The 57,671-nt window shown below is 45.8% G+C and carries 53 protein-coding genes, 9 pseudogenes and 1 other annotated feature; of the genes and pseudogenes, 42 read left to right on the forward strand and 20 right to left on the reverse strand.

Annotated elements, in window-relative coordinates; genetic code table 11:
• Positions 1-252 precede the first annotated feature (252 nt).
• The 6 genes and pseudogenes from JCM21738_RS06120 to JCM21738_RS06140 all read right to left on the reverse strand — a co-directional run bounded on the left by JCM21738_RS06120 (position 253) and on the right by JCM21738_RS06140 (position 5,457).
• Entirely contained in the window at positions 253-864 is a 612-nt protein-coding gene (locus JCM21738_RS06120) for a Ger(x)C family spore germination C-terminal domain-containing protein (RefSeq protein WP_035209079.1), read from the reverse strand.
• 38 nt (positions 865-902) lie between these two features.
• Positions 903-1,061 carry a Ger(x)C family spore germination protein gene (locus JCM21738_RS27855; protein ID WP_500778543.1) on the reverse strand — a complete coding sequence of 53 codons (159 nt, stop codon included), beginning with the start codon at positions 1,059-1,061 and terminating at the stop codon, positions 903-905.
• Complete coding sequence (locus JCM21738_RS06125; protein ID WP_035209082.1) at positions 1,058-1,375, reverse strand: Ger(x)C family spore germination protein; 318 nt, start codon at positions 1,373-1,375, stop codon at positions 1,058-1,060. Before JCM21738_RS06125 ends, JCM21738_RS27855 begins: the two co-directional genes overlap by 4 nt.
• Positions 1,356-2,482: pseudogene (locus tag JCM21738_RS06130) on the reverse strand (GerAB/ArcD/ProY family transporter). Before JCM21738_RS06130 ends, JCM21738_RS06125 begins: the two are co-directional and overlap by 20 nt.
• 44 nt (positions 2,483-2,526) lie before the next feature.
• Positions 2,527-4,001, reverse strand: a pseudogene (locus JCM21738_RS06135) (spore germination protein).
• A gap of 118 nt (positions 4,002-4,119) precedes the next feature.
• Positions 4,120-5,457, reverse strand: a complete 1,338-nt coding sequence (locus JCM21738_RS06140) for a sodium-dependent transporter (RefSeq protein WP_023613874.1) — start codon at positions 5,455-5,457, stop codon at positions 4,120-4,122.
• Between the two features lie 87 nt (positions 5,458-5,544).
• Positions 5,545-5,755 (reverse strand) — a binding site (T-box leader).
• A 109-nt stretch (positions 5,756-5,864) separates the two neighbouring features.
• Here JCM21738_RS06140 and iadA point away from each other — a divergent pair.
• Positions 5,865-7,029, forward strand: a pseudogene (iadA, locus tag JCM21738_RS06145) (beta-aspartyl-peptidase).
• Positions 7,030-7,288: 259 nt separating this feature from the next.
• Here the strand turns inward: iadA and chrA are convergent.
• Together chrA and JCM21738_RS06155 are read right to left on the reverse strand one after the other, a co-directional pair.
• Complete coding sequence (chrA, locus tag JCM21738_RS06150) at positions 7,289-8,482, reverse strand: chromate efflux transporter (protein ID WP_023613877.1); 1,194 nt, start codon at positions 8,480-8,482, stop codon at positions 7,289-7,291.
• 40 nt (positions 8,483-8,522) lie between these two features.
• A complete protein-coding gene (locus JCM21738_RS06155) occupies positions 8,523-8,831 on the reverse strand; it encodes a PadR family transcriptional regulator (RefSeq protein WP_023613878.1) in 309 nt (102 codons plus the stop codon).
• Between the two features lie 270 nt (positions 8,832-9,101).
• Here JCM21738_RS06155 and JCM21738_RS06160 point away from each other — a divergent pair, with 270 nt between their 5' ends.
• A complete protein-coding gene (locus JCM21738_RS06160; RefSeq protein ID WP_023613879.1) occupies positions 9,102-9,728 on the forward strand; it encodes an NAD(P)/FAD-dependent oxidoreductase in 627 nt (208 codons plus the stop codon).
• Positions 9,729-10,314: 586 nt separating this feature from the next.
• Here JCM21738_RS06160 and JCM21738_RS06165 read toward each other — a convergent pair.
• Entirely contained in the window at positions 10,315-11,841 is a 1,527-nt protein-coding gene (locus JCM21738_RS06165; RefSeq protein WP_023613880.1) for a multicopper oxidase family protein, read from the reverse strand.
• 200 nt (positions 11,842-12,041) lie between these two features.
• Here JCM21738_RS06165 and JCM21738_RS06170 point away from each other — a divergent pair, with 200 nt between their 5' ends.
• The 24 genes and pseudogenes from JCM21738_RS06170 (at position 12,042) to JCM21738_RS06260 (ending at position 33,042) form a co-directional block, all read left to right on the forward strand.
• Positions 12,042-12,560, forward strand: a complete 519-nt coding sequence (locus JCM21738_RS06170; RefSeq protein WP_023613881.1) for a hypothetical protein — start codon at positions 12,042-12,044, stop codon at positions 12,558-12,560.
• Between the two features lie 341 nt (positions 12,561-12,901).
• Positions 12,902-13,078 (forward strand): DUF8832 domain-containing protein, encoded by a 177-nt coding sequence (locus tag JCM21738_RS27860; RefSeq protein WP_500778542.1) that lies wholly within the window; start codon positions 12,902-12,904, stop codon positions 13,076-13,078.
• Positions 13,078-13,455, forward strand: a complete 378-nt coding sequence (locus JCM21738_RS22310) for a DUF8832 domain-containing protein (protein WP_052019587.1) — start codon at positions 13,078-13,080, stop codon at positions 13,453-13,455. The genes JCM21738_RS27860 and JCM21738_RS22310 overlap by 1 nt, the downstream gene beginning before the upstream one ends.
• A gap of 107 nt (positions 13,456-13,562) precedes the next feature.
• Positions 13,563-14,968, forward strand: a pseudogene (locus JCM21738_RS06180) (MATE family efflux transporter).
• Positions 14,969-15,076: 108 nt separating this feature from the next.
• On the forward strand, positions 15,077-15,286 hold the full coding sequence (locus tag JCM21738_RS06185) for a hypothetical protein (protein WP_023613884.1): 210 nt from the start codon (positions 15,077-15,079) through the stop codon (positions 15,284-15,286).
• Positions 15,287-15,323: 37 nt separating this feature from the next.
• Positions 15,324-15,662, forward strand: coding sequence for a hypothetical protein (locus tag JCM21738_RS06190; protein ID WP_035209085.1), 339 nt, complete (start codon positions 15,324-15,326; stop codon positions 15,660-15,662).
• Positions 15,659-16,054, forward strand: coding sequence for an ABC transporter permease subunit (locus JCM21738_RS06195; RefSeq protein ID WP_035209087.1), 396 nt, complete (start codon positions 15,659-15,661; stop codon positions 16,052-16,054). The genes JCM21738_RS06190 and JCM21738_RS06195 overlap by 4 nt, the downstream gene beginning before the upstream one ends.
• Positions 16,055-16,166: 112 nt before the next feature.
• Entirely contained in the window at positions 16,167-17,033 is an 867-nt protein-coding gene (locus JCM21738_RS06200) for an ABC transporter permease subunit (RefSeq protein ID WP_052019588.1), read from the forward strand.
• A gap of 295 nt (positions 17,034-17,328) precedes the next feature.
• On the forward strand, positions 17,329-18,936 hold the full coding sequence (locus JCM21738_RS06205) for a GAF domain-containing sensor histidine kinase (RefSeq protein ID WP_243462916.1): 1,608 nt from the start codon (positions 17,329-17,331) through the stop codon (positions 18,934-18,936).
• Positions 18,846-19,187, forward strand: coding sequence for an ATP-binding protein (locus tag JCM21738_RS25475; RefSeq protein WP_243462917.1), 342 nt, complete (start codon positions 18,846-18,848; stop codon positions 19,185-19,187). Before JCM21738_RS06205 ends, JCM21738_RS25475 begins: the two co-directional genes overlap by 91 nt.
• Positions 19,162-19,818 carry a response regulator gene (locus JCM21738_RS06210; RefSeq protein WP_023613888.1) on the forward strand — a complete coding sequence of 219 codons (657 nt, stop codon included), beginning with the start codon at positions 19,162-19,164 and terminating at the stop codon, positions 19,816-19,818. The genes JCM21738_RS25475 and JCM21738_RS06210 overlap by 26 nt, the downstream gene beginning before the upstream one ends.
• Positions 19,819-20,156: 338 nt before the next feature.
• On the forward strand, positions 20,157-20,351 hold the full coding sequence (locus tag JCM21738_RS06215; protein ID WP_148296068.1) for a hypothetical protein: 195 nt from the start codon (positions 20,157-20,159) through the stop codon (positions 20,349-20,351).
• A 460-nt stretch (positions 20,352-20,811) separates the two neighbouring features.
• Entirely contained in the window at positions 20,812-23,268 is a 2,457-nt protein-coding gene (locus JCM21738_RS06220) for a S8 family serine peptidase (RefSeq protein WP_023613891.1), read from the forward strand.
• Positions 23,269-23,428: 160 nt separating this feature from the next.
• A complete protein-coding gene (locus tag JCM21738_RS24240) occupies positions 23,429-23,575 on the forward strand; it encodes a hypothetical protein (protein ID WP_023613892.1) in 147 nt (48 codons plus the stop codon).
• Positions 23,562-23,714 (forward strand): hypothetical protein, encoded by a 153-nt coding sequence (locus JCM21738_RS24245; protein WP_156315503.1) that lies wholly within the window; start codon positions 23,562-23,564, stop codon positions 23,712-23,714. Before JCM21738_RS24240 ends, JCM21738_RS24245 begins: the two co-directional genes overlap by 14 nt.
• 127 nt (positions 23,715-23,841) lie before the next feature.
• Positions 23,842-25,083: an EAL and HDOD domain-containing protein gene (locus JCM21738_RS06225; protein ID WP_023613894.1), complete on the forward strand. Its 1,242-nt coding sequence runs from the start codon at positions 23,842-23,844 to the stop codon at positions 25,081-25,083.
• Between the two features lie 178 nt (positions 25,084-25,261).
• Entirely contained in the window at positions 25,262-25,495 is a 234-nt protein-coding gene (locus JCM21738_RS06230) for a CsbA family protein (RefSeq protein WP_023613895.1), read from the forward strand.
• A 340-nt stretch (positions 25,496-25,835) separates the two neighbouring features.
• Complete coding sequence (gene uvrB, locus JCM21738_RS06235; RefSeq protein WP_023613896.1) at positions 25,836-27,815, forward strand: excinuclease ABC subunit UvrB; 1,980 nt, start codon at positions 25,836-25,838, stop codon at positions 27,813-27,815.
• Positions 27,816-27,822: 7 nt separating this feature from the next.
• Positions 27,823-30,700 (forward strand): annotated as a pseudogene (uvrA, locus tag JCM21738_RS06240) (excinuclease ABC subunit UvrA).
• Between the two features lie 324 nt (positions 30,701-31,024).
• Positions 31,025-31,339 (forward strand): magnetosome magnetite crystal formation protein family, encoded by a 315-nt coding sequence (locus JCM21738_RS06245; RefSeq protein ID WP_023613898.1) that lies wholly within the window; start codon positions 31,025-31,027, stop codon positions 31,337-31,339.
• Positions 31,340-31,353: 14 nt separating this feature from the next.
• Positions 31,354-32,181, forward strand: coding sequence for a DUF4097 family beta strand repeat-containing protein (locus JCM21738_RS06250; protein WP_369385659.1), 828 nt, complete (start codon positions 31,354-31,356; stop codon positions 32,179-32,181).
• Between the two features lie 8 nt (positions 32,182-32,189).
• The gene (locus JCM21738_RS27145) at positions 32,190-32,444 is read left to right on the forward strand and encodes a hypothetical protein (protein ID WP_369385660.1); all 255 of its coding nucleotides are present in this window, start codon (positions 32,190-32,192) and stop codon (positions 32,442-32,444) included.
• 46 nt (positions 32,445-32,490) lie between these two features.
• The gene (locus tag JCM21738_RS06255; RefSeq protein WP_023613900.1) at positions 32,491-32,682 is read left to right on the forward strand and encodes a PspC domain-containing protein; all 192 of its coding nucleotides are present in this window, start codon (positions 32,491-32,493) and stop codon (positions 32,680-32,682) included.
• A gap of 3 nt (positions 32,683-32,685) precedes the next feature.
• Entirely contained in the window at positions 32,686-33,042 is a 357-nt protein-coding gene (locus JCM21738_RS06260) for a phage holin family protein (RefSeq protein ID WP_023613901.1), read from the forward strand.
• A 35-nt stretch (positions 33,043-33,077) separates the two neighbouring features.
• Here the strand turns inward: JCM21738_RS06260 and JCM21738_RS06265 are convergent, their stop codons facing one another.
• From JCM21738_RS06265 to JCM21738_RS06300, 8 genes and pseudogenes are all read right to left on the reverse strand, one after another.
• Positions 33,078-33,797, reverse strand: coding sequence for an N-acetylmuramoyl-L-alanine amidase (locus JCM21738_RS06265; protein ID WP_321172023.1), 720 nt, complete (start codon positions 33,795-33,797; stop codon positions 33,078-33,080).
• 186 nt (positions 33,798-33,983) lie between these two features.
• On the reverse strand, positions 33,984-34,202 hold the full coding sequence (locus JCM21738_RS06270; RefSeq protein WP_052019589.1) for a DUF2164 family protein: 219 nt from the start codon (positions 34,200-34,202) through the stop codon (positions 33,984-33,986).
• A 181-nt stretch (positions 34,203-34,383) separates the two neighbouring features.
• Positions 34,384-35,109, reverse strand: a complete 726-nt coding sequence (locus JCM21738_RS06275; RefSeq protein WP_023613904.1) for a GntR family transcriptional regulator — start codon at positions 35,107-35,109, stop codon at positions 34,384-34,386.
• A gap of 40 nt (positions 35,110-35,149) precedes the next feature.
• A complete protein-coding gene (gene nagB, locus JCM21738_RS06280; RefSeq protein ID WP_023613905.1) occupies positions 35,150-35,875 on the reverse strand; it encodes a glucosamine-6-phosphate deaminase in 726 nt (241 codons plus the stop codon).
• Between the two features lie 23 nt (positions 35,876-35,898).
• On the reverse strand, positions 35,899-37,071 hold the full coding sequence (gene nagA / locus JCM21738_RS06285) for an N-acetylglucosamine-6-phosphate deacetylase (RefSeq protein WP_023613906.1): 1,173 nt from the start codon (positions 37,069-37,071) through the stop codon (positions 35,899-35,901).
• 135 nt (positions 37,072-37,206) lie between these two features.
• Complete coding sequence (murQ, locus tag JCM21738_RS06290) at positions 37,207-38,121, reverse strand: N-acetylmuramic acid 6-phosphate etherase (RefSeq protein ID WP_023613907.1); 915 nt, start codon at positions 38,119-38,121, stop codon at positions 37,207-37,209.
• Positions 38,102-39,184, reverse strand: coding sequence for a DUF871 domain-containing protein (locus tag JCM21738_RS06295; protein WP_023613908.1), 1,083 nt, complete (start codon positions 39,182-39,184; stop codon positions 38,102-38,104). The genes murQ and JCM21738_RS06295 overlap by 20 nt, the downstream gene beginning before the upstream one ends.
• Before the next feature lie 81 nt (positions 39,185-39,265).
• A pseudogene (locus JCM21738_RS06300) lies at positions 39,266-40,638 on the reverse strand (PTS transporter subunit EIIC).
• Positions 40,639-40,910: 272 nt separating this feature from the next.
• Between JCM21738_RS06300 and hprK the strand changes: the two are divergent.
• The 5 genes from hprK to JCM21738_RS06325 all read left to right on the forward strand — a co-directional run bounded on the left by hprK (position 40,911) and on the right by JCM21738_RS06325 (position 45,135).
• Positions 40,911-41,846 carry an HPr(Ser) kinase/phosphatase gene (gene hprK, locus JCM21738_RS06305; RefSeq protein WP_023613910.1) on the forward strand — a complete coding sequence of 312 codons (936 nt, stop codon included), beginning with the start codon at positions 40,911-40,913 and terminating at the stop codon, positions 41,844-41,846.
• A 287-nt stretch (positions 41,847-42,133) separates the two neighbouring features.
• On the forward strand, positions 42,134-42,946 hold the full coding sequence (gene lgt / locus JCM21738_RS06310) for a prolipoprotein diacylglyceryl transferase (RefSeq protein ID WP_023613911.1): 813 nt from the start codon (positions 42,134-42,136) through the stop codon (positions 42,944-42,946).
• A 72-nt stretch (positions 42,947-43,018) separates the two neighbouring features.
• A complete protein-coding gene (locus JCM21738_RS06315; RefSeq protein ID WP_023613912.1) occupies positions 43,019-43,963 on the forward strand; it encodes a nucleoside recognition domain-containing protein in 945 nt (314 codons plus the stop codon).
• Positions 43,953-44,597, forward strand: a complete 645-nt coding sequence (gene ppaX / locus JCM21738_RS06320) for a pyrophosphatase PpaX (protein ID WP_023613913.1) — start codon at positions 43,953-43,955, stop codon at positions 44,595-44,597. The genes JCM21738_RS06315 and ppaX overlap by 11 nt, the downstream gene beginning before the upstream one ends.
• Before the next feature lies 1 nt (position 44,598).
• The gene (locus JCM21738_RS06325; protein ID WP_023613914.1) at positions 44,599-45,135 is read left to right on the forward strand and encodes an acyltransferase; all 537 of its coding nucleotides are present in this window, start codon (positions 44,599-44,601) and stop codon (positions 45,133-45,135) included.
• A 388-nt stretch (positions 45,136-45,523) separates the two neighbouring features.
• On the opposite strand, the gene JCM21738_RS06330 is transcribed toward JCM21738_RS06325, so the two are convergent.
• A complete protein-coding gene (locus tag JCM21738_RS06330; RefSeq protein WP_023613915.1) occupies positions 45,524-46,075 on the reverse strand; it encodes an HAD hydrolase-like protein in 552 nt (183 codons plus the stop codon).
• Between the two features lie 240 nt (positions 46,076-46,315).
• On the opposite strand from JCM21738_RS06330, the pseudogene JCM21738_RS06335 reads away from it, so the two are divergent.
• The 8 genes and pseudogenes from JCM21738_RS06335 to hisIE all read left to right on the forward strand — a co-directional run bounded on the left by JCM21738_RS06335 (position 46,316) and on the right by hisIE (position 52,933).
• Positions 46,316-47,490: pseudogene (locus JCM21738_RS06335) on the forward strand (ATP phosphoribosyltransferase regulatory subunit).
• On the forward strand, positions 47,487-48,110 hold the full coding sequence (gene hisG / locus JCM21738_RS06340; protein ID WP_023613917.1) for an ATP phosphoribosyltransferase: 624 nt from the start codon (positions 47,487-47,489) through the stop codon (positions 48,108-48,110). The pseudogene JCM21738_RS06335 and the gene hisG overlap by 4 nt, the downstream one beginning before the upstream one ends.
• A gap of 29 nt (positions 48,111-48,139) precedes the next feature.
• Positions 48,140-49,407 (forward strand): annotated as a pseudogene (hisD, locus tag JCM21738_RS06345) (histidinol dehydrogenase).
• A 24-nt stretch (positions 49,408-49,431) separates the two neighbouring features.
• Positions 49,432-50,017: pseudogene (gene hisB, locus JCM21738_RS06350) on the forward strand (imidazoleglycerol-phosphate dehydratase HisB).
• 108 nt (positions 50,018-50,125) lie between these two features.
• Entirely contained in the window at positions 50,126-50,767 is a 642-nt protein-coding gene (gene hisH / locus JCM21738_RS06355) for an imidazole glycerol phosphate synthase subunit HisH (protein ID WP_023613920.1), read from the forward strand.
• A complete protein-coding gene (gene hisA / locus JCM21738_RS06360) occupies positions 50,764-51,495 on the forward strand; it encodes a 1-(5-phosphoribosyl)-5-[(5-phosphoribosylamino)methylideneamino]imidazole-4-carboxamide isomerase (protein ID WP_023613921.1) in 732 nt (243 codons plus the stop codon). Before hisH ends, hisA begins: the two co-directional genes overlap by 4 nt.
• Positions 51,495-52,253 carry an imidazole glycerol phosphate synthase subunit HisF gene (hisF, locus tag JCM21738_RS06365; RefSeq protein WP_023613922.1) on the forward strand — a complete coding sequence of 253 codons (759 nt, stop codon included), beginning with the start codon at positions 51,495-51,497 and terminating at the stop codon, positions 52,251-52,253. The genes hisA and hisF overlap by 1 nt, the downstream gene beginning before the upstream one ends.
• Positions 52,250-52,933 (forward strand): bifunctional phosphoribosyl-AMP cyclohydrolase/phosphoribosyl-ATP diphosphatase HisIE, encoded by a 684-nt coding sequence (hisIE, locus tag JCM21738_RS06370; protein ID WP_023613923.1) that lies wholly within the window; start codon positions 52,250-52,252, stop codon positions 52,931-52,933. The genes hisF and hisIE overlap by 4 nt, the downstream gene beginning before the upstream one ends.
• 65 nt (positions 52,934-52,998) lie before the next feature.
• On the opposite strand, the gene JCM21738_RS06375 is transcribed toward hisIE, so the two are convergent.
• Entirely contained in the window at positions 52,999-53,790 is a 792-nt protein-coding gene (locus JCM21738_RS06375) for a nuclease-related domain-containing protein (RefSeq protein ID WP_035209088.1), read from the reverse strand.
• A gap of 10 nt (positions 53,791-53,800) precedes the next feature.
• Positions 53,801-53,971, reverse strand: a complete 171-nt coding sequence (locus JCM21738_RS24250) for a hypothetical protein (RefSeq protein ID WP_156315504.1) — start codon at positions 53,969-53,971, stop codon at positions 53,801-53,803.
• 392 nt (positions 53,972-54,363) lie between these two features.
• On the opposite strand from JCM21738_RS24250, the gene JCM21738_RS06380 reads away from it, so the two are divergent.
• From JCM21738_RS06380 to trxB, 3 genes are all read left to right on the forward strand, one after another.
• Complete coding sequence (locus tag JCM21738_RS06380) at positions 54,364-55,368, forward strand: tetratricopeptide repeat protein (RefSeq protein ID WP_369385661.1); 1,005 nt, start codon at positions 54,364-54,366, stop codon at positions 55,366-55,368.
• A complete protein-coding gene (locus JCM21738_RS27150) occupies positions 55,338-55,754 on the forward strand; it encodes a hypothetical protein (protein ID WP_369385662.1) in 417 nt (138 codons plus the stop codon). The genes JCM21738_RS06380 and JCM21738_RS27150 overlap by 31 nt, the downstream gene beginning before the upstream one ends.
• A gap of 305 nt (positions 55,755-56,059) precedes the next feature.
• Positions 56,060-57,010: a thioredoxin-disulfide reductase gene (trxB, locus tag JCM21738_RS06385; protein ID WP_023613926.1), complete on the forward strand. Its 951-nt coding sequence runs from the start codon at positions 56,060-56,062 to the stop codon at positions 57,008-57,010.
• The last annotated feature ends 661 nt before the right edge of the window (positions 57,011-57,671 follow it).

The following is a 57,671-nucleotide window of genomic DNA, read 5'->3' on the forward strand; positions in this document are numbered from 1 at the left end:
ATTACACATTTTGTTATAAAAAAAAAATTTTAAATCCGGGAATTTACGAATTCATTATCGAAAAGAAATGCTTTATTTTATAATATCTATATTCGGTTAATTTTGGTGTTTAATATTAAGATTTCTGAACATCATAACAAAGCGGGAGCCATCAACACCAGGCTCCCGCTTTATTTGTATCAGTTAGAGTGACGTTGCCTGGCCTCCAGAGTAAAATTAAGTATCGCCAAGGCATCTTCATTTTTCAAAAATTTACTCAACCACCCCAGTCCGCAAAATCTCAAACTCAACCTTCACATCGACTTTGCTTTCCGGGTACATGCCGTGCCACTTCTCGGTGGTCAGGTTGGCCTGTCTGACACTCTTTCGATAGATTTCACCGAATCCAAATGGATCGGCCCCTACATCACGAGCTTTATTGATCAAATTTTCAACATCTGATATGATTTTCCCGCTAAGCTTCGTTTCGAGTTTCTTAACGTGTACCGGGTTTTTTAAATCCAATGCCTGGTTGATTTCGAGCAATCTTGTTTTTAATTTGATTTTCAGTTCAAATTGGAGATTTTCCTTGCTGATCAGGTTGATGTCGCTTTTGCTCTGGATCGTGTCAATCACCACTGCGAGCGTATCGGAATCTTCAAGAGACTCAGGCAGATCAAAACCTTCTTTGTCGACTTCCAGTTCTATAGCTCCTGCCTTGTAACGGTCATTGATTAGCTTTAGATAAAAGGCTTCTTTTGCATTGATTTTACCAACCATCTTGTCATTCTTTATCAGGGCCATTCCGGAAATTTCAACTATACCTTCATTACTTTTCAAAGTGGGCATGATTGGATCGATACCTGGCGCATAGAAATCATGCATAACTTCCTGCAGGGTGGCTGATGGGATTTTTTCACCCTTTATGTTTTGATCCAGTTCCTTATATAGCGCTGGCTGATATCGGAAAATTGTTCATTCCTCTGGTTAAGGAGTTTATTTGTACTTCCCTCAACTACCGCAAGATAAGTGAGTTCACTGATCGAGGGATCACGAGCAAGTGTATCTGCCAGATTGATCAGCCTGTACGGACAACTTCTTCACTGAAAAGTGCCAGCCGCAGCTGCCCGGACTGCAACTTTTTAGGACTTTTTAAATCGGCCTTATTTCTCGCTCCTTTACTGGTTGCCGACTTTGCGGAAAGGATGATGGAGCTTTGCGCAGCATCCGGGTCGATTTGGAGAATCACCATTGTCGACAGAATCTGCTTATCCTCCGTGAGGTCATAACCCACCGTTGTCACCAAACCCATCTTCTCCAGTGTTTTCTCTTCTGCGCATCCAGAAAGGAGGAGCACAAGCATGGCAATCATGAGCTTATTCATTTTTTTGCGCATTGGCCTCATCCTTTTTGCGGAAAAATTTCTTTTTGATCAGGACAGCACCGAATAGAAGCAATGGATAGACAAAAACAATATAAAGAGCGCCCTTTGCAAAATAGTCGTTGAATAGGTTGATTTGAACCCTGGTGAGCGGATAAAGCAGAGTCAGGAAAATAAATGCAAGGAGAATCCAGCTGACTTTCTGTTCTTTTTTATTAAAAATCCGTGAAATTCCCCGAGTCGCTGCCCACATATAAAGCATCAGGTTTGGCAGGATCAACAGGACCCAAAAAGTGATGGCGACATACTCAAATCTTTCAATGAACGGGAAGCGAACTATTTTAAAAAGAGAAAGGGTGCCCCAAATTGTACGCTCAAGCTGGCCGCCGCTAAAATACGCCAGGGAGACAACCATGAGTGCAAGATACAGGAGGGTCGTGAAGCCAAGGCCATATTGCATATGTCTATGGACCCTGTCTTTTTCTTTTAAAAAGGGATAGATGACGTAAATGATTTCAAAGCCGATGACAGTGAAGGTCATTTGCTTTGCACCCCTAAGCATCTCAGTTATGCTAGCTTCGAACATCGGAAATAAGTAATCCCAGTTGGTGAACTGGAATGGATAGGCGAGCAGCAGGATCAGCCACAATGATAGAACGACACTAAAGAAGCTGACGCCGACAACTGTCCGCAGCCCGCCATTCAATGCGTAGTAAACAAGATAAACGAGAGTTAGAGCAAACAGCCAATTTGGGATTTCAGGGAAAACCCACGCTTGTAGAACCTCGATATAATTCCGGACGATGATGTGAAAGCTTCCAAGAAAGTAGAGAACATACAGGATATTAATCAGGTTTCCTAACCACTTTCCAAGCACATCATATTGGATTCCAAATAAATCCGAATTCTCATATAACTTAATGTTTTCACCATGATGAACCCTAAAATGGCAGTGGCAACCCCGCTGATAATTACAGATATCCACGCATCATGTCTCGTTTCAAGGTAGATGATCCTTTGGAAGCCCTGGATACCAACGCCCACCTGCATAGAATGGATCACGAAGATGAGCAGGAAAGAATTGACCATGTTTTGGGGCTTAGGCTCGATGTAAATTTTCATTGATAACACCACAACTTATTCATTGGTTTTTCGTTCTTTGTATTTCAATCTATCCAATGGCCTTGCCTGTAATGGACGCTTGTTGGTCCATCCAATGGGGAGTCGGACAATGCTGTCACGCCAGTCTTCAAATCTTGGCGGATAAAAAGGAGCCAAAATGGGGTCCCCAGGCTGGATAGGCGGATGAGGTGGATCAGCAAGAAGCAAAAGCCGACCATCAGTCCGTAAAAACCCCAAAATCCTGCCAAAATGATCAATGGAAAGCGCAGGATCCTGATGACATTGCCCATCATATAGTTTGGTGTCGTAAATGAAGCGAGTGCACTAACGGCGATAATGATGATCAGGATGTTGCTGGTGAATCCGGCTTCTACCGCAGCTGTCCCGACGACAATACCGCCAACGATACCCATTGTCTGGCCGACCTTCGTTGGCAGCCGTGCTCCGGCTTCCCGTAAGACTCAATCATTACTTCCAGCAATAATGCCTCGATAATTGGCGGGAAGGGTACACGTGATCTTGACTCACCTAGCGGAATCAGCAGTGTTTGCGGGATGATCTCGTAATGAAAGGTCAACGCTGCTACATATATAGCCGTAAAGAAAATCGATACAACCATGGAGAAAACTCTCAAGACTCTAAGGAAGGTCCCGATTTGCCATCTGACGCTGTCATCCTCCATACTCTGGAAAAATTCGATGAAGGTTTGTGGTGCCCCGATTACCTGGACACTGCCATCAACAAGCACCACCATTTTCCCATTCAAAATCCAGGAGCAGGCACGATCAGGTCTTTCTGTCAGCAGCAATTGAGGGAAAATTGCAAATGAATTATCCTCGATGAGCTGTACTAAATTAGAGCTGTCAAGGATCCCATCAATATCGATCGATTTAATTCGCTTTCGCATTCGGTCAATCATATCTTCGTCCGCAATCCCTTTTAAATAGAGAAGTGAAATGGCCGACTTCGTTTGTTTTCCTACAGTATAGCTTTCATTACATAGCTTTGGATTTGTAAGAAATCGACGGATCAGAGATATATTAGTCGCAAGGCTCTCGTTAAAGGCGATTTGCGGCCCCAAAACCTGTGACTCATTTTCCGGTCGGGTCAATGATCGGTTTTCCTGGGTCCCAACGATTGCGCTGATGATGACAGAATGGCCAGGCGAATGAACCACCACTGCTCCATGTAAAATCGAATCCACCACATCTTCAACATATTTATGTTTAGCAGTACTTGAGACTGTAATGTGCTTAAGCGCTTCGTTTGGGGATGCCTGCGCATCTTCAAGACGCGAGAGTACATCTTGATTCAGCATCTTTTTATCTGTCAATGTATCCAGGAAGATAAGTGTAAAGCCATTCTGGAGTTCCTTGACATTCAAATCCGCGCTATCGTGAAGGCACTCTTTTATTGTTTGAATGAATTCGGCTTTATCTGAAGGAACTAATTCTTTGTCGTCGAGGTTTTTTTGATTCTTGCTGGTGTCGGCTTCGGTTTTCTTTTTTTTGAAGAACATCAAAAATCCCTCCGATGCAGTCGTCTACTCAAAAGGTTTTGCTTTAATCGGAAAAATTATACTGATGATAGTTTTTGTGATTGCATGAAAAAAGAAGCTGACGTTTGTCAGCTTCTCCTTATAAAACACCAAGTGAATCTAGGAACACTATGATAATCACTATAGGTATGACGAATCTCATCACATTGTACCAGAGGTTGAACAGCAGGCTTCCGCCTTTTGAGTGCTGCAGCAGCTCCTGGCGCAGTACTTCCTTCTTGATTTTCAGCGGTACGAAGATTGAAATCAGCAATACTCCAAGCGGCATCAAAATGTTGCTTACAAGGAAATCAGCTGTGTCGAAGATGTTTTTTTTGAAAATCGTCATTTCCGCCAAGGTTCCGAATGATAAGGCAGAAGGTATGCCAAGCAGGAAAATGAAACCGCCGGCAATCCATGCGAACTTAGTCCGTTTTTTCTGGTCGCCTTTTGCAAGCGTGGCGACGACAATCTCAAGCATGGAGAACGCCGAAGTCAATGTCGCGAACAGGAACAATGCCAGGAACAGCAGCAGGAACAGTTCCCCGAACACCAATTTTTCAAAGACAGCTGGAAGGACGACGAACAGCAACCCAGGTCCTTCTGCCGGTTCAAATCCAAGCGAGAATACAGCAGGGAAGATCGCCAGACCGGCAAGCAGCGCGATAAAAAGGTTCATTCCGACAACCGACAAGGCAGGCTGGACGATGCTGCCTTTTTTCGGCAGGTAGGAGCTGTATGTCACCATCACCGAAACACCGATACTCAGGGAGAAAAATGATTGTCCCATCGCGAACAAGATACTTTCCGAAGTGATACTTGAAAAATCAGGTTCTAGGAAAAACTTCACACCATCAATTGCATGATCGAGCGTTAACGAGCGGGCGATCAAAATGAGAAACAGCAGGAACAATGCCGGCATCAAGATTTTGCTCGCTTTTTCGATTCCGGATTGGACTCCTTTGGCAACAACAATAATCGTGATTAATAAAAAGGCAGCCTGAGCAGCGAGCACGGTCCATGAACTGTTGATCGTCTGTCCGAACAAATCCCCATAATTAGCTCCTTCTTCAATCACTCCGCCAGCCAGGCCTTTTACAAAATAAAGGCTGATCCAGCCGCCGACCACACTGTAAAAGCTGAGAAGCACAAAGCTGGTGACGACACCGAGTATCCCGATCAAATACCATTTGCCTTTAGGCGCGATTTCCAAATAGGCGCGGATTGCTTCCTTGCCGGTACTGCGGCCGATGACAAACTCCGCCAGCAAAAGTGGCAGCCCGATGAATAACGAAAATAAGATGAACATCAGGAAAAATGCCCCGCCGCCGCTCACTCCCGTTACATATGGAAGCTTCCAGATCGCCCCGATGCCGATTGCCGAACCCGCAGCGGCAAGAATAAACCCAATTTTTGATGACCATTGTTCTTTCTCCATGTGCATTCTCCCTTTTTGCTCTCTATTTCAGCTGAAATGAGTGATGTCACGGCAAAATAAAAAGCCACGCCGCTATCCATCAATCTGGATAGGGACGTGGCTGAACACGCGGTACCACCCTATTTGGAAGCATGTTGCTTCCCGCTCAAGTTACTGGATAACGGCCAAATCCGTTCCTTTTTTAAAAAGGAAAAGCTCCAAGAACGAAATTCACCTGGCCTTTGTATCAGTTTCCACCAACCACTGATTCTCTATTAACAGGGAGACCGGCTTAATAGACTCTCTTCAACGCTTCAACTTATTAAAATGTTTGTAGGAATTATATTATGATAATAAAAAAAGTGTCAAGGTATTCTGTCTTTTTACATTTATAATAAGGATACATACGAAAAAATGGAGGAGTTTAAATGCTTACATTGATAAAAAATGGAGAAGTTTTTGCCCCCGATTATCTTGGTAAAAAGGATCTTTTAATAGTCGATCGTAAAATAGGATTCATCCAGGATGAAATTGAAGTTCCTGAAAAATTTGTTGAAGTAAAGGTCATTGATGCGACAGGGAAGAAGGTCGTACCAGGATTTATCGATTCCCATGTCCATCTCATCGGAGGCGGCGGGGAAGGCGGATTTCACACAAGGACTCCTGAAATCCAGCTGACCCAGGCTACGACTGCGGGATAACGACGTTAGTCGGCGTTCTTGGCACCGACGGAACGACGCGGACGATGCCGAGCCTGATTGCCAAAGCTCGTGCGCTTGAGGAAGAAGGGATTACTACGTATGTGCAGACAGGCTCCTACCAGGTTCCTGTCAAAACACTTACCGGTAAAATCGAAGATGACATCATACTAATCGATAAAATAATTGGGCAGGGAAATCGCGATTGCCGATCACCGCTCATCTCAGCCGACTGCTGAGGAATTGGCGAAGATTGCTTCTGCAGCGAGGATTGGCGGGATGCTTTCTAGTAAAAGCGGTATAGTCAATGTTCATGTTGGCGACAGCTGATCATTTAAAGGTGATTGAGCAGGTAGTCGAGCAAACGGATATCCCCATCAGGCAATTCTACCCGACGCATATGAACCGTAATCTGCATCTATTTGAAGCGGGGATTGAATATGCGAAAAAGGGCGGCTGGATTGATTTTACAACCAGCTCCATTCCGAAGTTCCTGGAGGAAGGGGAAGTTAAGTGCAGCGTGGCCCTGAAACGTATGCTGGAAGCGGGAGTTGATATCGGCCAGATTACCTTCACATCCGATGGACAGGCCAGCCTGCCGGATTTTGATAAAAATGGAGAATTGATCGGCCTGCAGATCGGCCAGGTTTCCTCTTTGTACGAAGCAGTTAAGGAAGCCGTTTTATCAGAGGGGGTTCCACTTGAAGTGGCCATCCGTGTTATTACCTCCAATCCCGCTGCGGTCCTTAAGCTGAAACAAAAAGGCCGGATTGAGGCTGGATGTGATGCAGATCTGGTCCTGCTTGATGACAGTCTTGAGATTGATACTGTCATTGCGATGGGGAAAGTTATGGTGGAGAATAAGCTTCCAATTGTAAAAGGGACATTTGAATAGACTTGTTAAACTCCTGGCCGCTGCTGCATAGGTCAGGAGTTTTTATATTTTATGGAAGAATGAGAGATTATTAGGCTTTATTGAGAGATTATGAATACCTTTTGGGAGAATAATGCGTTTGATTGAGAGATTATCTGCATTCTTCGGGAGATTATTGCCATTCTTCGGGAGATTAATCCGGAAGTTGCTGAATGCCACACTGAAAACAGCAAAAAAACCGGGAAGTTCGCTCATCCCAGTTCGTATTTTCCTCAAAATATCATAAAAACATCGATAATATCAATCCGCCAACAGCTCCGGTAACAACGACAATCCACGGCGCAAGCTTCCAATACACGAGCATGCTGAACAGCACTGCAGCAAACACGAAATCGATCGGCTCGAGAATCGAACTCGTCCAGATAGGGTGGTAGAATGCTGCAATCAGGATCCCAACTACTGCGGCATTGACGCCCATCATAGCGGAGCTTATTTTGCTGTTTCGTCGTAATGCGTCCCAGAAAGGCAGTGTCCCGAGGATCAGCAGAAATGCCGGCAGGAAGATGGCTGCAGTTGCGAGCAATCCGCCTTGCCAGCCATTGATGATTGCTCCGATATAGGCGGCAAATGTGAATAATGGACCTGGAACCGCTTGGGCAGCGCCGTAGCCTGCAAGGAACGCTTCTTCACTCAGCCAGCCGGTTGGCACGAATTCACGCTCCAGCAATGGCAGGACCACATGCCCTCCGCCGAATACAAGCGAACCTGAGCGGTAAAAGCTGTCGAACATCGCAATCCAGTTTAATGAAGTCGCTTCCCGTAAAATCGGCAGGAGGATGAGCAATCCGAAAAACAGTGCAAGGCTGATATAGCCAACAACTTTGGAAATCGAGAAACTCATCCTTTTATCATCGACAGCAGCATGGGACTTGAATAAAACGTATCCCAAAATTCCAGCGATGATAATGACGCCGATTTGGGTGAATGTAGTCTGCCACAATAAAGTCAATGCCAGTGCGAATAACGCAATCGTCTTCCTCGGCAAATCGGGAGTCAGCTTCTGCGCCATTCCCAGAATAGCATGGGCAACGACAGCGACAGCGACAATTTTCAGTCCGTGAATCCAGCCTGTATCGCCAACATCAAAGCCCTGCAAAATGATTGCGAAAATAATGAGAGCCAAAACCGAAGGCAGCGTGAATCCTAGAAAGGCGAACAATCCGCCCAGCAATCCACCGCGCATCAACCCAACGCCAATCCCGACCTGGCTGCTTGCAGGCCCGGGCAGGAATTGGCATAATGCCACCAAATCTGCATAGCTTTCTTCATCCATCCACTTTCGGCGGCGGACATATTCCTCATGGAAATAACCCAGATGGGCAACAGGACCGCCAAAAGAGGTCAGACCGAGCCTTGTGGACACCATCAATATCTCCAGCAGCGACTGGAACGTAACACTTTTTTTCTCTGTCATTTCTTTAACTCCTTTTGATTCATGACTAAATTTTTTCTAATCAATCTTTGATCTCCTTGAACAGTTCGTACGCCTTCCTTTGTGCTTCCTCAAGCACTGTATTGCCTTTTTCCGTTGTCCGGTAGTATTTGCGAATTTTCCCATCGGCATTTCTTTCTTCTTTTATAAGCAATCCGTCTGATTCCATACTGTGCAGAATCGGGTAGAGGGTGCCGGAGCTCAAACTGTAGCCATGCTCCTTTAGCTCCTCCAGCATCCACAATCCAAAAATAGGCTGTTCCTTCGCATGGTGCAAAATATGTATCTGAATGAATCCGAGAAAAAGCTTCCTTAGAACTTTATCCTCCATAAAAAAATCCTTCTTTCTTTGATATCGAAGTCCAATAACGAAACCCGATATCATTTTAACGTATCTGGAAGATTATTCAACTATATTACTTCTAGTTTTGCCAAGAAACTCTGCAAAAATCAAGACAGGAAATTCACCTCAGGATTTTGCTGGTTGAAGATACCTTCCGATTAAATAGCAACGCAGAGAAAAAAACTGCACGCATTCTCCACTTTTTCACGGTATGATAGAATTAATTTTCAGAAAATAAAGTGAAGGGGGAGAATGTAATTGGAAGCGACAGAAAAAACCATAAAGTTAGCTGTTAATGGCGGCATAAGTTTTGGAGCCAAGCTGAATGCCAGGCAACTGCTCGTTCTGGCAAAATATCTGGAAGATGATCAAGAACTGGAGCTGACGACGTTCCAGCAGCTGTATATAGAAATACCGGAAAGCCGAAAAGATGAGGCGATAGCTGAATTTGAACAGGCCGGACTCAGCTGTTACCCAGTCGGGAGCTTTGTAAAAAGCCTGCGAACATGCAATTTCTGCAAAGGGGCCGAGGAGGAAGGGATGCCGGTTGCAATCGAACTCAACAAGAGGATTGCCGGCAAACCTGTGCCATTTACCCTGAAACCAGCATATACCGGCTGCCCGGTCGGCTGCGGAGAACCGCTGGTCAACGACATCGGCATCATGAAAGTGAAAGACGGCTATAATCTGTTTGCCGGAGGGAAATCAAAGGGTCAGGACGCTGCGGCTGGAACCCTGTTATTCGAACAGCTGACACCGGATGAACTCTATCAGAAGGTAGATCGGCTAATAGAAATATATAGTGAGCAAGGGAAGAAACGAGAACAAATGCATAAATTCATTAACTGCATCGGAAAAGACGAGTTAGTTGAACTTTTAAAGTGATCGCTGAAAGGCCAACCGTAGAAAATATCCCAGACTGCAGACAAACTCGATGAAAACGGAGTTTGTCTACCTTTTTAGGGCAGGGGTAAATATCGGAAGTTAATGTTCCAAATGCTATTTTATTGATGAAATGTACTTATGGGAAGTGAACCTGCAGTATAAGGGTACTATTAGAGGATAAATGCACCCTTATGTGAAGTGAATACACAGTATAAGGGTACTATTAATGCCTATGGACCTTTATGGGGTGCGAAAACATTACATAATGGTTATTTAGGCACTTTTTCTCACAAAACATTAAGGCCGAAATGCCGTCCTTTTGTCTATATAAGAGCATAAGCCACCCAGCTTATGCTTTTTTGTTGTTTAGGAAACTATAAAATTTATTTAGTTGTGGATAACTACATGTAGTATTCTTAATCTAGCTCCAGCGCCTAGCCCCTCGAGTCGCTTCGGTCCGACCAATGAAGTCAAAAAACGACTTCACTGGTCGGCCCTCCAGCGCTTGTCGGGGCTGAACAAGGCGCTTGCGCTTTTTGTTCCTTTAAAAAAAAGCCCCGGTACAAAACCGGAGCCTAGATCCCAACTATTCTACATTAAACTGTCCCATCATCCCTGCATCTTCATGCTCGAGGATGTGGCAGTGATACATGAACAATCCTTTATGGTCAAATGTTGCGATTGCCCGTACTTTTTCACCTGGTTCAACCAAAATCGTATCCTTCCAGCCGCGTTCGTTGGCTGGCGGAGGATTGCCATCGCGGTCGAGAATTAGAAATTGTGTACCGTGTCCATGGAATGGATGTGCCATGCCCATATTGTTTCCCATCATTCCCATGCCTTCGTTGGTGATTTCCCATATCTCTGTATCATGAAGCTTGAGCTGTTCGTCGATCCGGTCCATGTCCATTTGCTTTCCATTGATGGTAACGTTTCGTCCCATCCCCGACATGACGAATTCTCTTGTCCTTGCAGCCATCGATTCATCCACTTCTGGAATGTCAACTAGTTGGGAAGGAATCTCTTTTGGCCCTTTTTCCTCGCCGGACACAACAAATTTCATAAAGGGCATACCCTGGTCCGTCAGTTCAACACTCTCACCCTTTTCATACCCGGAAAAATCGACGATTAATTCGGCTCGCTCTGCCGAACTCAACACCAGGCTATCCATTTTCACCGGTTCTTCCAAAAGCCCGCCATCCGTCCCAATCTGGTAGAATTCCTGTCCATTGCTCAAAGCGAATTGATAGATCCGCGCATTCGACCCATTCAGCAGCCGGAAGCGAACCTTGCCTTTCGGTACCTCAACATACGGATTGATGGCTCCGTTGACCATGATCGTGTCCCCCTGAAGGCCCATCATCACATCGTGCATGCTCAAATCATATTCAAACTGGCCATTTTCATCGAGCTGCTTATCCTGGACTATAAGTGGTATATCATTCACGCCATATTCGTCAGGCAAATCTAGCTTTTCACTTTCTTCATCATCTATCAAAAATAACCCAGCAAGCCCTTTGTAGACATGTTCACCTGTTTTATGGAGCAGGTGTGGATGGTACCAGAGCGTGGCTGCGTTTTGTTCGATAGTGAATTCTGGATTCCACGTGGTGTCCGGCTGGATTCCGCTATGCGGGCCGCCATCATCCTCGCCATCCACTTCGAGTCCATGCCAGTGAAGCGTTGTAGCTTCGTCCAACTCATTTTTTACCTTTACGGAAACATCGTCGCCCTTTTTCACACGAATGACCGGTCCTAAATAGTCACCGTTGTATCCGAATGTGTCTGTTGCTTTCCCTTTTAAAAATTCCACAGTTCCTTTTTGTGCAACAAGAGTAAATTCTGCTTTGCCAGGGTCGGGGTTCTCATCTTTAAGCATTGGCGGGATTGGAAGGCGCTTTTCGCCACCTGCGATCGAGTCATTCTTCATATCCTCAACCAGTCCGGAACCGCCGCCCATCATGCCGCCATTTCCCATACCGCCCCCGTTCATCATGCCTCCGCCTTGGCCGGGCATATTTCCGCCCATACCACCCATGCTTCTCATGAAAAACCAGCCGCCGGCTATGACTAACACAAGAATGATGATTGCTGCTATGCCAACCTTTTTCAACTTTTTGCGCCTCCTTTGATGTCCTGGTGCTTTTTCATATATTTATCTTCTTTATACCTCGTTACGTATTTTATAAGCGCTATTTTTCAATTGCAAACAAAATAAACCGTATCAGCTAAATATGCATTTTCTATGGAGTTTAGGCTTCCCTGAAAGTGGTAGTTGTTATTTGAAACAACGAAAATAAGGAGGAAATTCTTATGTTACTTCCAGCATCAGATTTAGGATTGATTACGACACATCTCCCCGCCCATGACGGCATGATCATGAAGGTGAAGCTTTTGGCAAAAGAAGCAAAGGATGAAAAATTAATTGAGTTGCTTGATAAAAAGGTTGGAATTATGAGAAGCCATGTGCGAATCATGATGGACATGCTTGATCCAGATAAAAGCGATTATGAAAAGCTGCCTGACTTTGATGAGCTACCACAAAGCCAACTTGAGACGACAACCAGAGGTTCCCAAAAGATGGACAGGCACATCGCCATGGAGATCAAAGCTTCAACTGAGGCGATGGCAAAAGATAATTTCGTGTCAGCATTGAAAATGAAGGATCCGAAGGTCAAGCAAACACATATTGAAATGGCACTCCAGCAAGTGCAGCTCCTCAATATGGTTACAGAGTACCTTAAGGAAAATAAAGCGGACATAACTCCACTAGGTACACCGGAAGAACAAAAGAAGGTTGTGAATCATTTCAGCCATATGATGGAAGAATAATTTTACAAATCGGAGGTTGAGAAGATGAATCATGAACCGGAACATGGCAGTGGCAGCCATCACAGCCACTCACAGCAAGAAAACTTAACTGGAGAAAGCAATCATGCGGAAACAACACATGATACCAGTGATCATAATCAGCCGCATAACATGCATGATTCCCACGCCGCCCATCACGGGCACGGTCAGCTTTCAGGTGAGTTGAATGCTGCCAAGGTCCTGGTGGAGTGGACGTCAAACCCGGAACCAATCCAAAGCAATCAGGAAACAGACATATTTTTAGATGTCAAGGATGCATCCGGTAAGGCTGTCGAGATTTTTCCACTGTCCATGAAAAAGAAATGCACCTCCTGGCTATTAAAAGAGATCTGTCTGTGTTCAAGCATCTTCATCCTGATTACCTTGGGAAGGGCAGGTTCCAGATCAAAACGACTTTCCCGAAAGCAGGGAGATATAAACTGTATGCAGACTTCCTGCCTGAAGGGCGAATCAACAGCTGGCATCGCATGAACTTTTAGTGACTGGAGCTGAATCCGATGAAGAGATTGATGCTGATAAGGTTCTGAAAAAGAGAGTAGATGACATTGAAATCGAGCTTATCCACCCGGAAGCAAAGGTAAATGAGCACCTAAAATTGATTTTTGCACTCAGCGATGGGGATGGCAGCCCAATTACTGAACTCGAGCCTTATCTCGGATCTGCGGGGCATGTGGTGATTGTCAGCGAGGATATGGAGGAATTCCTTCATGTGCATCCAGCAGACGAGAACACGAAAGGACCAAAAGTAGAGTATATGACAAGTTTCCCTCGCCAGGGGTTATACAAAATATGGGGACAGTTTAAGTATAAGGGCAAGCTCTATACCGTTCCTTTTGTCATAGAGGTCCAGGAGTAAGCCATACTAAAAACAATTGCACACTTTTATGGTGTGCTTTTGTTTTAATTCCTTAATAAAGGAGGTTGGATGCGTTGAAGGATAAAGTCCTTGAAGGCAAAGTAAGCATGCCGCAAACGAATAAAGGCCGTCTCAAGATCATCACTGTACTGGCGATACCCGCAGTGATCGAGAACTTCTTCCAGACGATCCTCGGTTTTGTTGACACCTACTTTGTATCAAAAATTGGGTTAGCGGAAGTCTCGGCAGTAGGGGTGACAAATGCGGTACTCGCTATTTACTTTGCTTTGTTCATGGCAATCGGAGTAGCAGCCAATGTCAGGATTGCGAACTTCCTTGGTGCGAATCTGCCGGAAAAAGCCCGGCATATATCACAGCAATCCATTGTTTTCGCTGCAATTTTTGGTATTTTAACAGGAATCATAACATTGATTTTTGCAGAGCCGCTCCTGAAACTTATGGGTATAGAAGCGGAAGTGCTCGAAGCAGGAGCCCTCTATTTCAGGATTGTCGGAATTCCGTCCATTGTAATGAGTTTTATGTTTGTTTTAAGCGCCATCCTCCGTGGGGCAGGCGATACAAAATCACCGATGAAGGTCAGTATTGTCATCAATGTTATCAATGCTGTTCTGGATTACGTTCTCATCTTTGGGTTCTTGTTCATACCGGAAATGGGGATTGTCGGAGCCGCATTGGCAACGGTATTCTCACGGCTAATCGGCAGCATTGCATTATTTTACTATGTAAATCGTACAGAAACGCTTACCTTCCGCAGGGATTACTGGAGTATTGACAAGACTCATTTGAAGGAGCTGACAACGCTGGGAGCTCCGGCAGCAGGGGAGAGGCTGGTCATGCGCGCGGGGCAAATCGTCTACTTTGGTTTCGTGGTTGCCTCGGGACGAATGCGTTTGCCGCTCACCAGATTGCCGGCAACATTGAAGTATTTTCTTACATGATTGGCTACGGCTTCGCCACAGCTGCCACCATCCTTGTTGGCCAGCAAATGGGAGCTGGTAACCTGGATGAGGCAAAGCATTATGCCAGGTTATCGACCTATCTGACAGTCGGCTCGATGACTGTGCTCGGTGCTCTCCTATTTTTCCTCGGCGACTGGGCCGGCAGCTTTTTTACCGAAGATCAACAGGTTGTTGAAAATATCGGTACCGCACTGAAAATTTCGGGAGTTTTCCAGCCATTCCTTGCCGTATTGATGGTGCTCACAGGCGCATTCCAGGGTGCGAACAACACCAAGTTCCCGATGTACCTGACAGGCTTCGGGATGTGGGCTGTACGAACTGTCCTTGTCTATGTGCTCGGAATTAAGCTGGGCTGGGGCCTTGCGGGCGTCTGGATTGCGATTGGCGCTGACATTGCTTTCCGTGCCATTGTCCTTGCTGTCCAGTTCAAGCGCGGAAAATGGATGGCTCTTGAAAAAGCACCAGATCCTGAATCTCATTGCCACCCACAAACAACAAAAGAAAACATGTCCGCATGCGCAAATAATTATTGACCACAAGCATACAGTTCAAGACTGTATGCTTATTTTACAATCTAACGGTTAGTATGCTAGAAGCTGGACAAAGTAAGGAGTGTGAAATTTTTATTTAAGGATGTTTTTATGGCTCTTTCAATTATCCTTTTATGGTCGGCACTGTCGATGCTGCTAGAGTGGATTGGGCTCAAGGTCGGCCTGTTTCATTTTGACAAAGGCTATAAAATGTATTGGTCGTTCCCGATCTACCTGCTTTCCCAGACGATGATCATTGTGTTCTTTCACTTATGTATTCGATATGAAAAAACTGGAAACAATCAGAAAACTCAATTATAATTTTAAGGACTAAAGGTAGAGGTTGAGGGGATTCGTTATGGTGGTAAAAAGTGCGATGAGGTTCATAACTGTTATTTTGCAGTACATAGCCGGTGTGCTTCTGTTTATTCTAGTTGGAAGCCTGCCAGTCCTTATGAGGGATTTGAATTTTGACAGTGAGGGTTATTTTCACACAGTCAGGGAATTGACTGTTAAAATTTTCACATTAAGCAATTTGACTTACAATGGCGAGCGTGAGATGCTGCCGGCGGTAATGGAGCGCTTCTTCTATTCGATGAAGACATTGGGCACAGCCTTTTTGGCGGCATTGGCGGTTGCTTCCTGCTTTCTTATTTGCTCGTTCTCTTTTTTGAAAAGAAAAAAGACTATATTTTGAGTTTTATAGAAATCATCCGCTCAGTCCCTGATGTTTTGTGGATGTTCCTGCTTCAGGCAATCGTAATCTGGATCTACAAGGCATTTGGCGTGAAGTTCATCCAGACCGTTTCGCTTGGGAGTGAAAACAGGGCATTCCTGCTGCCGCTCATCAGCCTCAGCCTGCCGATTTTTCTTTTTTTGACACAGGTCATCGTTCTCAAGATTTTTGAAGAATTGGATAAGCAGTACATCACATTCGCTAAGGCAAAAGGATTGTCGTATCTGTATATGCTGAATAGCCACGTCATCCGCAATATCCGGCAGGATTTGCTGGGCCATTTTAAAACGATCATCTGGATGATGCTCTCGACGCTTGTGATGGTCGAGTACATTTTTAACCTGGATGGCTGATGCTGTTCAATATCAAGCATATATCGATCGAGCTGTTCGTGTTCAGCTGCATTCTCTTTTTCACGCCATTTTTCCTGATATATAGACTAATAGATTTTAGAAGGTTATCGATATGACCAGATTATTGAAAACGAAAAAATTCATATTCGGGGCTTCATTCCTGCTTATCCTATTGACGTTGAGCATTTTGAACACTGTTTTCAATGACGGGGAAATCAGGAAGGCACCGCTATTTTATAATGAAGATGGGGCCCTGGAGAAGGCCCCTCCATACCCGCCGTTCGACGTCTTTCTTTTTGGTTCGGATATGTATGGCTATGATATGCTTCATACAGTGATTGAAGGGGCGAAATATTCCATTGGCATCGTCATTGTCGTCGCTTTTTTCAGGATGGCGTTATCCATTCTGCTCAGTTACTTTTTATTCCGTGTTCCAGAACGGATCTTCAATCTGATAAAAGCAATCTCTGAGCCATTATCATTTTTCCCGCAAACGCTGATTTCGTATTTCCTTCTGAGCACGGTCATCATTTATACAATCGATGGCTTCCATCATCCATTTTGGGTCAGGGCGCTGTATGAATTCATCATCTTGATTTTGATCGCGCTGCCGGCTCTGACGGTTCAGCTGATTGAGCAAAAACGCAGGGTGTGGAAGGAAGAGTTCATTGAATCAGCCATCACGCTCGGCGGGAGCAAACGGCATATATACTTCAAACATGTCCTGCCGCAGTTGTACGAGGAATGGATCTTGATGTTCGGCCAGCAGTTCTTGCAGGTGCTGACACTTCTTGTCCATCTTGGCGTCATGATCATCCTGTTTGGCGGAACCATCATCGGGGACGGCGATCCGCCAACTTCGGTGACCCATGAATGGTCCGGCTTGATAGGGGTAAACAAACGCTTTATGCTCGCGCATGAATGGATTGTCTATGTGCCGATCCTGTTCTTTACGCTGACCGCCTTGAGTGTAGCATGATCAATAAGGCTTTGAGTGACTTTTTCAAACAAAAGGAAATGGTCAGAAATAATAGGGGCATATAGGTAGCGATGCGCTATAACACTTTTGTACTATAAAAATACCCCGTTTGATGAATAGTCTGCGCGCAAGAATTTTCCCATAATAGTGTTCAACAAAACTCTTCGTGAGTTTGGCCCATTCATTGGCTAGTGGTATCCCCATTCGGCCAGTGAGTGGGTTTTATTTGTGTTTTGGGGACCTGCGCGATAAAATTAATTAACTGAAAATTCTAAACTCATAGGAGGTGCGTTGTTTGGAAAAGGCACTTTCACAGAGGAGAGAAAAGTCGGCAAAGCTGTTCATGAACTCGGTATCATTGATTGGCTGGCTGCTCATCCTTCTCTCTCTTGTAAAATTGGAACCGCCAGGCGAACCGGTTGTTTTAGCACTTTTATTTTTATTCCTGCTTATCAGCGAGTACTATCCGATGCCGGTTTGGAGAGGGCATACAGCGATTACATTCCCGGTTGTCTACGTGTTATTTTTGCTGTATGGATTTCCGTACACTGCAATCGCCTACGCAGCCGCGGTCCTGATTGTGAACCTCATCCATAGAAGGCCGCTGCGGACGGTACTGTTCAATCCCGCCCAGCTTGTGATCAGTTTTTATGCTGCCGCGATGTTGCTGCCTCTTACGGAACCTCTCTTGGAAAAGCTGGCACTGACACCGATTATAGATGGGATGGTAGGTTATATTTTCCTGCTGGCAGTCTATGTTTTGGTCAACAACGTGATTGTCGACCTCGTTCTCGTTATCAGGCCACAGCATTATTCTTTTAAAATGTGGAAGCAAAAGAGTCTCACGGAACTGAATAGTGCGGGTATTTCGTTGATTTACGGAATCACCCTGTATGTCGTGGGAAGCCAAAATCGCGGTGAAATCGACGTATTTGCTTACTTCTTCTTTTTCTCGCCGCTTGTCGGCATTTCCCTGTTGAGCGCGACGATTGGCAGGCTGAAAAGAGAGAAGAACCGTTTGAAGCTTCTTTTTTCGATCACCTCAGAGTTGAACCAGATGCTTCCTTCACAGGACTGGCTTTCGGCTTTACGAGGGAGCTTTAATGAATTGATTGGCGCTGAGGCCAGTTTATTATGGGTCAAAAAAGATGGCGTATGGGAGCTTAGCTTTAAAGATGGCAGGACAGTATCGAAATGCGAATTGCTGCCAGAAGCATTTGCTGAATTTGATGGAATGCGCCGGCCAGTGGTCTATAATGACCGCAAAAAGGATGGCGGCGTTGCGGCTGCTTGTTTTGAAGAAGACGTGAAGGCGTTCGTCTACTCGCCGCTTGTCATCGAGAACGAAACAATCGGGATGTTCATCATCGCCAGGAGCCGGACGAAAAGCTTTGAGGACCACGATGTCCAATCGATCGCGACGCTTGCCAACCAGCTGGCCGTCATCATCAAGACGAGGATGCTTTTTACCGAAAAAGAAAAGGTGATTGTCCTTGAGGAACGGAACCGGATTGCCCGCGACATTCATGACGGAGTGGCCCAGACGCTTGCAGGAGCAGTGATGAAGCTCGAAACGGCGGGGAAGAAGTTCGATAAAAATCCTGAAGAAACAAGGAAGCTTGTGGACGAAAGTGTCATTGGCCTCAGGGAGAGCTTGAAGGAAGTGCGTGAATCAATCTATGCATTGCGCCCGTATCCGACTCAAAAAGCGACACTGGCTGAAGCAATTTTAAGAAAAATCGAAGCTGTCCAGAGGGAATACCGGCAGGACATTGAATTCGAGATCAGGGGCAGGAGCAGGAGCTCAGCCCGATGGTCGAAAAAGTCCTGTTCGACACATTCCAGGAAAGCCTTCACAACGCCATCAAGCATTCTCAGGCTACGAAGGTTGAAGTTCTCTTAAGCTATCAAACGGAGCATATACTTTTAAAAATCAAGGATGAAGGAAAAGGGTTTTCGCTGTTCCAGGCGATGCTGAAGGCGAGAAACCAGCCGCATTTCGGCATTCTGCAAATGAACGATGCGGCCGAAAAAATTAACGCCTCCCTGCAGATTGACAGCAAGGAAGGTTCAGGAACGGAAGTCAGCATCACCGTTCCTAGAATGGGAATCGAGGGGGAAACGACGAATGATCAGGCTCATGCTAGTGGATGACCATGCCGTGCTCCGCGACGGGCTGCGGAATATCATCTCAGTTGAAGAAGATATCGAAGTCGTCGGCGAAGCTGTATCCGGCGACGACGCACTATTGAAGGTGGAAAGTTGCAAGCCGGACATGATCTTGATGGATATCAACATGCCGATGAAAAATGGGGTTGAAGTCACGGGCATTTTGAAAAAGAAATACCCGCATATCAAAATCCTTGTGCTGACAATGCATAGCCACGAGGAATACTTCATGTCGGCCATCCGTGAAGGAGCGGACGGCTATTTATTGAAGGACGCGCCTTCTGACCAGGTCGTCGAGGCAATACGCACCGTCGCCCGCGGCGAGTCGGTCATCCATCCATCAATGACAAGGAAACTGCTCGCCTTCCACCAGCAAAAAGAAACAAAGCAGGAAGACACAACGCTGACCGAGCGTGAAAAGGAAGTACTGCTCTGCCTCGTCGAAGGGCTGAGCAATAAAGAAATCGCCGACCGCCTTTTCATCAGCGATAAAACTGTCAAAATCCATGTCAGCAAGATTTTCAAAAAGCTGAACGTCAAAAGCCGCTCCCAGGTCGTCATACACGCCGTCCAGCACCAGCTAGTGCCGATCCCGCCGACATCGAGCGGGGCATAATGAGAGTCCTCATGACGAGGGCTCTTTTTCTTTTAATAGGAAATTATAAAATATTTTCAATGTGGATAACTATCCAGGTTTTCTTAATCCAGCTCCAGCGCCCAGCCCCTCGAGTCGCTTCGGTCCGCCCAATGAAGTCAAAGAACGACTTCACTGGTCGGCCCTCCAGCGCTTGTCGGGGCTGAACGAGGCGCTTGCGCTTTTTGTTCTTTGGATACTACTTTAGTAGTACCAAAGATTAGTACAGAGGATATTATTTTTTAAATAAAATGCAGAATGGTTTTCATGTAAATATTGCGGGAATATTAAGAAAAATAGCTAAGGAGCTGAAAAATAGAATGAAGTTTAAAGCTGCATTTTTATCATTTATTCTTATGGCCGCGACGGAAAATGTACTGGGATCGACTAACCTAAATACGATTGATGCTACCTTGCTGCCAGTAACTTATATTGAAAATGTTCCGAACACAGATTCAAGCTCTGGCCATGGTACACATGTAGCTTGGATTGTTGGCTGCAATGCTGAATCCTGACTGGTAAAACTTCTTTTAGTACTGGAAAAAATCATTGAAAATTTCCAAGTCGCCAATAAAAATAGATTTTCGCGAATAAACTGCTCAATATCGCCAATAAAATTTATTTTTCGCCAATATATCATTATTTTCGCCAATAAAATTGTGAAAACCGCCAATAAAATTGTGAAAACCGCCAATAAAATTGTGAAAACCGCCAATAAAATTTGAAAGAGCAAAATAACATCACTGTGAGTTCGGAAAATACTACAATTCAACTACACCGACACAATTATGAAGCATTTTGGAAAATCCTAATCGAAAAAACATCAGCACTACTCCATCTATAACTTTTGTACGATGCCAGAATAGACATTCCGGAATTTGATTTTATAACCTTTGAAGAATAGTTTTACAGCTGGGATTTCATGATAATTAAGTTAGGAATATTCAAAATTTTATAGAATGAGAGGAGAATATCATGAAACGTTTTATCTATCTGCTGTTAGCCTTGTTGCTCATTTTCCCGGTATTTGCTGTGCCCCAGGGGAAGGCAAGCAGCCTGGCGGTTATTGATCCGCTGGTCAGCAAGGCATTGGACACTGCCAGCTCGCTCCAGGTCATCGTCACTTTTAAAGGGGACGGAGCTCCGACAACCTCCCAGTTGGCGCTGTTAGATACGCTCGGCATCGAAACGGGGATCAGCATGAAATCCCTGCCGATAGCAGGAGTCATTGCGACAAAGGCGCAAATCGAAAAGCTAGCGGCAAATCCAGAAGTACAATCAATTTATATGAACAAGAAACTTACTTACTTTAACGCGGATGCCACCGCAATCACTGGTGTCGATAAAGCGAGGACGGACGACAGCTTCCGCAAAGCGAACGGCGGCTTGCCTGTTTCCGGAAAAGGAATCGGTGTCGTCGTGAACGACAGCGGTGTTGACGGAACAAATAAAGATCATGAACTTGGCAAAAACCTTGTCCAGAATGTCATGGGGTCCACCAATCTGAATGCACTTGCACCAGGATTGCTTCCAGTGACATATCAGGAAAACGTACCAAACACAGACACTAACTCTGGACATGGTACACATGTAGCCGGCACGGTCGGCGGAACTGGAGCGATGTCTGGCGGAAAATATGAAGGAGCTGCACCGGGTGCGGACTTGATCGGCTACGGTTCAGGAGCGGCGTTATTTGTTCTTGATGGCATTGGCGGCTTCGACTACGCAATTACTCATCAGTCACAGTACAATATCCGCGTCATCACAAATTCATGGGGTTCATCTGGAGACTTCGAGCCCAACGATCCAATCAATATTGCCAGCAAAAAAGCGCACGACCGCGGAATTACGGTTCTTTTTGCAGCAGGTAATGAAGGCCCCGGCGAAAACACGCATAACCCATATGCAAAAGCTCCATGGGTCATTTCAGTCGCTGCAGGAGTCAAAGATGGAACGCTGGCTGATTTCTCATCTAGAGGCACAAAAGGTGTAGGCGGAACTTTTACAATGGACGGAAAGGAGTGGACTTGGAAGGATGAACCGACCGTGACGGCTCCTGGTGTGGACATCGTTTCAACTCGTGTCATTGCGCCAGTTTCAAGCCTGTCTGCCGACCAGGATGCACAAACAATTGAAACGGCGTACCTGCCTTACTACACAACAATGAGCGGTACATCGATGGCAACTCCGCATGTTGCCGGTATTGTTGCGTTAATGCTCGAGGCAAATCCATTATTATCGCCTGCTGAAGTCAAGCAAATCTTAGAGCAGACTGCTACGAATATGCCAGGCTATGAAATGTGGGAAGTTGGCGCAGGCTATGTGAATGCCTATGCTGCAATTGATAAAGCATTCAATGATATTGCTTATGGCACGACGTTAAATTCAACCCAGACATTCTATAGCAATGTTGAATCTTCAACAGAACGCAAGGAGTTTTCGGTTGATTATAACCCGCTGACATTTATTTCTGACAATCAATATGAATTCACAGTTGAAGAAGGCATGTCCAGCATTGTGGCAAAAGTAGACGGAGCGGGTCTCATGGAAGAAACGGGCAATCCGATCAACCTTGTGCTGATTGCTCCGGATGGCACAGAATACAGCTCGGGTGTCAGCCTGCTGTTCCCGCTCTACTATGACCGCACAGTGTCGGTGACTTCTCCGGCACCTGGAGCATGGAAGGCAGAAATCCGCGGTCTTCGCGGCGCTGATGCCAATCCACTTGGCATCGCCCTGCCTGAAACGGTAAAAGGTGAAATGGCCTTCACGAAGGTCAGCGGTTTCTCCGGATTGAACGATATTGCCGGCCACCCGGCAGCAGATGCGATTAAAATGGGCGTAAGTGAACGATTGTTCGACGGCTTCTCGAATGGAGCCTTCAAACCTGATGCATTTTTAACAAGAGCAGAACTCGCAAAATACCTGGTGATGGGTGCTGAGATTAAGCAGTCATTGCCGACAGCGGCGAGCTTTTCAGATGTATCCAGCACAGACCTTCCATTCGTCGAAGCCGCAACAGCAAAAGGTGCTTCCTTCCGCGATCAACAGCACATCCAAAAGGGTGTCATCTTGCCGAGAGCAAACGGGAAATATGCACCAAAGGATGGCGTAACCCGCGCTGAGTTGGCATACTCGCTGGTTCAATCATTAGGTCTGCAAAAAGAAGCAGAGGAATTCGATGGAAACCTTACCGTTCAATATAATAACGAAAGAGTTGCAATCTCAGACGCATCAGAAATTCCTGATCATCTGAAAGGCTATGTCCAGGTGGCTCTTGACCTGAATATCCTCAATGCAAAATTCGCTATAACACAGGGACCGTATGACTTGAAGCCAAAGGTAACAGCAAGCTTCAACCCAACTGCAAAAAATACACGCGGCGACTTTGCGGTTGCAATGACCCGCTACTATAATGCTTTTCTAAAATAAGGTAAAATAGAACAGGCCGAAATGGTCTGTTCTTTTTTGGCAACAGATTAAAAATTAGTTTCAGTCCGGACACTATCAAGCCTGATTCCCGGATCTTTCAGAAGGGATAGAGTCTCTTGCGGAATCAGCCACTGGCAGTATATTTGCAGGTGAAAATGATGTGACAGCATCCAAAAGGGCCGGAATGATTGGGATTTGGAAGTGCGATGGCTATTGGCACGGAGTTGAGGCGGATTTTAGCATCGAGGAGTTGGAAGAATTGTTAGGTATTATTCAAACAGGAGCTGAAATGCATGACAGATTTTAATGTTTTATATAATCCCCCGAGACCTCAGATTATATCAATCTTCGGAAAAACGCTGTCAGAAATCTCTGATATGCTTGGGCGGACAAGAGAGTCCATCCGCAAAAAAATCAAACGCCTGACTGATAATAATATCTTCTGAGTTTGTGTAAAAAATGGTAATCAACAATTAATCTTGTAATACTTGTAAAATAATAGTATATTTTTCCTACAATAGTATTGTTTAATATTTACAGAAATGTCGTCACACGTCCTCAGGAGGAGTCTTTATGGATATTTATGTTGCCAGGCAGCCTATATTTGATATAAATGAAAAGACAGTTGCTTATGAATTGTTATACAGGAACAGCTCGGTCAATAACTATCAGCACACTGATGGGGACCAGGCTACAACAGATGTAATCGTAAATAGTTTCTTGAATATTGGAATCAAGGAATTATCGAACGGCAAGCCTTGTTTTATTAATTTTACTGATAAACTATTAAAACTAGGTGTACCTTCCTATTTCAATCCTTTATCCATCGTTGTCGAGATACTGGAAACAGTGGAACTTAATGAAGACATCCTAACGATTTGTAAAGATTTGAAGAAACATGGATACACGATTGCGCTCGATGATTTCTTTGTTACGCAGTGGAACGAATTGACTGTTAAGATTTTAGAATATGTAGATATTATCAAGATAGATTTCCGGATGATGAGCCGGAGTGACAGGCAGGAAATGATTCGTTTTATTAAGGAACGGAACATTCAGTTTCTTGCTGAAAAAGTCGAAACGATCGAAGAGTACATAGAGGCAAAAGAAGATGGATTTGTTTATTTCCAGGGTTTTTATTTCAGCAAACCTGTGATCCTGAACAGCTATGATATCCCATCCTACTATCATTCGTATTTTCAGATTTTAAAAGAAATAGAGAGTCCTGATCCCGATATCGAAAAGATTAAGGATGTTATCGAAAAGGATATTTCTCTTTCCTATAAACTTCTGAGGCTGATCAATAACCCGGTTTTCAGGCCAAGGAATGAGGTTTCTTCCATAAAACAAGCCATCATTTTATTAGGGCTCAATGAAATCAAAAAATGGATTTATGTTTTGGCGATCAGGGGAGCAGACAAAGGTTCTGGCGGTACTAAGGAACGTGAAATCATCGAGTTGTCGTTAAAGCGCGGGAAACTAGGCGAATTGATCGGCAGGAAGGTCGGAAGAGAAGTGCTGGCGTCAAAATACTTCCTGCTCGGAATGTTCTCCTTGATGGATTCCTTGTTGCACCATACGATGGAGGAGCTGCTCGAAGACCTGCCGTTAAGCAATGAGCTGAAAGCTGCCTTATCAGGTGAAAAGAACGACGAATACGTCATGCTCCAATTTTTAAAAGACATCGAACACGCCTTTCACGAAGATGTTGAGCTGACCTTCAATCCAACCAATATGCCTATCGAAGAGCTTTTTAGGCTCTATGGCGAGGCGAGTGACTGGGCTACCAAGGTTTTAAGTGAAGTGAATATCTAACGAAGATGAGCATGCATCCGCATGCTTTTTCTTTTATGCTGTAAATAAAAGCAGGGGTCAATGCGAAAACAAACTTCTTTTGCGAGGAAGATTCTTGTAACCAGCCTCTAAAAAAAGTTATATTTTAAAAAGATGATTCTAAATTTTCGCTATTTCTCTGAATGAGGTGTTTAATCAATTGGTGCTGAAATACTTGTTCGCACTGTTCCTGCCTGGTTTCATGGTCGTGTTTTTCACCAGGGTTGCCTATAACCACATCCTTGCGCTCGTATTGACGGTCGCATTGATTGCGGCTTCTGTTTATAAAGGATACACAGATTCCTTCCTGCTGATTGTCGTCGATGCCTTTTCATTGACGGTCGGTTTCTATTTTGCGAACCGGATGATGAAGCGCAACAAGAAGCAGTCATAATTTCAAAAGTAAGCCTGTCGGATTGTGTCCGGCGGGTTTTTCTTATTGTAAAAGGAATAAACCCACTTCAATCAAACGTTTGATTAACGAGGATTCGACAACCTGAAGCAACCCCTTATAAAACTAAGTTGCTAATTCGAATGTTTGTTCGCTTTTTGTTGGTTTGTTTTCCTTTCTTTGTGGTAGAATGAGGATATGACTTTTTGACAACTATGTAAGACATATATATAGGAAAGCTCTTTTCAAAATAGTTCCTGAATCAATGAATGCATTCAGGCTGTGAATGGAACTAAGTTCATGTAAAAGAGCCTGGAAATTTAAAATTACAGGAGGCTTTTCTGTGAAGGACCAATTTGAATTAGTCTCGAAGTATTCTCCGCAGGGAGACCAGCCTGCGGCAATTAAAGAGCTGGTACAAGGAATCCGCGATAACAAGAAGCATCAGACGCTCCTTGGCGCGACAGGAACTGGGAAGACGTTCACGATTTCCAATGTGATCAAGGAAGTGAACAAGCCGACGCTTGTCATCGCCCATAATAAAACCCTTGCCGGCCAGCTGTACAGCGAGTTCAAGGAATTTTTCCCGAACAACGCGGTTGAGTATTTCGTCAGTTACTATGATTACTATCAGCCAGAGGCTTATGTGCCGCAGACGGATACATTCATTGAGAAGGACGCGAGCATCAATGATGAGATTGACAAGCTGCGCCACTCAGCTACATCGTCGCTATTTGAGCGCAAAGATGTCATCATCATTGCCAGCGTTTCCTGCATCTACGGCCTCGGTAATCCGGATGAATACCGCGACATGGTCGTGTCACTCCGGACCGGCATGGAAATTGAGCGCAATAAGCTACTTCACAAGCTGGTTGACGTCCAGTATGAACGAAATGATATCGACTTCAAGCGCGGGACATTCCGTGTTCGCGGTGATGTTGTCGAAATTTTTCCTGTATCCCGTGATGAACACTGTATGAGGATAGAGTTTTTCGGTGACGAGATTGACCGGATCCGAGAGGTTGATGCGCTGACTGGCGAGATCATCGGCGAACGTGACCATGTTGCGATTTTCCCGGCATCCCACTTCGTAACACGCGAGGAAAAACTGCGAATCGCAATCGAGAATATCGAAAAAGAGCTGGAGGAGCGACTGGAAGTGCTTCGCGCCGAGGAAAAGCTTCTTGAGGCACAAAGGCTTGAACAGCGCACTAGGTATGACCTTGAAATGATGCGTGAGATGGGCTTTTGCTCCGGCATCGAAAACTATTCACGCCATCTGACCTTAAGGCCTGCAGGTGCGACTCCATATACTTTGCTAGATTACTTCCCGGATGACTTTATGATCGTTGTTGATGAGTCGCATGTTACATTGCCGCAAATAAGGGGAATGTTTAATGGTGACCAGGCACGTAAACAGGTGCTGGTTGACCACGGCTTCCGCCTGCCGTCAGCTATGGATAACCGACCGCTGACATTTGCTGAATTTGAAAACCATATCAAACAGGCCGTTTTCGTATCGGCGACTCCAGGGCCATACGAGCTGGAGCATACACCAGAAATGGTACAGCAGATCATCCGCCCGACAGGATTGCTTGACCCGACGATTGATGTAAGGCCAATCGAGGGCCAGATAGACGACCTGATCGGGGAAATCCAGGAGCGGACGAAGCGGAATGAACGTGTGCTTGTAACGACACTGACTAAAAAGATGTCCGAGGATTTGACGGATTACCTGAAGGAAATCGGTATTAAGGTCCAATACCTGCACTCAGAGATCAAGACGCTGGAGCGGATAGAAATCATCCGCGAGCTGCGCCTTGGAAAATACGATGTCCTCATCGGGATCAATCTCTTGAGGGAAGGCCTGGATATTCCCGAGGTTTCACTGGTTACGATTCTTGATGCGGATAAGGAAGGCTTCCTTCGTTCGGAAAGATCCCTGATCCAGACTATCGGGCGCGCGGCGAGAAATGCGAGCGGACATGTCATCATGTATGCAGACAGAATGACCGATTCGATGGAAAAAGCGATCAGTGAAACGCAGCGCCGCCGTGAAACCCAGATAGAATACAACGAAAAGCATGGCATCACGCCGCAAACGATCCAGAAGGATATCCGGGACGTGATCCGCGCGACGATTGCTGCCGAGGAGCAGGAAGACTACAGCCCGGCAGAAGGTTTGAAGAAATTGACGAAGAAAGATCGCGAACAAGTGATTTTAAATATGGAAAAAGAGATGAAGGAAGCGGCGAAGGCTCTCAATTTCGAACGTGCAGCCGAGCTGCGTGACCTCATTCTTGAGTTAAAAGCGGAAGGATGACGAAAACATGGCTATGGATAAACTGATTGTCAAAGGCGCCAGGGCCCATAATTTGAAAAATATAGATGTCACCATTCCGAGAGACAAGCTTGTTGTGCTGACAGGGCTTTCTGGTTCAGGGAAGTCCTCGCTGGCGTTTGATACCATCTACGCTGAAGGGCAGCGCCGTTATGTAGAATCATTGTCTGCTTACGCTCGCCAGTTCCTTGGCAGATGGACAAGCCGGATGTCGATTCGATCGAGGGGTTGTCCCCGGCCATTTCGATCGACCAGAAAACGACGAGCCGTAATCCCCGTTCAACTGTCGGAACGGTGACAGAGATTTATGATTATTTGCGTTTGCTATTCGCCAGGGTGGGGCGTCCAACCTGCCCGGTGCATAATATAGAGATTTCATCACAGACAATCGAGCAAATGGTCGACCGTGTGCTCGAATATCCCGAAAGGACAAAGCTGCAAATCCTTGCTCCGCTTGTTTCCGGAAGGAAGGGAACGCACGCCAAGGTTCTTGAAGATGTGAAAAAACAAGGCTATGTCCGTGTCCGTATTGACGGTGAGATGCATGACCTCGGAGACGAAATCGAGCTGGAGAAAAACAAAAAGCATTCGGTTGAAGTTGTCATCGACCGGATTGTCGTCAAGGAAGGAATTGCTGCTCGCCTGGCGGACTCGTTGGAAGCCGCGCTCAAATTAGGTGAAGGCAATGTGCTGATTGATGTGATCGGTGAAGAAGAATTGATGTTCAGCGAAAACCATGCCTGCCCGATTTGCGGCTTCTCGATCGGCGAGCTTGAACCCCGGATGTTCTCGTTCAACAGCCCGTTTGGCGCCTGCCTGAATGTGACGGTCTCGGTGCGAAGCTGGAGGTTGACGTTGATTTAGTCGTCCCGAACAAGGAGCTCTCATTAAAACAGCATGCAATCGCTCCATGGGAACCGACAAGCTCTCAGTACTATCCGCAGCTGCTAGAAGCGATCTGCAATCATTATGGAATCGATATGGATGTACCGGTGAAAGACCTTCCTGACCACGAGATGGACAAGATTCTATACGGCTCAGAAAAAGACCGGATATATTTCCGCTATGAAAATGACTGGGGCCAGGTCCGTGAAAACTATATTGTTTTCGAGGGTGTCCTGAAAAATGTCGAGCGGCGTTATAAGGAAACCGGTTCTGACTATATCCGGGAACAGATGGAAAAGTACATGGGTGAGCACGCCTGCCCGACTTGTAAAGGATACAGGCTGAAGCGTGAAACCCTTGCTGTCCTTGTGGACGGACGCCATATAGGCGAAATCACAGAATTGTCTGTTGAGGATGCGCAGCGATTTTTCCAGGGCCTTGAGCTAACGGAAAAAGAAATGAAGATTGCTAATATGATTTTCCGGGAGATTACGGAACGCCTTGGCTTCCTGATCAATGTCGGATTGGATTACCTGACGATGAGCCGCGCTGCTGGAACACTTTCCGGTGGGGAGGCCCAGCGAATCAGGCTCGCAACCCAGATTGGCTCACGCCTCACTGGTGTCCTGTATATCCTTGATGAGCCATCCATTGGTCTGCATCAACGCGACAATGACAGGCTGATTGATACGCTGAAAAACATGCGTGACATTGGCAATACGCTGATTGTCGTCGAGCATGATGAAGATACGATGCTCGCGGCGGACCACCTGATTGATATTGGTCCTGGAGCGGGTGTCCATGGCGGTGAAATCATCTCCCAGGGAACTCCAGCAGAGGTGATGGAAGATTCGAATTCGTTGACAGGCCAGTACTTGTCCGGTAAAAAGTTCATACCGCTGCCGATCGAGCGCAGAAAGCCGGATGGCCGTTTTATCGAAATCAAAGGTGCCAAGGAAAATAACCTTAAAAATGTCAATGTGAAGTTCCCGCTTGGAATCTTCATGGCTGTGACGGGCGTTTCCGGTTCCGGTAAAAGTACACTGATCAATGAAATCCTGCACAAATCGCTCGCGATGAAGATTCACCGGGCAAAAAGCAAGCCAGGGGAATTCAGGGAGATCAAGGGTGTCGACCACCTCGATAAGGTCATCGATATCGACCAGTCGCCAATCGGCCGCACACCGAGATCCAACCCAGCTACCTATACTGGCGTGTTTGATGATATTCGCGATGTTTTCGCATCAACCAACGAAGCAAAGGTCCGCGGCTACAAAAAGGGACGATTCAGCTTCAACGTTAAAGGTGGACGCTGTGAAGCATGCCGTGGTGATGGAATCATCAAGATTGAGATGCACTTCCTGCCGGATGTGTACGTTCCGTGTGAAGTGTGCCACGGCAAACGCTACAACCGCGAGACTTTGGAAGTAAAGTACAAAGGCAAAAACATTTCCGATATCCTTGATATGACAGTTGAGGCAGCGGTTGAATTCTTTGCTAATATCCCGAAGATCGCCCGCAAGCTGCAGACGATATACGATGTCGGGCTTGGCTATATCACACTCGGCCAGCCAGCGACAACCCTTTCCGGAGGGGAAGCGCAGCGCGTCAAGCTGGCTTCCGAGCTGCATCGCCGCTCAACCGGCCGGTCCCTGTATATTTTGGACGAGCCAACAACAGGCTTGCATGTCGATGACATTGCCCGCCTGCTGACAGTCCTGCAGCGTCTTGTTGAAAATGGCGACACCGTACTCGTAATTGAGCATAATCTCGATGTCATCAAAGCCGCCGACTACATCGTCGACCTCGGACCTGAAGGCGGAGACCGCGGCGGCACAATCGTAGCCACGGGAACACCAGAAAAAATTGCCGAAGTCGAGGAGTCATACACAGGCAAGTACCTGAAGCCGATTTTGGAACGCGACAGACTACGGATGAAAGAACAAATAGAAGAAAAAGAAAAAAGCACAAGCAATGCATAACCCTTCCCATCAAGAAGGGTTTTTCTTCTTGTAGAGCGTTTCTGGTTTCCAATATTAGTTAACGGTGCAATTATTATGACTTTCCGTGCAATTATGGTCAACAACAGTGCAATTAACACCAATCTCTGAGCAAATGAAGCCAGACCTTAATTTACTCTGCTGCTAAAACCGAAGGAAATCCCCCATATCCCTCCTTCACATAACTTTCACCAGCCTGAACTGTTTTTTTACAAGGGGTTACATCTCGATTTGTCGAACTATTTTCATAAAGAAATGAAACTTCACTGGTTCCTGATCGTATTAATTTCTAAGGAGATGAAGAGGATGGATACGAAAAGGATTCTGTCTGCTTTGTGTTATTTCAGTATTATGTTTGCCGGAATTTTGTTTCCTCTTGTTGCTTATTTTGCATCAGAGGATGAGGATGTAAAGGTTCATGCCAAGAAGGCGCTGCTGTCGCACCTTATTCCGCTGATCCCTCTGCCGCTAATTTTAATTGCTGTTTTCATCGATATGAGCGGAGGATCGGGAGACTTCCCGGTGCTTATGTTTAGCAGCGCTATATTGATGGTTATATTGAGTTTCATCGTACTAATTTGGAACCTGGTTAAAGGAATAAAAGTACTTAATATAAAATGAGGGGGACGAACCATATGAAGGAAGAACGGAAACGGATACTCAAGCTTGTTGAGGAAGGAAAAATGACGGTTGATGAAGCTTTGTTCTTAATCGAGAAGCTGGAACAGGGAAAAACGCAGCGGCAGGCAAACACTGCGTATCTGACAACGGATGTAAAGTTTGAAGAAGCGAAGAAAGAAGAGTTCAAAAAGGAAGATTTCAATACTTATAAATTTAACTCTATGAAAGACAAGGTGCTGGATTTTGTCGATTCAGCATTCAAGAAAATAAAAGATTTCGATTTGGATCTTAATTTTGGCCAGTCCGTGGATATCTCTCATATTTTCCAGCGGGGCGATGCTTATCTGAACCATGTCGATATTGATATGGCGAATGGATCGGTAAAAGTCGTGCCGTGGGAGCAAAAGGATGTCCGTATCGAGTGCAGCGCGAAAGTGTATCGTGTCGAAAATCAGGATGAAGCGCGCAAGAAGTTTTTGGAGGATGCCATTTTCACAATTGAAAATCAGAAGCTCCGGTTTTCTGTCCAGCAGAAGTGGATGAAGGTTGATGCAGTCATCCATATTCCAAAAGAAGAATATGAAAATGTTCGGATCCGTTTGTTTAATGGATCGATTGAAGGTGAAAACTTAACAGTGAAGGATTGCCGGGCAAAGACAGCAAACGGGAAAGTTTTGCTTGGAAATCTCGAGTGCGGAAAGCTGGAAACTGAAACAGCTAATGGAACAATCAACATCTCCAGAAGCGCAATCAAGGACCTTGAGGCTGAAACAATCAATGGAGCAATCAAGCTGATGGCTCTTTTGACAATGTCGACCTTCAATCTTTCAACGGAAACGTGACTTGCACAGTGAATAATAATGATTGCGAAAGTGTGGAAGTGAAGGCGACTACTGGAAGCATCGAAGTCTTCCTTCCGGAGAAGACGCCAGCGAGCGGTGAGCTGAAATCGAACCTTGGCGGCTTTACGATTGAACTCGACGGCATCCAGGTTGTTGAGGAGAAGAGCGACATGGTTCAAAAAAATCTTCGCTTCAACCAGCTGATTCAGGTCAAAAAGCTGTCAGACTCCATGCGGATACCAAAACCGGCTCAATCACCGTGAAAAAATTAATCCAATAGTATTGTGGAAACAGGAAGGGTGATATGAAATGAAATTAACCCGCTCACGTAAAAATCGAATGCTGGCAGGTGTGATCGGAGGCATGGCTGAATCCTTTGGGATGAGTGCGGCACTGTTACGTATATTGTTTGTAATCTTGACGTTCAGCACTGCCTTCTTTCCAATGGCTATGATTTACCTTGTGCTTGTTTTTGTGCTGCCGAACAGGGAAGGGTATTAAAAAATGAGATGGTTGTTAGGAATTGTTATTAATGCCGTTCTATTCATGGCTCTTGCTGGTTACTTCGAGAATGAGATTTATCTATCCGGTTTCGGCGCTGCTCTAGGAGCAAGTTTCATTCTATCGATATTGAATGTTCTCGTTAAACCAATCTTGATTTTGCTGACGCTGCCTGTAACGGTGCTCAGCCTGGGGCTATTCTTGTTTGTCATCAATGCAATCACACTTATGCTGACGGATAGTTTGATGGGGAGCTCATTTGAGATATCCAGTTTTGGCATGGCGCTGCTTACGGCGATTATCATGTCAGTCGCAAACCTGATCATCCAGAACACATTTTTACGAGAATCAAAAGACTAGGAAAATGGCCGGCACATATATGTGTCGGCCATTTTCTATTCTTGATCAATATAAACATCAAAGCCGGCTTTCCTTAAACGTTCGGCAAGTTCCTTGGCGTTTTCCTCGTTTTCGAATGCTCCTGCCTGGACCTTATATAGTCCGTCTTTCTTTGCTGCCGCAGGAGATTTGGCTGGTGGCGGAGCAGGTGCTGGTGCAGGAGCGGCATTTGCCTTTCTCTGCAGGTTGAACTGTTCTGCCAATGCTTTAACAATGCCTTCTGCAATCGTTCTGCGGTATGTTTCAGAACGCAGCAGCTTAATTTCATTGCGGTTAGTCATGAATCCACATTCCACTAGAACGGCATCCATTTTCGTTTCCCTCAGGACATGGAAATCGGCTGTTTTTACGTCGCGGTTATCGAGGCCCGTCGAGATGACAAGATTGCGCTGGATTTTTTGGGCCAACTGATAAGCTACAGGCGGCCTGGTTGGATAGACAAATGTTTCAATACCGCCGACATTGTTCCAGCCGCCGCCAAAGGCATTGGCATGGATCGAAACAAATATATCTACATTCAGGCTGTTTGCCTTATCTGTCCTGGCCTTCAATGACACATCTCGCTGATCGGAATGAGAGAAAGACACTGTGACATTTTTATAGTTTGCCAGCAGCTGTCTGGCATAATTCGCCACAGCCCTGTTAAACTCATATTCTCTCATACCATCGGGACTTCGCTTACCCGGGGTGTTGTAGCCATGCCCAGCATCTAGCATGATCTTCACTATATTCACACCTTCCGAAAGAAGTTTTCCTCATCAGTATATATATGACCAAAGGCGGAAAAAGGACATAGTGACATCAGATATAGGCTGTTTTTACACTGCATTTTCTTTTTCGGAACCATTGTTTAAACTGCTTCGGGAAATCATCCACTCACGAGACGGAAAAAAACTACTTATTCAACTCAAAAATATCTTCCAACCGCTGGGACATGAATTCATGGGCATCCTGGATTCCGAGGTATAAAAATGAGGAGCAAGTTTGTCGGCAACAAATTCAAGGATCAGCAGGGCTGCCAGGTCTCCCAGTTCCTCACCACGTTCCTCAAGGAAATATATTTTGATTTCATCTGTCATTAGATTCTTGGCGTGATCATCAACCTGAAGGTTCTTAAGCATGGTATCTACTCCTTCTTTGTTTATTTCCCCAATTTTAAGCCAATCAGTCAAATAATTCGACAAGAGGGTTCGATTATTTCCGTGGAAATAAGCTGAGTGATATTTTCCTTTTCGACATTTCGCTAAAATCTATTAAGAAATAACTGCAAAAAAAGGGACCGAGTGGGGTCTCTTCAGATAATTAGCCACGCTGCATGGTGTGCACGAATTTGTATCGATCAGCGCGATAGGCTGATTTGACGAATTCGAATGGTGTGCCATCTTTTAAATGCGATGTCCTGAGAATCAGCAGGACAGGGGAACCTTTTTCAATTTCGAGGAGGCGCAGTTCCTGTTCCTTAGCAATCGATGCTTCGATTTGCTGGGTGGCTTCGTGGATGGTAAGCGATAATTTTTCTTCGATATACTGGTAAAGTGACTGGTTGATGATTTCCTCTGTCAAACCCTTAACCAGATTAGCCGGGAGATAGGTGGTCTCAAGAGCCATCGGAACATTGTCTGCAAGCCTGACGCGTTTGATTTCATATACTGGTGTATTTTCGCTAAGCCTGAGCCGCTCGGCTATTTCCCTACCGGACGGGATAATTTCAAACGAAACCAGTTTGCTTCCCGGTGTGAAGCCGCGTTCTTTCATATCTTCGGTGAAACTTGTCAATCCCTGCAGGCGCTGTTCGACTTTCTTTTTGTTCACGAACGTGCCTTTGCCTTTTTGGCGGTATAAATATCCATCATTCACAAGGTTAGTCAATGCCTGCCTGATCGTCATCCTGCTGATCTGGAACATATCGGCATAGACGCGTTCGGAGGGGATCGCTTCATCTGGCTCGAGGTCGCCATTATCAATTTGGGCTTTTATATACTCCTCGAGCTGGTGGTAAATAGGTATTGGTGAATTTTTATCTATCATAGGTCATTCTCCTGACTGCTTGCAATTTTTCAGAAGATGCTTAAAGCAATGCTGTCGCATCTTTATCAGCGAAAATCGTGACATTTTCATGGTTTTTGAGAGCCGAGGCAGGGAATTGTTCGCTGACATCGCCATTCATTAAAGTAGCGAGTGCTTTTGCCTTGGAAGCACCGGAAACAAGCAGGAAGATTTCCTTGCTGTCCATAATCGAGGCAATCCCCATGGTAATGGCTTGCTTAGGAACGTCTTCCAGTGATTCAAAAAATCTTGAGTTCGCCTTGCGCGTGCTTTCTGCCAGTTCGATGGTATGCGTTCTGCTGTCAAAGGGTGTACCTGGCTCGTTAAAACCAATATGGCCGTTCTGCCCAATTCCGAGAATTTGCAGATCGATGCCGCCATGCTCATTAATGAACTGTTCATAGCGTCTGCATTCCTCATCCAAATCCTTCGCTGTCCCATCTGGAATATGCGTCTGTTCAAGTGGTATGTCAATGTGCTCGAATAAATGTTCACACATAAAGTAGTGATAGCTATTACGGTCTTTTTTCGAAATGCCGATGTATTCGTCCAGGTTGAACGTGTTAATTTCTTTATAGGAGATACTGTTCTCCATATGGTCTCTGATGAGCTCCTGATAAAGGCCTGTGGGTGTGCTCCCGGTAGCAAGTCCAAGGTTTAGCGCTGGATTGCTCTTGATTCGCGTGATGATTCCCTTTGCAGCTTGCTGGCTAAGCTCCTCGTAATTTGTAGTTGTAATCAGTTTCAACGTCATCACCTCTTTCAAAGCTGTTATGAACGGGTATAGCTCGCAGCACCCCGGCAAAACGCCATGGCAACTTCGTGGTTGCGGTCAAGTACGACAAGGTCTGCATCCTTTCCTGAAGCAATGCTTCCTTTCCGGTCGAAAACCTTCAGCTGTTTTGCAGGATTCTCACTGGCTAGCTTCACTGCTTCTTCAAGACTTATGCCTGTGAATTCCATCATGTTTTTTAAAGAATCTTTCATTTTTAAAATGCTTCCAGCCAGCGTGCCATCAGCTAAAAGTGCTTTTCCATCGGCAACACTAACGACCTGTCCGCCGAGATCATAGCTGCCATTTTTAAGGCATTTCGCTCGCATTGAGTCGGTGATTAAAATGACACCATCTTTTCCTTTGGCGCGAATCGATAGATGTAGCATTTCGGGAACGACATGGATTCCGTCTGCAATCATCTCGATTTTCAACTCATCAAAAAGCAGAGCGGCACCGGCGACGCCCGGATCTCGATGATGCATCCCGCGCATGCCATTGAATAAATGGGTCACATGGGTAGCTCCTGCCTTAACGGCCTCAGCCATCTGTCCATAGGTGGCATCTGAATGGCCAACCGAGGCAATGACACCGTTTTTGGCCAGGTATGCAATAAGCTCATTGCCATTTTCTTTTTCCGGAGCAAGTGTCACGAGCTTGATATTATTGCCGGAAGCCTGCTGCATTTTGGCAAACAGTTCAATATCAGGTGTGATAATGTGTTCGGCCGGCTGGGCCCCTTTGCAGGACTCGTTGATAAAAGGCCCTTCCAGATGTAGCCCGAGCACCTCCGCTTTTCCTGGACCGTTATGTTGGCTGATATAGTCGGCAGCATTCTCCAATGCTTTCATAATTGCCTTTTGATCCTGGGTGATTGTCGTTGCCAGGAAGCTGGTTGTTCCTTCCTCAGGCAGGATGGAGGCCATCGTCGACATGGCTTCCGTCGTCGCGTCCATCGTGTCTGCTCCGCCAGCACCGTGGATATGAACATCGATGAATCCCGGAACAACAGTGCTGTCCTCGGGAAACTCAATGACCTCACCCTGATGCTGGGGGAGGGAGGAGGCCAGTCCTGTTTGAGCAATCTTCCCATCCTGTATATGAATGTATCCTTTTTCAATCATGCCCTCTTGTGTTAATACTCTGGCGTTGACTAGTAATAATTCCTTCATTTTTAAATCACCTGAAAGTTATGTCCTCGTTCTTCTTTTCTTTACCATCTATCACTTATATTATACAAATACCGACATGGGTTGTCTATACCACATTTGACTATAAACGATAACTCCTGTGTGGTATAGACAACATTAATTTGCTCCGTCTTTATAAAATTCACTGATTGCATTTCTCAGGTAGCCATCGTGCTTTTCCAGTAGTTCTTTTACCTCAGTTCCCCTGAGTCCCGTCGTGATTTGCAGGATGGCGGCTTTTGTATGGTAGTTTTGCTCCTTGATTGCCGTTCTTGCTTCCTCATCAGAAGCACCGGTTGCCATCTTGACGATATTGACAGCGCGGTTATGTAGTTTTTCGTTCGTCATCTGGACATCAACCATCAGATTGCCATACACTTTGCCCAGTTTGATCATCGAAGCGGTAGAGAGCATGTTTAGAATTAATTTTTGGGCAGTGCCGGCTTTCATCCTTGTGGAACCGGTGATGACTTCCGGCCCGACGACCGCGGAGATGGTGTGATCGGAGATTTTTTCCATTTCGGAATCCTTGCTGCAAACAACAGATACAGTCACGGCACCGATTTTCTTTGCGTACTCCAGTGCACCGATCGTATAAGGGGTGCGCCCGCTGGCAGCGATTCCAACAACGATATCTTCAGAGGTCAGATTGATGTTTGCCAGATCGTTCTGCCCCTGCTGTTTGTCATCCTCGACACCTTCAAGTGCCTCCGTCATCGCTTCCTTGCCACCCGCAATAATTCCAACAACAAGCCCAGGGTCGGTTCCGAACGTCGGAGGGCATTCGGAAGCATCGATGATTCCGAGTCGGCCGGAAGTCCCTGCACCGATATAGATCAGACGGCCGCCTTTTTTGAAGGCAGCGACGATCCTGTCAACGACCTCCGAAATGTTCGGAACCTGCCTTGCGAGCACGTTCGGAACGAGGGTGTCTTCCTGGTTGATGACAGTGATGATTTCCTCTGTCGACATCAAGTCGATATTCATTGTCTTCGCGTTTTGCTGTTCTGTATTAAGCTTTGCGATCTCCATGTCTATTCCTCACAATAAATTGAAATTTTTGCCCTGCCTTGATCTCTGTAAGCAAAGGGAGGTCTTCTTTGATAACTTTTCCGATGCAATTCACTTTTTCATCCTTTGGCAGGTCATTAACGGCAATTTGCAATTCGCCTGCATACCGACCGTATAACTCATTGTCGATGGTTATTGTCCCGCGTTGCCTTTCCTGCTGATTAGAAGGTGGAATCTTATTTTTCCCTATTGAAGCGGATCGTGGTTCAACTGCTCTGATGACATCACGGGCAGGATCCATCCTGTTTGTCAGAGTCCTGCTCAATAGTTCAACATGCTCCCAGCTTTCGGCCTCAATACGAAGTGGAAAGATTTTTTTACCAAGGAAAGCTAGTAATTCCAGCTGTTCATCAGATGCAGCGTGATCTCCAATTGAAATTTTATCGGTAAAACAAGAGACCATCAGCTCTGCAGCAGCTACGTGCGGCAGCTGGCCGCGGTGCTTTTCAAGTGTTGGAAGACCAGAAAACACAGGTCCGCGCAAATCCTTGTCCCCGGGGACGAAAGCCATTGTCGTAATTCCAAGTGAACGGAGCATGTTATTTCTTTCAATCAGAAACTCCTTGTCCAATCCTGTTTCAGGCCTTGGGTAAAAATTATGCCATGCTTCGACGTTCTCGGTATTTAGACCAGCATCAATCCATGCCTGAATTTCATCTCTAGTTATCGTGCTGGCGTTGATTCCTATCTTCATTTTATCCGAAAGCTCCACAATCTGCTGTGTTGTGAACCCGTAATCCGCTCTTATTCCTGATAGACCCCATTGCAGCAGCTCTTCATATTGGCCCCATTCTAGCCCAAGGTAATCCAATGACCTTGGAGATACATCGGCCATCAGCTCCATATTGTGCTTTTTCGCCAGGGAACACAGCTCTTTTAAAAGCTCTTTGTACTCAGCAGGATTATCCTCCGGAATATGCAGGGAAGTGAAAATTGATTTAAGTCCGTATTGAGCCGCTTTCTCAATCCAGGCAGCATTTTTCTCCATCCGGTCCTTGTTCATATATACGGAAATGCCAAGCATGGACAATCCCTCCAATCAAAACAAATTAATAGAATAGAAGAAAGGAGGAAAATAGCTCTCCTCCTTTTCTGTATTTGCATCTTAGATTCCTTTAGCCATTTCTTCCTTGAAGCCGAACGTCCAGGTGAAGATGAACCCGAATACGTAGGCAATCAGAAGTCCAAGCAAGTAGAGCAGTATTTGATTTGTATGGACAAGGAAGGCAAGCGGGATACCCGAAACACCGATGGCAATCGTTGCGATTTTAAAGAATGCCTGGAATGCTCCGCCGACTGCTGCGCCTAGACAGGCAGTGATGAATGGACGGCCAAGCGGCAGGGTGACACCGAAAATGAGCGGTTCGCCGATGCCAAGCATACCAACTGGCAGGCCGCCCTTGATAACCTTTTTAAGTCTCTCATTCTTTGTTTTAAAATAGATCGCGAATGCCGCACCAACCTGGCCTGCACCGCCCATTGCGAGGATTGGCAGCAGCGGGTCATCACCAATCGTGTTGATCAATTCCATATGCACAGGAGTCAAGCCCTGGTGCAGACCTGTAACAACAAGAGGAAGGAATGTTCCGGCAAGGACCAGTCCTGCCAGGATTCCGCCAACATCAAGAAGGCCAAGCAAGCCCTTTGTAATCAAATCGGAAATCAACCTCCGACAGGCTGAAGCACGAATAATGTTGCAATGCCAGTAATCAATAATGATAGAGTAGGAGTAATGATGATATCCAAAGAAGACGGAACGAATTTACGGATCCGCTTTTCAAGCATTGCAATAAAAACTGCAGCAAGCATGACGCCAATCAAACCGCCGCGGCCAGGAACAAGAGCTTCACCAAACAATGTGATGTTCGCAAGACCCGGGTTGATGATCAGGATACCAGCAGCACCGCCAAGAGCAGGTGAGCCGCCGAATTCACGAGCCGTATTGATACCGACAAATACACCAAGATAACTGAAGATACCCCAGCCGATCAGGTTGAGGAACTGAATAAGCGTCGACTCAGGATCAGCACCAGAACGGATGATGACATTCGTAATTCCCGCAATCAAACCGGAAGCGACAATCGCCGGGATCAGCGGAATGAAGATGCTGGCAATCCTTCGCAGGAAAAGCTTGAACGGAGTCGCATTTTTCTTGTTAAGTTCGTCCTTAGTACGGCCGGCTAGTCCCTCGAAAGAATCCGGGTCGGACTCGTCTACTAGATTGGCAGTCTTGCCGGTAATCTCTGAAAACTCATTCGCCACTTTAGTGACAATTCCAGGTCCCAAAATAATCTGTAATGTTTCTTCTTCTACGACACCGAGCACGCCATCAATTTTCTTGATGCCAGCAAGATCGACTTTGCTGTAGTCTGCCGGCTTGACGCGCAGGCGGGTCATGCACGAAGCAACATCAACAATATTGTCCGCGCCGCCAAGCTGCTCAAGTATCTCTCTTGCCAGGCGTTCTTCATTACGCATGGTGTTTCCCCCTCTAATTGTAAAATAGTCAGAAAAGAATGAATACGCTTACAAAATGATAATAACAAGTCTACTGTATAGTTGTCTATACCTTTTATGAAAAATATAGCTTTGGTACTAGCAGTAAGAGGTGGATAATACCAATCTAGATAATCTCTGTGAACTCAAGCTGTTTTTTATCTCCTTATATTTGGTTCTTCATAAAAAAGTGCTAAAATAAAAGGTATTGTTATCATGTGGGATATTAACGTTCTAATAAAGGAGGAACTTCATTGCCAAAAGTCCGTACTAAAGACCTGATCAAAAAATTCGAAATGGAACTGATCAGTGGAGAGGAAGGAATCAATCGTCCGATCACCACGACTGACATTTCAAGACCAGGACTAGAAATCGCTGGTTATTTTGAATATTATCCTGCGGAGCGCCTGCAGCTTCTCGGAAAAACAGAGTTGACCTTCTTTGAAAAATTAAACCCTAGCGACAGGGCGGAACGGATGCAAAAGCTTTGTACTGATATTACGCCAGGAATCATTGTCACGAGAGACATTGAGGTTCCTGTTGAACTGGTCGAGGCAGCCGAAAAGGAATCAGTCCCTCTCTTACGTTCAAAGCAAAAAACAACAAGGCTCTCGAGTCATCTGACAAACTATCTCGAAAGCAAGCTGGCACCGACGACTGCAGTCCATGGGGTACTTGTCGATCTGTATGGGATCGGCGTATTGATCACTGGCAAGAGCGGAGTTGGTAAAAGTGAAACCGCCCTTGAATTGGTAAAGCGTGGACACCGTCTTGTAGCGGATGACTGTGTTGAAATCCGCCAGGAGGATATCGGGACTCTGGTTGGGAACTCACCTGATTTAATTGAGCATCTTCTTGAAATCCGCGGCGTAGGCATCATCAATGTGATGACGCTGTTCGGTGCTGGTGCCGTTCGTTCGCATAAACGGATTACCCTGATTATTGACCTTGAAATATGGGACCAGAAAAAATCATATGACCGACTGGGCCTTGATGAAGAGAAAATGAAAATTCTTGACACTGATATCACCAAGCTGACGATTCCAGTCCGTCCAGGCCGAAACCTCGCTGTCATCATCGAAGTAGCAGCAATGAACTTCAGGCTAAAGCGCATGGGCGTCAATGCAGCTGAACAATTCACGAACAGGCTGTCCGACGTCATTGAAGACGGCGACCATGACGAACATTAAGCAGTGGAATTTTTTCGTGAATAACTATGGCAATCAGCAATAATTGAACGAACAGAGTCTTAATCAAACGTTTGATTAAGAACGGCCAAAGTGCTGGTACGACTGATTTTTTAATTATTATGTATATATAAATTCACTTCGAGAATTGTCCAGCTTCAGCGCCTAGCCCCTCGAGTCGCTTCGGTCCGCCCAATGAAGTCAAAGAACGACTTCACTGTTCGGCCCTCCAGCGCTTGTCGGGGCTGAACGAGGCGCTTGCGCTTTTCTTGTGATAAAGGGGAAATGATATGGAAAAGAATATTCAGCCAATCGACCCGGTTGCCTTTTCACTTGGGCCGATCGAGGTGCACTGGTATGGTGTCATCATCGGACTTGGAATTGCGCTCGCACTATGGATTGCCATGCGTGAAGGTGAACGCCGAGGTCTGCCGAAAGATATTTTTGCAGACCTGATGCTCTGGGCGATTCCAATCGCAATCCTATCTGCACGGCTTTACTATGTAATCTTCCAGTGGGATTACTACAGCCAATATCCTGGTGAGATTTTTAAAGTCTGGAATGGCGGCATTGCCATCCACGGTGCGTTGATAGGTTCTGTTGTGACCGCTTATTTCTTTACGAAGTCCAGGAATGTTTCTTTCTGGAAGCTCGCTGATATTGCAGCTCCGAGCATCATCCTGGGCCAGGCAATCGGACGCTGGGGAAACTTCATGAACCAGGAAGCGCATGGCGGGGAAGTAACAAGGGCGTTTTTGGAAAACCTGTACCTGCCAGAGTTCATAATCAACCAGATGTATATTAATGGGACATACTATCACCCAACATTTTTATATGAATCGATCTGGAATTTGCTCGGTTTCATCCTGCTCATGTCATTGCGCAGAGTCAACCTGGGCCGCGGGGAGATTTTCCTCAGCTATGTCATCTGGTACTCTATCGGCCGCTTCTTTGTCGAGGGAATGCGGACTGACAGCTTGATGCTGACGGAATCATTGCGAATTGCCCAGACAATCTCGATCGCTTTGATTGTTTTTGCAATCGGCTTATGGATTTTCAGAAGAGTGAAAGGTTATTCGAAAGTACGATATTTAGAGAACTAGAATTTCGGATTACTAAAAAAGAAGCCCTATAAATAGAATGAATTAAGGCTGAAAAATGGGAGAGATGCTTCGATGGGTTCTACATTGAAAAGAGGGTTGATGGTTGGCTTGAATACGACTTGGGCGCTCGGGAAAGTCATTTTCCCTGTCACCCTGATTGTGTCGATCCTTCAATATACACCAATCCTGCCGTGGATAATCGAATTGATCACGCCGCTGATGTCAATGCTCGGTTTGTCAGGAGATGCGGCGATTCCGCTTGTCATCGGGAATTTCCTAAATCTTTACGCGGCCATTGGAGCAATCCTGACCCTTGATTTGACGGTAAAAGAAATCTTTATCATAGCGGTGATGCTGAGCTTTTCACATAATATGCTTGTTGAATCGAGTGTAGCTCTCAAGGTTGGCGTCAAGCTGTGGATCATCGTCCTTGTCCGCCTCGGGCTTGCGTTCATATCTGCAGTGGTCATCAATCTTGTTTGGAACGGTGGCTCTGAAATAGCCCATTATGGCATGGTCCCTCCTAAAAGCGAAGAAGTTTCCGGGTGGGGAGCGATTCTGCTTGAAGGCATCACGAAGGCGGGAATCGGCATATTCCAGCTTGCGATCATTGTCATCCCGCTGATGGTAGTCGTGCAAATCATGAAGGATAAGCAATGGCTTGCCGTTTTTTCAAGATGGATGGCGCCGGCAACAAGAGCGCTTGGAATGAAGGAGAACACCTCGACGACAATGGCAGCCGGCCTGCTGATCGGGCTTGCGTACGGCGCAGGCGTGATGATCCAGGCAGTCAAGGAGGATGGAGTAAGCAAAAAGGATGTCACTCTTGCATTCATTTTCCTTGTTGCCTGCCACGCAGTCATTGAAGATACATTGATTTTCATTCCGCTTGGCATTCCGGTCCTGCCGCTGTTATTGATCCGCCTTGGTGTGGCGATATTATTGACGATAGCAGTCGCATTCATCTGGAACCGCGCGGACATCGCAAAAAGAAAGGAAGCAGTATATGAGCAATAAAATAGATACGGTCCTGTTCGATCTGGACGGGACTCTGATTGATACAAACGAACTAATTATTTCATCCTTTCTCCATACAATGGAGACCTATTATCCCGGCCAGTATAAACGGGAGGATGTCTTGCCATTTTTGGGGCCGTCACTTCAGGATACGTTCCAGCCAATGAATCCTGAAGGCTACGAAGAAATGATCACCACTTACCGCACTTACAACCTGGCTAATCACGACCTCTTGGTTAAAGGTTTCGAGGGAGTGTATGAAACGGTCAGAACGCTGAAGGAGAGCGGTTTCCATTTGGGAATCGTTACCACGAAGCGTTCGGATGTAGTCCAGATGGGCTTGAAGCTGACAGGATTGGATGAGTTTTTCGAGGTTGTCGTCGCGCTCGACCACGTTGAAAAAGCGAAGCCGGATCCTGAGCCGCTTTTAAAAGCGTTGGACATGCTTGGATCCTCACCGGATCGTGCGATCATGGTCGGCGATAACCACCACGACATCCTCGGCGGTAAAAACGCTGGCACTAGAACAGCCGGAGTTGCCTGGTCAATAAAGGGAAGAGAGCATCTTGAGCAGTATAACCCGGATTACATGTTAGAGAACATGGCTGACATCCTGCCAATTTTGGGAGTATAACATGAGAAGGACGACTCGTTATCGAGTAGAAGGAGCAAACAGCCTCTGGCATGTTTATAAAACCGTCCCGTTTTTGAAGGTCGTCAAAAATTTCGTCGTCATCCAGGTGGCGCGCTACACGCCATTTCTCGGCATGAAAAACTGGCTGTACCGCAAATTCTTGCGGATGAACGTCGGCGACCAGACATCCTTCGCGCTGATGGTCATGCTCGACGTCATGTTCCCGGAAAAAATCTCGGTTGGCCGCAATACGGTCATTGGCTACAACACGACAATCCTGGCACATGAATACTTGATCAAGGAATACCGCCTAGGCGAAGTAGAGATTGGCAGCGAAGTCATGATTGGAGCTAACTCCACAATCATGCCAGGCATCAGGATCGGTGACGGCGCCATCGTCTCCGCCGGAACATTCGTCCACAAAGACGTCCCGGCCGGAGCCTTTGTCGGCGGCAATCCTATGCGTGTGATTTACACAAAGGAAGAGCTTGCTGAACGTTGGGCTGATGATGAAATCTATGGGACCAGCACTAACTAACTACAAAAAGCGAAACGGACACTGCTCCGCTTCGCTTTTTTTATTTGGAAAAATTCGGATGTGGTCGAAATAATGCGAAAAGTGGTCGAAATAATTCTAAATGTGGTCGATAAAATCAAAAATCCGCCAATATAATTCAAAAAGTGGTCGATATATTTTGTTTTTCGCCAATAAATGAAAATCGGCCATCTCATTTAGGCGATTTTCCACTGGAATTAGTGAGTATAATTAACTTTTCCTATAAAACAGCCGGCCGGCAGCACAATATTGAGTGTTGCCGTTATTAATTATTCTCCATCAAAAACCAACCTTCTTTTCTTGCAGAATTTTTACCCATTTCTCTTTTAAAAAAACAAAAACGAAATGGATGTGATAGGCCATTTCGCTTCTACTTATATGGAAATTCTGAATAACAGTAAATTGTCTTGTCCGCATACTGATTTGCTTCACGGAAGGAGCAGGTTTTAATACCAATCTTCCTGGCGGGAATCAGGTCTGTGCTTTGGTCGCCGACAGCCAGGTCCAAACGATATCTGTCATGCAGGTACTTATATGCATGGATATCCGGCTTTAGTGAATAGCCATCATCTGCAGGGCAAATCACTTCCTCGAAAAATTGGCTGAGATTCCAGTGTTCCAGCAGCTCTTCAGTTGAGCGCCGATTGCGATGGGTCACGAGTACATTTGCGTCCGAGGCAGATAAGACATCTTTCACATACGGGAAAAGCGGTTTCCGATCATTTGGCAAGGTGCGTTCAATCTCCCGGAATTCTTTTACCTTATTTTTATCGACACCGTAAAATTCATATGCTGTACCATACTTCAAATGAGGAAGGACTTCTTTGTACGGCAGGTCTTTTTTCGCAACAACTGTGAATGCCTCCACCAATGTCGGCCAGGTATCAAGGATTGTTCCGTCCAGATCCCATAGGATTTTCATTTCACCTAGCCTCCTTACATAGTAAAAAATACTTACCACCAACTCATGTCAGCGTTTCCGCATTTCTGATTGCCACCATTCTATCAGCTCTATTTTAAAAAGCAAACATGAACAGCTTATGGTTGACGAATAATAAAATGCACGATAAACTACTTATATCTTCACCTTGTTACCATATTAGCGAACTAAAGGATTTAGAAAATTAAGGTATAAACACCAGCAACGAAGAGGGTGAAAACAATGAGCAGATTATTCATGTTTGAGAAGCCGCTTGGCATGCGGGATACACTTCCAGAATTATATGAAGCGAAGGAAAAAGTCCGCAGCTCAATTGAAAAAGAAATGAAGCAATGGGGTTTTCAATTTATCGAAACGCCTGCGCTAGAATATTACGAAACAGTCGGGACAGCATCAGCAATCCTGGACCAGCAGCTGTTCAAGCTGTTGGACCAGCAGGGGCATACGCTTGTACTGCGTCCGGATATGACAGCGCCGATTGCAAGGGTTGCAGCTTCGAAATTATTCAAAGACCAGGTGCCATTAAGATTGGCCTATTCTGCAAATGTCTACCGTGCCCAGCAGCGCGAAGGCGGCAGGCCGGCGGAATTTGAGCAAATAGGTGTTGAATGTATTGGCGACGACTCTGTCAGCGCTGATGGAGAAATGATCTCGCTGGCGATTTCCTCGCTGAAAAAAGCTGGATTGGAACAGTTTCAGCTATCTGTAGGGCATGTTGGCTTCGTCAATGAATTGTTCGTACAGATTCTTGGCACAGAGGAACGGGCGAGGGAACTGACGAAATTTTTATATGAGAAAAATTATGTCGGATATCGTGAGCATGTCAAAGCACTGCCGCTGTCATCAATCGATTCACAAAGGCTACTGGCTTTCCTTGAACTGCGCGGCGGCCCGGAAGTGATCGATAAGGCATCCGAACTGGTCGAGAATGGGAAAGGCAGGGCGGCACTTAATGAATTGAAACTGCTTTGTGATATCATCAAAGACTTCGGTGAAAGCGGCCGGATCAAATTTGACCTAACAATTGTCAGCCACATGAGCTATTATACAGGCATTTTATTTGAGGTTTACGCAGGGATGGTTGGCTTCCCGATCGGCAATGGCGGCCGTTATGACAAGCTGCTCGAGAAATTCGGGAAATCAACTGGAGCCACAGGATTCGCAATCAGGCTCGACCGCCTGCTTGAAAGCCTCGGCAACCTTGGTGAACCGGAGCCGGTAACCTGCATTCTTTTCAGCCTGAACGGAGAAAAGAAGCTTGCCAACTTGCAGCACAGCGCAGGGAAGACGGGGAACGGGTCATCCTCCAGGACATCAGCGCAGTGCGCAATCTTGATGCTTGCTCCGATACGTTTGCTAATGTCGTTTACCTTGTTGGGAAGGAGGGAGTGCAATGAACGAACAGCTGACCATCGCGATGCCAAAGGGCAGGATTTTTACCGAAGCAGTTGAACTATTGCGCAGCGCTGGCTTTGATTTGCCTCCTGAATTTGATGATTCCCGTAAGTTGATTATCGACGTTGAAGAGGAAAATTTCCGCTTCATTTTAGCGAAACCGATGGATGTGGCTACATATGTTGAACATGGTGTGGCGGATCTCGGGATTGCCGGAAAGGACGTACTGCTTGAGGAAGAACGCGATGTGTATGAACTGCTCGACTTAAAAATCAGCGGCTGCTATCTTGCCGTCGCCGGACTTCTGGATACGAAAATGAATGATGTCGCCCCGAAAATCGCGACGAAGTACCCGAATATCGCTGCTGCCTATTTCCGGGAACAGGGCGAGCAGGTAGAAATCATTAAATTGAACGGATCAATCGAGCTTGCGCCATTAATCGGGCTCGCCGACAGGATTGTTGACATAGTTTCAACTGGAAGGACATTGAAGGAAAATGGTCTCGTGGAGTACGAAACGATTACAAACGTGACATCGAGGCTGATTGTCAATCCAGTCAGCTACCGGATCAAGGATGAGCAGATCAGCGAGCTGGTAAAAAAGCTAAACGAAGTGATATAGTTTGTAAATCTGAAAGGATATGATTCCCGATGGATATTTTACAGATAGATGGAAGCTTGTCATTAAAACGGACCGTTGATGGCGGCACCGAAGAGCAGCGGAAAGCCGTACAGGCAATTATTGCCGAAGTCCGCGCTTCCGGTGACCAGGCACTCAGGCTTTTACCGAAAAATTTGATTCTGTTGTGCTAGATGAATTTCTGGTGACAGAGAATGAAATTACAGGAGCCTATAAAAATGTCAGCAGTCAGCTCGTGGACATCATTACCGAGGCAGCTGACAATATACGTAACTACCATGAAAAACAGCAGCGGCCCTCATGGATGACGACGGAGGAAAATGGCACGATGCTGGGCCAAAAGGTGACACCGCTCGATTCTGTCGGTGTCTATGTGCCAGGCGGGACAGCTGCTTATCCTTCCTCGGTTCTAATGAATGTCATCCCGGCAAGAACCGCTGGTGTTGAGCGGATCGTGATGGTCTCGCCGCCTGGACGTGACGGGAAGCTTCCGGCAGGAGTGCTCGTTGCCGCTGATATAGCCGGAGTAAAAGAAATCTATAAGGTTGGCGGAGCCCAGGCGATTGCCGCGCTAGCATACGGAACGGAAACAATCAAGCCGGTCGATAAAATCACCGGTCCTGGAAACATTTATGTCGCCCTCGCCAAGCGCGAAGTTTTCGGAGACGTCGCGATTGATATGATCGCCGGCCCGAGTGAAATTGGGATTTTGGCGGATGATACGGCGCGTGCCAATGAAATCGCGGCCGATCTGCTTTCCCAGGCAGAGCATGACCCGAGGGCATGTGCGGTTTTAGTGACAACATCCCGTACTCTTGCAGAAGATGTTCAAAATGAAGTATATAAGCAGCTTGCGCTATTGCCGAGAAAAGAAATCGCCACACAGGCAATCGAAAACTTCGGGGCAATTTATGTGGCATCTGATATGGAAGAAGCTGTTGCGGCGATCAACCAGCTTGCACCAGAGCATCTTGAAATCGTTACAGAGAACCCAATGGAACTGCTCGGTAAAATAAAGCACGCCGGCGCGATTTTCCTGGGAAGATACAGTTCAGAGCCGGTAGGTGACTACTTCGCCGGACCGAACCATGTACTGCCAACGAACGGGACAGCGCGTTTTTCAAGCCCGTTGAGCGTCGAAGATTTCCAAAAGAAATCCAGCATCATCCTATACAGCGAGAAAGCGATGAATAACAACGGTGCAAAAATCGCCGAGTTTGCAAGGCTTGAAGGGTTGGAAGCCCACGCCCGGGCCGTAGAAGCAAGACTTAAATCGTGATGAAAGTGGATGGAGGGAAAGCTCATGGAGCGTACCGCAACGGTAAAAAGATATACGAATGAAACAAAAATAGATTTGGATTTCAGCATCGATGGTGAAGGAAAAACGACACTTGAAACGGGAGTGCCTTTTCTTTCCCATATGCTCGATTTATTCGCGAAGCACGGCCAGTTTGATTTGAAAGTCGATGCGAAGGGCGATGTTGAGGTGGATGGCCACCATACAACCGAAGATATCGGCATCTGTATCGGACAGGCGCTTCGCGATGCACTTGGCGATAAAAAAGGAATCAAGCGCTACGGAAACGCTTTTGTCCCAATGGATGAAGCCCTGGCGCAGGTTGTCATCGATCTTAGCAACCGGCCGCACCTTGAAATGCGCGCGGAATTCCCTGCCCAGCAGGTTGGCACTTTCGATGTCGAGCTAGTCCACGAATTCCTGTGGAAGCTGGCGCTTGAAGCAAGAATGAACCTGCATGTCATCGTCCACTACGGAAAAAATACTCACCATATGATTGAAGCGGTATTCAAAGCTCTTGGCCGAGCGCTTGATGAAGCAACGACCATCGACGCGGGTAAAAGACGTTCCTTCAACGAAAGGGATGTTGTAAGGGACTAGGGTAAGGATGTTGTATGGGGGCGGTAAAACGGAGTACGTGTTGTAAACGACGTTCTACCAAAAGAAAACCCGAACTCTGGAAAAGGAAGGAAGTTAACTCATGATAGGCATCGTCGATTACGGAATGGGCAATCTGTTCAGCGTCAGCAAGGCGCTCGAACGGCTGAAAGCGCCATATTTTATCTCACAACATAAGGGCAATTTGATGGAAGCAGATGCACTGCTCGTCCCTGGCGTCGGTTCATTCCGTGATGCGATGGTCGTATTGGACCACACTGGTTTGACGGAAATGATCCTTGCTTTTGCCGCTACCGGCAAGCCAGTGCTCGGAATCTGCCTCGGCATGCAGCTTTTGTTCGAGGAAAGCACGGAAAATGGGCTGACGAAGGGTTTGAACCTGCTTCCTGGAAAAGTGGAACGTTTTAGCGGCGAGACGGCAGAAGGGGAACACTATAAAGTTCCGCATATGGGATGGAACAAGCTTCGTTTTACCGGAGAGTCTCCTATACTCACTTCACTTGAAGAAAATTATGTGTATTTTGTCCATTCTTATTATGTAAAAACGAACGAGCCTGATGTCCTGGTGGCAGTCGGCGATTATTATGATGTAGAAGTTCCGGCCATCGTCGGCCGAAACAATATTTACGGAATGCAATTCCACCCGGAAAAAAGCAGCGATATGGGAATGGCACTGCTCCGCAATTTTGTGAACCTTGCAACAGAAAGGAAGACAGACCAATGAAATTCACTATCTATCCGGCAATCGACATGCGAGGCGGAAAATGCGTAAGGCTGCTGCAAGGCGATTATGACAAAGAAACTGTATATGGAGATTCTCCTTTAGAAATGGCGAAGAAATTCGCTGACGAAGGTGCAGACTGGATTCATATGGTCGACCTCGATGGCGCCAGGGACGGCATGCGGGTCAACGATCAATTTGTCATCCAGGCAGCAAAGGACCTTGGCGTGAACATCCAGATTGGCGGCGGCATCCGCAGCGAATCAGATATCACTTACTATCTTGAAAACGGAGTTACCCGTGTCATCATCGGCAGCATTGCCGTCTCCAATCCGGAGTTCGCTGAGGAAATGGTCAGGAAATACGGTTCGAAAATAGCCATCGGCCTTGACGCGAAAAACGGATTTGTCGCGACACATGGCTGGCTGAACACCTCCGAAGTGAGTGCTGTCAAGCTTGGCAAAAGATTCGCTGATGCCGGGGCGGAAACATTCATTTTTACCGATATCGCAACAGACGGCACGCTGGCAGGACCGAACGTGGAGGCAACCCGCCAGCTTGCATTGGAAACGGGCAAAAGCGTCATCGCTTCTGGAGGAGTCAGCTCACTTGATGATTTAGCTGCTCTTCGAAAGTTAAATGATGATGGTGTCAGCGGTGCTATTGTCGGCAAAGCTATTTATGAAGGACGATTTTCGGTAAAAACTGCTTTGGAAGCGGGGAACGCCTAATGCTAAGCAAACGGATCATTCCCTGTCTGGATGTAAAAGAAGGACGCGTCGTAAAAGGAGTGCAATTTGTGCAGCTCCGCGATGCCGGCGATCCCGTCGAGCTTGCACGTTTTTACGATGAGCAAGGAGCCGATGAGCTCGTTTTCCTTGATATTTCTGCATCAGTTGAAGGAAGGAAGACAATGGTCGAGGCAGTCAGGGAAGTAGCGTCAGAACTGGCCATCCCTTTCACAGTCGGTGGTGGCATCAATACGCTTGAGGATATGAAGAGGATGCTCCGTTCAGGTGCTGATAAAGTCTCCTTGAACACCGCAGCTGTCAACAATCCGACATTGATCTCACAAGGGTCCGATTTCTTTGGAGCTCAGTGCATTGTCGTCGCCATCGATGCAAAATACGACCCGGAACTAGAATCATGGCGAGTTTACACCCATGGCGGACGGACACCGACCGATTGGGAAGTGATACAATGGGCAAAAGAAGCTGTCCGCCTTGGAGCCGGGGAAATTCTGCTGACAAGCATGGACAGCGATGGCGAAAAGAAAGGCTTCGACCTAGCTTTGACCCGTGCAGTAAGTGAAGCAGTCACAGTTCCGGTCATTGCCTCAGGCGGCGCTGGAAACGCAGACCACTTTGTTGACGCTTTTAAAGAAGGAAAAGCAGATGCCGCACTGGCTGCATCGATTTTCCACTATCGCGAAACCTCTGTTAAAGAAGTAAAATCCCATCTCCGTGAAAAAGGAGTGACCGTAAGATGAAAATAGAAGAATTGAAGTTTGATGACAATGGTCTGATTCCCGCAGTCGTCCAGGATGCAGCGACACGTGAGGTGCTGACAGTTGCCTACATGAATAAAGAATCCCTGGACAAGTCGCTCGAAACACGCGAAACCTGGTTTTACAGCCGTTCCCGCCAGGAGCTCTGGCATAAAGGCGCAACGAGCGGCAACACACAGAAAATCGTTGAAATGAAATACGATTGTGACGGAGACGCACTCGTTGTGCTCGTCGAACCAGCCGGACCGGCATGCCATACCGGCGCTATTAGCTGTTTTTCGGAAAACCTGCTGGAGCGTTCGGATGACAGCTGTTCTTCAGAAAATCAGATGGAGCGTTCCGCTGATCAGCTTGCTTCACTAAGCGATTTTGCCGTCATGATCGAGCTGGAAAAAACAATCCGCCAGCGCGAACAGGAAATGCCGGAAGGCGCCTACACCACCTACCTATTTGAAAAAGGCGTCGACAAAATTTTAAAAAAAGTCGGTGAAGAAGCATCGGAAGTCATCATCGCCGCCAAAAATCGCGACCCAGAGGAGTTGAAGTGGGAAGCCGCCGACCTGCTCTACCACCTGATGGTCTTGCTGCAGGAACAGAAGCTGCCGTTAAGAGATGTACTGGCAGTTTTGAATAATAGGAAAAAGCCCAGCGCAGAAGAATAGATTGCGCTGGGTTTTGTTTTTTATAGAAGGCGGATCTCATTAAAAGCATTTAGTGCTTCCAGATATTAGTCAAAGAACCCTTTTCCGGGAGAATAGGTCCGCCCTTTGGTGGTACCGGAATACGACAAATCCATTGATGATAAAATTCGCTTTGCTTTAGAATGGGATTCAATTTTCGTGAATTCCCGAAATTGCTTGCTTGTAATAGGAGGGCCGAAAATGAGGAAATAATCTCTTAATGCCTGAATATGGGAATCCTTAGATTTATGCCCGCAGCTCTTGCAAGTCCACTTTCCTTGGTGGTAGTCCATGCCGAATGCCTCACAGGCAGGGCACTGCACACCCTTAACCATTTTATCGAATGGGAGGTTCATTGATTTTGGGTTGGGAACCAGTGGTTCATGCGCCTTTATTAAATATTTAGCTATTTTTTTCATGTCATTTCTAGAGAGAAGCGGTTGGGTATATGTTTTATAAAATGGCGGAATTTTGAAGGCAACATTCGAAGACCTGAAGACTCTGTAACTAACCTCCTTGTCATTGGTTGGATTTTTAATGATGGCCTGTGAATTGCTAATTGCAACAAGATTTTCAATCGGTGGAGGTGTAATATAATGCTTTTTTAGAAAGGCTTTTAACTGGGATGCCTGGATTTTTGTCTGAAGAATCGGGTCGGAAAAAACTTCTTCTATATCGTTTTGGACTCTTATCAATTGATTGAATTCTGGAAGGAAAATAAGTGTGCCTGCGTAATTTTTGGAATCAATGATGAGGAGAAAATAAGGGGTAATGATGAGGGTGTCAATTTGGAAGTGGGTACTGTTGATCGGGATTCTTAAATCGTACAAAATTACCATTTCAGAGTGATCAACTTGCTGTAAAAAGTAATCCAGTGTCTTTTCTCCTTTGTAACCTGCCCGTTTTCGATAAAGTTTCTTCTCGAATTCCGCTTTTTTGAAGTCCTCTGGAGGAAAAACGCCTTACAATGGCTTCCAAAATCATGATTTCTTTAGGATATTCTCTTTTTTTGCCTATCAAGTTCTATCACTCCTATAAATTTTACTGTAATTATTCGATTTCATCATCGACAAAACCTTCTTTTTAATGGTGAATTAATTTTATTGGCGAAAATTAAATTTATTCGACCACTTTTTGAATTATTCTGGCGGATATTAAATTTATTCGACCACATTTAAAGATTATTCGACCACTTTTCATAATAATTCGACCAACTGCTAAAAAAACAGAATATTTTAACCAACTGGATACATCCCCACAACACATTTTCAAATCCACACCTTCTCGAACACTCTGTCCGTATGTTATAATACATTGGTTAAAGTTGCTTCGATAAAACACTGTATGTGTATTCTTATACAAACCAAAGGTTCCTAGGATATAGTTTTACAAAAATATAAATGGAGGATCACATGGGAAAAGACTCTAAAGCGATGAAGCAAAAAGGTCAATTGCTGTCATTTGTTCCTACTGGTGAATATTACTTCACCAAAGGGGTCAAGGCTTTCCACAGGCGGGACCTGAAAAAGGCTGAAAAGTATTTCCAGCGTGCGATGCACCTTGAGCCTGGCGAGCCGATGATCGTTTGCCAGCTGGCGATCGTGCAGTCGGAGCTGGGTGAATACCAGCAGTCTAACCGTCTTTTGCACTTGGTCCTTGAAGAACTTGATGAAAACATGGCAGAATGTCACTATTTCTTAGCGAATAACTACGCTCATTTGGGCTTGTTCCGGGATGCGTTCAGGCATGCTAATATTTATTTGGTATTGAATGAAGATGGTGAGTTTGCGGAGGATGCAAGCGATCTGCTTGAACTGCTCACGATGGAAGCAGAAGAAATGGATGAGGATTACTATGAAGAGGATGACCTGATCGTCAAGCAGGAGGAAGCACGTAATCACCTTGAATCAGGCGAGTTTCCAAAGGCGATCGAGATTTTCCAGAAGGTCATCGAGGAGTATCCGGAATATTGGTCAGCTTACAATAACCTGGCCCTCGCGTATTTTTATCTTGGCGAAACCATCAAGGCACGTGACATCCTGAATGATGTTCTAGAACAGAATCCCGGCAATTTGCATGCATTGTGCAATGGTCTCGTGTTCGCACATTACCAGGGACAGGAGAAGGAAGGCCAGATTCTTAAGGACTCTCTTGAAAAAATCCACCCGATCCACGTGGAGCACCAGTTCAAGCTTGGTGCAACATTTGCGCTTGTCGGCGAATACGAACTGGCTTACCGCTGGCTGAAAAAGCTGCAAAAAACAGGCTTTGAAGGCAACGGTGCCTTCTATTACTGCTGTCTCATGCTTCTTATTTTACCGGCAGGGAAAATACAGCAAGGAATGCCTGGAAAAAGGTACTCGAATTCAGTCCCGAAAAAGAGGGAATGGAACCGTGGGCAGATAAGCCGGACGTAAAATTCGAAGCGCAGGTTTCGGCCATCCTGAACCAGCTGAACAGCGATTATCCAGAGGAACGCCTTTTTGCGCTATTCCTAACATCTGTATCCGCGAAAAAGAAGGAAATTCTTGCAGCTGAGACATCAACAGATAAGATGACGGAGATGGAAAAATCATACCTTGCGTATGTAACTTCCGGCAAACTGAGCAACAAGGAAGAGGAAGTAAAGGGCGCGCATGAAACAGCAAAGCTCCTTTATGACCACCACCAGCGATCGGCAAAAATGAAGCTGGTGTCTACATCATGTGGTTCTCAGTTTATGAACAGGCAGCTGAGGCTGGCCATGACTTCAAAAACAAAAAGGCATGGGCCGCAGCGGTTGACTATCTCTGGGATAAGTTAAGGAATATCAAGACATCAAAAGCAGCAGTAGCGAAAAAATACGGATTGTCTGTATCTACGCTGTCCAAATATATAAATTTGGCAAACGAGTTTCTTCAGGAAGAAGACAGCATCTAACAGGGTAAACTAAGTCTGTGATCAGCAGACGAGGTATACCCTCTTTTTATTTTGTCAATTTAGTGAACAGTGACCTTTATTAAGCATATTTTTGGACTATGCGCTTCCGGTTTTATAGGATATGTTTAGGAAGGAAATACTATCTTGGATGAAAATAATTGGGGATTTTGATAAAAGGAGTTGTACACCATGTCAGAAGAGAAAATTTATGACGTCATTATCATCGGTGCCGGACCGGCTGGGATGACGGCTGCTGTTTATACATCACGTGCGAATTTATCGACACTGATGCTTGAGCGCGGCGTGCCGGGCGGACAGATGGCAAATACAGAAGAAGTTGAAAACTATCCTGGTTTTGACCATATTCTCGGACCTGAGCTTTCAACGAAAATGTTCGACCACGCGAAAAAATTTGGTGCAGAATATGCTTACGGTGATGTAAAAGAAGTCATCGATGGAAAAGAATATAAAACCATTAAGGCTGGCAACAAAGAATATAAAGCCCGTTCCATCATCATCTCTGCTGGTGCAGAATACAAGAAGCTGGGTGTTCCTGGCGAGCAGGAGCTTGGCGGCCGCGGTGTTTCTTACTGCGCGGTTTGTGACGGCGCATTCTTCAAAGGCAAAGAACTTGTTGTTGTCGGCGGCGGAGACTCTGCGGTCGAAGAGGGCGTTTACTTGACTCGCTTCGCTTCAAAAGTGACAATCGTTCACCGTCGCGATGAGCTTCGTGCTCAAAAAATCCTTCAGGATCGTGCATTTGCCAATGAAAAAATTGATTTCATCTGGAATCACACTGTCAAGCAAATCAACGACAAAGATGGCAAGGTCGGCAGCGTCACGCTAGTTTCCACACAAGATGGCGCGGAAAAAGAATTCGCAGCAGATGGTGTGTTCATCTACATCGGAATGGTTCCATTGACAAAGCCGTTCGAAGGCCTTGGCATCACGAACAGCAACAGCTATATCGAAACAAACGAACAAATGGAAACGAAAGTCCCAGGCATCTTCGCAGCTGGCGACATCCGTGAAAAAACACTTCGCCAAATTGTTACAGCTACTGGCGACGGCAGTATCGCGGCGCAAAACGCTCAGCATTATGTCGAAGAGTTGATTGAAGAAATAAAAGCAAATGCATAATACAACAGTCAAACTCGCTGGATCTGATTCAGCGGGTTTTCAGGGCTGTTCAAATCTGATGGTAAAAAACAGATTCAGCAAGTTTTTAAGACTTTCCAATCTAATGGTAAAAACAGCATGTCTCGGCATAAATTAACAAACCGTAATTATATATTAATTCTCCTGTAACAGTAGTGAAACAATCGTGGGGTATTATAGGAGTAGAAATTGACCCCCTTTTAAAAATATAATCCTTTGACGGCACAGGTTATCCTGTGCTCTTTTTTTTTTAATAGGAAATAATAAAATATTTTCAATGCGGATAACTATCCAGGTTTTCTTAATCCAGCTCCAGCGCTTAGCCCCTCGAGTCGCTTGTCTAGTGTCGCCTCCTAGAAACTCCGAAACTTCAACTCCGCCGTCAGAAGCAAAAAGCGCTTCTGACGGCGGAGTCTCCAGTTTCTGCGTTTCTTGGCAGTCGGCTATACTTTTCGATTTCGGTCCGCCCAATGAAGTCAAAGAACGACTTCACTGGTCGGCCCTCCAGCGCTTGTCGGGGCTGACCAAGGCGCTTGCGCTTTTCTTATTCATAAAAATGAAACAGGCCATTGAAACGGGTTATAACACCATACTTCAGCTGAAATTTAAATCTGCAGATTCCACTAACTTCTTAACAAAAATA

This window comes from Mesobacillus boroniphilus JCM 21738 (assembly GCF_000517385.1).
GTDB lineage: Bacteria > Bacillota > Bacilli > Bacillales > Cytobacillaceae > Mesobacillus > Mesobacillus boroniphilus.

What these genes read in the sequence shown, in the direction of transcription:
- JCM21738_RS06330 (WP_023613915.1), bottom strand. Translation starts at nt 46,075, where the DNA reads ATGAAAATCCTATGGGATCTGGACGGAACAATCCTTGATACCTGGCCG.
- JCM21738_RS06185 (WP_023613884.1), top strand. Translation starts at nt 15,077, where the DNA reads ATGGCTCTTTCAATTATCCTTTTATGGTCGGCACTGTCGATGCTGCTA.
- JCM21738_RS06120 (WP_035209079.1), bottom strand. Translation starts at nt 864, where the DNA reads ATGCATGATTTCTATGCGCCAGGTATCGATCCAATCATGCCCACTTTG.
- JCM21738_RS06210 (WP_023613888.1), top strand. Translation starts at nt 19,162, where the DNA reads ATGATCAGGCTCATGCTAGTGGATGACCATGCCGTGCTCCGCGACGGG.
- JCM21738_RS06250 (WP_369385659.1), top strand. Translation starts at nt 31,354, where the DNA reads ATGAAGGAAGAACGGAAACGGATACTCAAGCTTGTTGAGGAAGGAAAA.
- JCM21738_RS06375 (WP_035209088.1), bottom strand. Translation starts at nt 53,790, where the DNA reads ATGGTAATTTTGTACGATTTAAGAATCCCGATCAACAGTACCCACTTC.
- murQ (WP_023613907.1), bottom strand. Translation starts at nt 38,121, where the DNA reads ATGGAGATCGCAAAGCTTAATACAGAACAGCAAAACGCGAAGACAATG.
- JCM21738_RS06190 (WP_035209085.1), top strand. Translation starts at nt 15,324, where the DNA reads ATGGTGGTAAAAAGTGCGATGAGGTTCATAACTGTTATTTTGCAGTAC.
- JCM21738_RS06380 (WP_369385661.1), top strand. Translation starts at nt 54,364, where the DNA reads ATGGGAAAAGACTCTAAAGCGATGAAGCAAAAAGGTCAATTGCTGTCA.
- JCM21738_RS06220 (WP_023613891.1), top strand. Translation starts at nt 20,812, where the DNA reads ATGAAACGTTTTATCTATCTGCTGTTAGCCTTGTTGCTCATTTTCCCG.
- JCM21738_RS25475 (WP_243462917.1), top strand. Translation starts at nt 18,846, where the DNA reads ATGGTCGAAAAAGTCCTGTTCGACACATTCCAGGAAAGCCTTCACAAC.
- JCM21738_RS06265 (WP_321172023.1), bottom strand. Translation starts at nt 33,797, where the DNA reads ATGCTAGATGCTGGGCATGGCTACAACACCCCGGGTAAGCGAAGTCCC.
- JCM21738_RS06225 (WP_023613894.1), top strand. Translation starts at nt 23,842, where the DNA reads ATGGATATTTATGTTGCCAGGCAGCCTATATTTGATATAAATGAAAAG.
- JCM21738_RS06260 (WP_023613901.1), top strand. Translation starts at nt 32,686, where the DNA reads ATGAGATGGTTGTTAGGAATTGTTATTAATGCCGTTCTATTCATGGCT.
- JCM21738_RS06200 (WP_052019588.1), top strand. Translation starts at nt 16,167, where the DNA reads ATGACCAGATTATTGAAAACGAAAAAATTCATATTCGGGGCTTCATTC.
- JCM21738_RS06255 (WP_023613900.1), top strand. Translation starts at nt 32,491, where the DNA reads ATGAAATTAACCCGCTCACGTAAAAATCGAATGCTGGCAGGTGTGATC.
- hisA (WP_023613921.1), top strand. Translation starts at nt 50,764, where the DNA reads ATGAAATTCACTATCTATCCGGCAATCGACATGCGAGGCGGAAAATGC.
- JCM21738_RS06315 (WP_023613912.1), top strand. Translation starts at nt 43,019, where the DNA reads ATGGGTTCTACATTGAAAAGAGGGTTGATGGTTGGCTTGAATACGACT.
- JCM21738_RS06125 (WP_035209082.1), bottom strand. Translation starts at nt 1,375, where the DNA reads ATGCGCAAAAAAATGAATAAGCTCATGATTGCCATGCTTGTGCTCCTC.
- JCM21738_RS06325 (WP_023613914.1), top strand. Translation starts at nt 44,599, where the DNA reads ATGAGAAGGACGACTCGTTATCGAGTAGAAGGAGCAAACAGCCTCTGG.
- JCM21738_RS06155 (WP_023613878.1), bottom strand. Translation starts at nt 8,831, where the DNA reads ATGGAGGATAAAGTTCTAAGGAAGCTTTTTCTCGGATTCATTCAGATA.
- JCM21738_RS06245 (WP_023613898.1), top strand. Translation starts at nt 31,025, where the DNA reads ATGGATACGAAAAGGATTCTGTCTGCTTTGTGTTATTTCAGTATTATG.
- JCM21738_RS06270 (WP_052019589.1), bottom strand. Translation starts at nt 34,202, where the DNA reads ATGCTTAAGAACCTTCAGGTTGATGATCACGCCAAGAATCTAATGACA.
- lgt (WP_023613911.1), top strand. Translation starts at nt 42,134, where the DNA reads ATGGAAAAGAATATTCAGCCAATCGACCCGGTTGCCTTTTCACTTGGG.
- JCM21738_RS24245 (WP_156315503.1), top strand. Translation starts at nt 23,562, where the DNA reads ATGACAGATTTTAATGTTTTATATAATCCCCCGAGACCTCAGATTATA.
- hisF (WP_023613922.1), top strand. Translation starts at nt 51,495, where the DNA reads ATGCTAAGCAAACGGATCATTCCCTGTCTGGATGTAAAAGAAGGACGC.
- chrA (WP_023613877.1), bottom strand. Translation starts at nt 8,482, where the DNA reads ATGACAGAGAAAAAAAGTGTTACGTTCCAGTCGCTGCTGGAGATATTG.
- JCM21738_RS06295 (WP_023613908.1), bottom strand. Translation starts at nt 39,184, where the DNA reads ATGCTTGGCATTTCCGTATATATGAACAAGGACCGGATGGAGAAAAAT.
- ppaX (WP_023613913.1), top strand. Translation starts at nt 43,953, where the DNA reads ATGAGCAATAAAATAGATACGGTCCTGTTCGATCTGGACGGGACTCTG.
- hisH (WP_023613920.1), top strand. Translation starts at nt 50,126, where the DNA reads ATGATAGGCATCGTCGATTACGGAATGGGCAATCTGTTCAGCGTCAGC.
- JCM21738_RS06275 (WP_023613904.1), bottom strand. Translation starts at nt 35,109, where the DNA reads ATGATAGATAAAAATTCACCAATACCTATTTACCACCAGCTCGAGGAG.
- hisG (WP_023613917.1), top strand. Translation starts at nt 47,487, where the DNA reads ATGAACGAACAGCTGACCATCGCGATGCCAAAGGGCAGGATTTTTACC.
- JCM21738_RS06215 (WP_148296068.1), top strand. Translation starts at nt 20,157, where the DNA reads ATGAAGTTTAAAGCTGCATTTTTATCATTTATTCTTATGGCCGCGACG.
- hisIE (WP_023613923.1), top strand. Translation starts at nt 52,250, where the DNA reads ATGAAAATAGAAGAATTGAAGTTTGATGACAATGGTCTGATTCCCGCA.
- JCM21738_RS27150 (WP_369385662.1), top strand. Translation starts at nt 55,338, where the DNA reads ATGGAACCGTGGGCAGATAAGCCGGACGTAAAATTCGAAGCGCAGGTT.
- JCM21738_RS06140 (WP_023613874.1), bottom strand. Translation starts at nt 5,457, where the DNA reads ATGGAGAAAGAACAATGGTCATCAAAAATTGGGTTTATTCTTGCCGCT.
- nagA (WP_023613906.1), bottom strand. Translation starts at nt 37,071, where the DNA reads ATGAAGGAATTATTACTAGTCAACGCCAGAGTATTAACACAAGAGGGC.
- trxB (WP_023613926.1), top strand. Translation starts at nt 56,060, where the DNA reads ATGTCAGAAGAGAAAATTTATGACGTCATTATCATCGGTGCCGGACCG.
- JCM21738_RS27860 (WP_500778542.1), top strand. Translation starts at nt 12,902, where the DNA reads ATGCACCTCCTGGCTATTAAAAGAGATCTGTCTGTGTTCAAGCATCTT.
- JCM21738_RS06170 (WP_023613881.1), top strand. Translation starts at nt 12,042, where the DNA reads ATGTTACTTCCAGCATCAGATTTAGGATTGATTACGACACATCTCCCC.